We start from the raw sequence: 51,083 nt of genomic DNA, 5'->3' as shown, positions 1-51,083 counted from the left end.
TCCTAGTACGAGAGGACCGGAGTGAACGAACCGCTGGTGTTCGGGTTGTCATGCCAATGGCATTGCCCGGTAGCTACGTTCGGAACGGATAACCGCTGAAAGCATCTAAGCGGGAAGCCGGCCACAAGATGAGTCATCCCTTGGACTTTAAGTCCACTAAAGGGTCGTTGGAGACCACAACGTTGATAGGTGAGGTGTGGAAGCGCAGTGATGCGTTAAGCTAACTCATACTAATTGCCCGAGAGGCTTAACCATACAACGCCCAAGATGTTTTAAAGAATACAGTGTGTTAACTACTAGCTTGCCGAATTAAAGATGGAACGACAGTTTTTATCAAATACATCCCTGTATTTGACCCTAACGGGCCGCGCCCAAGCGCGTTAAAACGTTGTTCCTGACACGTTTTTGCCTGGTGGCAATAGCGCTGTGGAACCACCTGATCCCATTCCGAACTCAGAAGTGAAACGCAGCTGCGACGATGGTAGTGTAGCATTCGCTATGCGAGAGTAGTTCACCGCCAGGCTCCTCATTAAGTAATAAGCCCGACTCGAAAGAGTCGGGCTTTTTGCTTTATGTTGCCTTGATGGTATACCTGCCCGAGCAAGCGAAAAGCTATGCGACAAAATGTCCGGAACATTTTTGGACAGCCAACGGCTGGCCGCGAAGCGGCGAACCCCATGGACGGGGTGAGCAATGTAGTTCACCGCCAGTCGTTCACCGCCAGTCGTTCACCGCTGGTAAGCCAGCCCCACAGCCTCCCAATTAAGTAAAAGGCCGTCTCGTAAGAGGCGGCCTTTTTGCGTTCTGTCTATTTAATTTTACGGCTGAACGAAATCTGGGCTTCACTGCTTGTTATTCGGTTAGTATCAAACGACATCTATAACTATAAAATCGGGTACCAAGATGAATCTAAAGCATATAACCAGCAGTTTGTGTTTAACCGCATTACTGTTGTTAACAACAAGCAGCGCAGCGGCTGCCGCTAAAACCTTGCAGTATGACGATGTGTTTGAGCTGGAGTTTGTATCAGATCCACAGCCTGATGCCAAAGGCGAGCAAATTGTATTTGTACGTAACTGGATGGATCGGCAAACTGATCGGCGCCGCATGACATTATGGCTAAGCTCGGCTGATGGTAAAACGTTGCAAGCTTTAACAGACAAAGATATTAACGCAACATCTCCGCGCTGGGCGCCGGATAATAATCGCCTAGCTTATATTAGCAATGGTCAAATCCACGTTAAATGGTTTGATAGCGGTCGCTCGTCACAATTAGGCCAGTTACAACACAGCCCGGCCAATCTAAGTTGGTCGCCGGATGGTAAATGGTTGGCATTTACCATGTTTACCCCTAAGCCGGTTAAAGCACCGGTTTCCTTGCCCGGCAAACCGGAGAAAGCAGATTGGGCCAAAGCCCCTGTCTACATTGATAACAAACACTACCGCGCCGATGGCGCCGGCTATCTCAAATCAGGTTATCAGCATATATATATCATGTCTGCCGACGGTGGTTCTGCTATTCAGCTGACTGAAGGTGATTTTAATCATGCCAGCTCACTAAGCTGGGCGAAAGACAGCAAAGCGCTGTATTTTTCAGCTAACCGGCATGATAACTGGCAAGCGCAACCGCTTAACAGCGAGATTTTTCAGCTGACATTGCAAGACCGTAAACTAACCCAACTGACAGACCGCGATGGCCCCGATGCCAAGCCGGCATTATCGCCCGACGGTAAGCTGATCGCTTTTGTCGGTTTTGATGACCGCAAGTTGGCACATCAGGCTAATCGTTTATATGTAATGAACACTGATGGCGGCAATATTCGGAACCTGACCGAAGATTTGGATCGTGCTATCGATGATTTTCAATGGTTACCAAACAGCAAAGCGCTTTATATTTCTTATGATAACGAAGGTAAAGGCATATTGGCTGAGCAAGCCTTATCCGGCAAGCGCAGTATACTGACAGATGATCTGGGTGGCGGCTCTTACAGCCGGCCCTATAGCGGTGGCCAGTTTGCCGCGGCTGGCAATGGTCTGATTGCCTATATCCAAATGAACACGCAGCGTCCGGCTGAGCTCGCGATAGTGCATAAACGCAACAAACAAACCCTGACAGATTTTAACGCAGACTTATTGTTGGCCCGCGATATCGGTAAGGTAGAAGAGTTCTGGTACAACTCGTCAGTGGATCAGCGTAAATTACAGGGCTGGATTATGTATCCGCCACAGTTTGACGCCAGCAAAAAATATCCGCTTATTCTGGAAATACACGGCGGTCCGCACACCGCCTATGGTCCGCATTTCGCTATGGAGTTGCAGTTGCTGGCGGCGCAGGGCTATGTAGTGCTATATACCAACCCACGAGGCAGTACCAGCTATGGTGAAGATTTTGCCAACCTTATTCACCATAATTACCCCAGCCAGGACTATAACGATCTGATGGACGGTGTCGACGCTGTTATCGCTAAAGGTTTTATTAACGAAAAAGAGCAGTTTATTACCGGCGGCAGTGGTGGTGGCGTACTAACTACCTGGAGTATTGCCCATACCGACCGTTTTGCCGCTGCAGTGGCAGTAAACCCGGTAATTAACTGGTTCAGCTTTGTCTTAAATGCGGATATGTATAGCTACTTTAGCCAGTATTGGTTCCCGGGTTTACCCTGGGATATGCCGGAACACTATTTAAAGCACTCGCCAATTGCCCATGTTGGTAAGGTAAAAACACCAACTATGCTGTTTACCGGTGAGAGTGACCATCGCACGCCAATCTCGGAAACTGAGCAATATTACCAGGCGTTGCAATTGCGTGGTATCGATACCGCTATGGTACGGGTGCCCGGTGCGTCGCATGCCTTGCATGCCAGACCGAGTAATTTAATGGCCAAACCAGCGTATATTGTGCACTGGTTTGAGAAGTACCGGCAAAAAGCCGGCGATTAACCCTAAACCAGCCTGGTAGGCATACTGTCGGGCTTATGTTAGGCTAAGCAACTGATTAAGCCCTGAATGCTCGTTTTATATGCAGTTGAATGTAATAGCACAGCTTTTTGCTTTACCTTTGAAGTGGCTTTTGTATAATGGCGCGACCAGCTACAGGGGCATAGTTCCAATTGGTAGAACAGCGGTCTCCAAAACCGATGGTTGGGGGTTCGAATCCCTCTGCCCCTGCCACTTTTCCTTATGACAACACTTTCTTATTCTCAGCAGCAGCTGTTAAAAGTTTTGCAGATCTCGCCGGTGAAATTAGCCGACGTTTTTGCTGCTCAGCCATTGCCTGCAGCAGTAAGTTTAGCAAAAGAGAGCGAACCACCGTCAAGCTTATCATCAGACACTGTTACAGTACTCGACAACTCGTCACATCAGCTTGTATCAAAGAGCATAGCGCCGGATCTTAGTCAGCTATTAGCGCAGGATATTGCTGCGGCATTAGCCGATGGCCTGAACTGGCAAATTGATACTGACGCTGCGCAAAGCCAGATCCAGCAGCAACAGCTGCTAACACCAGCGTTGTCGGTATTGCAGCATGCTGAACAGAAAAAGGCTTTATGGGCGCTGCTAAGTAGTTATGCACAAGGTAGCTATGAACAAATTTGAGCTGCTAAGCCATGACGATATCGCCGCGGTTTTGCGTATTGAGCAAGCGGCCAATAGTTATCCGTGGACAGAAGCTGCTTTTATCAGCAGTTTTGCCGATAGTTACTTCAGCTATAAATTGCTGGATAACGCCGGTAATATCCTTGGGTTTTATATTGCCCAGCTAATTTTAGAGCAACTGGAGCTGTTTAATATCTGTGTTGCACCTACAGAGCAGGGTAAAGGTTACGGCCACACACTAATGCAGCACTTCTTAAAGGAAGGTGCTGCCAGAGGGGCGACCGACGTCTTTTTGGAAGTACGCAGCAGCAACCTCAGTGCTATTGCGTTATATAAGCGCTATGGCTTTACGCAAACAGGCTTACGCAAAGGCTATTACGTCAGTAGTGCGGGTAAAGAAGATGCCTTGCTGATGAGTTGTATTCTGTAACTGCGCAGTGCATTTGTACTCTGTGCCCGCGCCGTCCAAGCTGCTATAATCGCCCGCATTATCATTTACTTTTGGGTTTTGGCCCTACACCGTAGCGGGATGCCTGCGGTAACACACTATTGGATATTATGAGCACAGATAACTTTTTAGCCGAAGTAAACAGCCGGCGCACCTTTGCGATTATCAGTCACCCCGATGCCGGTAAAACCACTATTACCGAAAAGGTATTGCTGTTCGGACATCTGATCCAAAAAGCCGGTACCGTAAAAGGTAAAAAATCCGGCCAGTATGCTACCTCTGACTGGATGGAGATGGAAAAAGAGCGCGGTATTTCGGTTACTACCTCGGTAATGCAGTTTCCGTATAACGACTGCCTGGTAAACCTGCTGGATACGCCGGGCCACGAAGACTTCTCGGAAGATACTTACCGTACTTTAACGGCGGTAGATTCATGTTTGATGGTTATTGACGGCGCTAAAGGTGTTGAAGACCGCACTATTAAACTGATGGAAGTTACCCGCTTACGCGACACGCCTATTATTACCTTTATGAACAAAATGGACCGCGATATTCGCGACCCGGTCGATTTGTTAGATGAAGTAGAAAGCGTACTTAAAATTGCCTGCGCACCTATTACCTGGCCAATTGCGTCGGGCAAAGAGTTTAAAGGCGTGTATCACATTTTACGCGATGAGATTATTTTGTATAAATCCGGTATGGGTCACACTATTCAGGATGTCGATATCATTAAGGGCTTAAATAACCCTGAGCTGGATAAACGCATTGGTTATTACGCCGCTCAGCTGCGGGACGAAATGGAACTGGTGCAGGGTGCCAGCCATGAGTTTGACCGTGAGCTGTTTTTAAAAGGTGAATTAACGCCGGTGTTTTTTGGTACTGCGCTGGGTAACTTTGGTGTCGACCATATGCTGGACGGTTTAACCCAGTGGGCGCCAACACCGCAAGCACGCGCTACTGATACCCGCACTGTTGAACCGACAGACACCGGCTTTAGTGGCTTTGTATTTAAAATTCAGGCCAATATGGACCCTAAGCACCGCGACCGGGTAGCATTTTTGCGCATAGTGTCAGGCAAGTACGAAAAAGGCATGAAGGTGCGCCATGTGCGCATTGGTAAAGACGTGTTGATCCCGCAGGCGCTAACCTTTTTAGCCGGTGATCGTGAGCATTTGGAAGAAGCTTACCCCGGCGATATTATCGGTTTGCATAACCACGGCACCATTAAAATTGGTGATACTTTTACTACCGGTGAGAACATGCAATTTACCGGTATACCGAACTTTGCGCCCGAGTTGTTCCGCCGTATTCGCCTGCGTGATCCGTTAAAGCAGAAGCAGCTGCTAAAAGGCTTGGTACAGTTGTCTGAAGAGGGCGCGGTACAGGTGTTTCGTCCGCTGGACAATAACGATCTAATTGTTGGTGCTGTCGGCGTGTTGCAGTTTGATGTGGTGGTTAGCCGGTTAAAGTCGGAATATAACGTCGATGCCTTGTATGAAGCAGTAAACGTTTCTACTGCACGCTGGGTATACAGCGATGATGCCAAAGCACTGGATGAGTTTAAAAACAAAGCCAGCCAGAATTTAGCACTGGATGGTGGCGATGCTTTAACCTATATCGCGCCGACGATGGTAAACCTGAATTTGTCGATAGAGCGTTACCCGAAAATTAAATTCCATAAAACCCGTGAACACTAACAGGCTGGGCGCATGAACATTAAGCATTTATTAACCGAAAAAACTCAGGCCGCCTTTGTCGCTCTTGGCTTACCTGCCGATACTAATGCTGCGGTTACCGTAAGTACTAAGCCGGAGTTTGGTGATTATCAAATTAACGGCGCTATGGCAGCCGCCAAGCTGTTAAAAACTAATCCGCGGCAGTTAGCCGAGCAATTGGTACAGCAGCTGGATCTTGGTGATATGGCTGATAAAGCCGAGATTGCCGGCCCGGGTTTTATTAACGTTACGCTGAACAAAAGCTGGTTGGCGGCGCAATTACAGCAAGCCAGCAGTGATAACCGTTTAGGTGTCAGCATCAACACCACGCCGCAAACAGTAGTAGTCGATTACTCGGCGCCTAACCTGGCCAAAGAGATGCACGTTGGCCATTTGCGCTCGACTATTATTGGTGACGCCGTAGTGCGCACATTAGAGTTCTGGGGCGATAAAGTCATTCGCCAGAATCATATGGGCGACTGGGGTACTCAGTTTGGTATGCTGATTGCGCATCTGGAAGATAAACTGGCCGCCGGCATCGACTTAGAGCAGGTGGCGCTGGCTGATTTGGAGGATTTTTATCGCGAAGCGAAAAAACGCTTTGACGATGAAGAGGGCTTTGCCGATAAGTCACGTGACTATGTGGTGAAGCTGCAAAGCGGCGACGCGCACTGCCAAAAGCTGTGGCAGCTGTTTATCGATACCTCGATTAAACACAGCGACGAAGTGTATCAAAAGCTGAATGTCACTCTTACCCATGCTGATATTAAACCGGAAAGCGCCTACAACAGCATGCTGCAAGGCATAGTCGATGATTTAAAACAGCAGCAACTGGCTGTGGAAAGCATGGGCGCTTTGGTGGTGTTTTTAGCCGAGCTGGCTGATAAAGAAGGTAATCCTTCGCCGTTTATTATTCAAAAAACCGGCGGCGGCTTTTTATACTCCACCACCGATTTAGCTGCCTGCCAGCATCGCAGCCATACTTTGCAGGCTGATCGGGTGATTATTTTTACTGATGCCCGCCAGGCGCTGCATTTTAAACAGGTAGAACTGGTTGCCCGTAAAGCCGGTTATCTGCGCGCCGCCACCGCTTATGATCATTGCCCGTTCGGCACCATGATGGGCGAAGATGGCAAGCCATTTAAAACCCGTACCGGTGGCACCGTTAAACTGGCAGAACTGCTGGAAGAAGCGGTAGTACGCGCCAAAGCTGTGGTGCAGGAAAAAGCCACCGATTTAACCGAAGCCGAAGTAGCCGAGGTGGCGCGTAAAGTGGGTATTGGTGCGGTGAAGTTTGCCGATTTATCGAAAAACCGTACCAGCGACTATATTTTCAGCTGGGATGCAATGCTGAGCTTTGAAGGCGCTACAGCACCTTACCTGCAATATGCTTATACCCGGGTGCGCAGCATTTTACGCCGCGCTGAGATTACCGATAGCTTTAGCGCCACATTAAACCTGGTTGAAGAGCAGGAGAAGCAACTGGCGGTTAAACTGCTGCGGTTTGAAGAAACACTGCAACAGGTAATCAAAGATGCCCAGCCAAACCTGCTGTGTAATTATCTGTACGAGCTGGCCAGTTTGTATATGACATTTTACGAGGCCTGCCCGATGTTAAAAGATGGCATTGAACCGGCCGTGCGTGACAGCCGTTTAATGCTGAGTATTGTTACTTCGCGTATGCTGAAGCAGGGCCTGGACTTACTGGGTATCGGAGTTATGGAGCGCATGTAAATATGAAAATTGACGCTATTCGCCGCAGCTATGTGAAAGACAAACTGGATGTGGATAAGCTCAATGCTGATCCTATAGCACAGTTTGAATTCTGGTTAAAAGATGCCATAGCGGCAGAATTACCGGACCCTACAGCTATGTGTGTGGCCAGCGTCGACGAGCATGGCCAGCCGTCGCAGCGGCTGGTACTGCTAAAAGATGTCAGCACTGACGGTTTTACCTTTTACACTAACCTTGGCAGCCGTAAGGCGACTGAGCTGAGTGCCAACCCTAAGGTGTGCCTGCACTTTCCCTGGCACCCGTTGGAACGGCAGGTGATAGTTTACGGCACTGCAGAGCGGGTATCGAATACGCAGGTAATGAAGTACTTTTTATCACGGCCCAAAGAGAGCCAGCTGGCAGCATGGGCGTCGGAGCAAAGCCGGCCGGTTTCTACCCGCCAGGCGCTGATGCAAAAATTTGCTGAGATAAAACACAAATTTGAACACGGTGAAATACCACTGCCATCATTTTGGGGCGGCTTTTTAGTGCGGCCACATAAAATTGAATTCTGGCAGGGCGGCGAGCACCGGTTGCATGACCGCTTTATGTACAGCCAGTCAGCCGATGGCAGCTGGGGTATCGAAAGGTTATGCCCTTAGACTGCGATGTATTTAAGCTGTTTGATACTCATTGCCACCTCGATCTACCCGAGCTTGCCGCTGCGCAAGCTCTGCACTGGCAACAGGCGCAGCAAGCCGGGGTTGCCGCTTTAGTTATTCCCGCTGTGCAGCAATCCGCCTGGCAAAACCTGCTGGATTTACAAAAACAACAGCCTCACTGGCATATAGCGCTGGGTATACACCCGTGGTGGGCGGCTAAGCACTCGCCTGATGCTTTAGCTGCGCTGGATAAGCTTGTTACAGCACATAGCAGCGCTATTGTTGCTGTAGGGGAGATTGGGCTGGATTTTGCGCTGGATGAAGCTACTTTTGCTATACAGCAGCAGCTGTTTACAGCGCAATTGGCGCTGGCAAAACAGCATAATAAGCCGGTGATCCTGCACCATCGTAAAAGCCAGCCGCAATTACTGGCAGAGCTGAAACGTCAGCAGTTTAGCGCAGGCGGTATTTTGCATGCCTTTTCCGGTAGTCAGCAGCAGGCAATGGCTTTTATCGATTTGGGTTTTAAGCTGGGTATCGGCGGCACTATTACCTATGAACGGGCAGAGAAAACCCGTAACACGGTGCGAAAATTGCCGCTTGATAGCTTTGTGCTGGAAACGGATGCACCCGCCATGCCGCTGGCCGGTTTTCAGGGCGGGGTAAACACCCCGGCGCAACTGGCCCTGGTGTTTGACGTCTTTTGCCAATTACGGCCGGAGTCGCGCGAGCAGATAGCGGCGGCGCTGTGGCAGAACAGCCTTAAGGTGTTAAGGCTTAGCGCGGCGTAAACGCAGTGACTGGCGCGATAAGCGCGAGAAACCACGGCGCAGCATAAAGCCGACAATACCGGCTAACACCAGCATCGCCATTAATTGCTGCATCATTTGCTGCCACGACAGGCTGATTGGCGTTAATGCCGCGTCCTGGCGCAAGCTCAGTTTAATGTAACCCAGCAGCTGCTGATCTTTGTTAATTGACTGCACCATAGCCTGCAACGGCTCATTTTGCGCCGGGCCGTATAACAGTCGCGCTGGTGCGCTGCCTTCTGACCAGCTCATGCGTACGCCATTGGCGTCGTACACGACGACATCGTGCAAGTAAGGGCTGGCCGCAATATGCCGGGTTAACTGCTCCAGGCCATCAAGCTGATCATGTTCAATTAAATAGGCGGCGGTATGTGACAGTGCAGTTAAGGTTTCCCGCATTAGCTGGCTGCTTTGTTGTTGTAATAACTGTTTGCCTTGCTGTTGGGTTAGCACCCAGCTATGTAATAACAGCCAGATGCCGATAACCGCAACTGCAACCTGTAACAGTTTAATAGTGCTTGATGTGCTGTCCGGTAATGGGATATCGTTCTGCATATTTTCCATAAAGCGCCAGCTGAGCCAGTCATTAAAGCGGGTAGGATGCCATGGCTGTGGCGCTAAGTATAGGTAGCAGAGTGTCGTTTTTTTATCATATTCCAGCACAGCAACACACCGCGGTATCACCGTTAGCCCATCTTACTGCAGCAAACCGTTATGTGCTTAAGCTCAGTGGCACAGCCTTATCGCTGCATAGCAGCCAGCCATTAGCTTTGGCGACAGCCGATGCTTTTGCCGCAGATGCGGCAGCCGGCGCTGCGGTGATCCGCCTGTTTGGCGCGGCGCTTGATTGGCAGCTGGTACACGCGGTGTTGCAGCTGATAGCGCCGGATAATGCTGTGCTTTGCCGGGTGCATAAACCGCATCCGCAGTTGGATGGCGCGCTGGAGCTGCAGTTAACGCAGCCGTTAAGTGCACTACAGCAACAGCAACTGGCAGAATATGCAGCTAAGCCCGGTGCCGAGCTGGTGTATCTGCCGCTGCGGCCTGTGTTGGCAAAACCCGGCGTGCTGGTCATGGATATGGATTCCACCGCGATACAAATTGAATGTATTGACGAGATAGCCAAACTGGCGGGTGTCGGTGAAGAGGTAGCGGCAGTTACCGCACGGGCGATGAATGGCGAGCTCGACTTTGCCCAAAGCCTGGTAGCCCGGGTGGCAACGTTAAAAGATGCGCCTGAGACCATTCTGCGCCAGGTGCTGGATGCCGTGCCGTTGATGCCGGGCTTAACTGAGCTGGTCAGTCATTTAAAAGCGCATCAGTGGCAGGTTGCTATTGCCTCCGGTGGTTTTACTTATTTTACTGAAGCGTTAAAACAGCAGTTGGGTTTAACGGCTACTTTTGCCAATCAGCTGGATATTATTGATGGCAAACTCACCGGTAAGGTGTTGGGCGATATAGTCGATGCCAACACCAAAGCGCAGGTGGTTGGTCAATTGGCGGCACAATATGCTATTGCTGCTGCACAAAGCGTGGCTATCGGTGATGGTGCCAACGATATTCCGATGCTTAACGCCGCCGCGCTGGGAGTGGCCTTTCATGCCAAACCCAAAGTGCAGGCGCAGGCAAAAGCGGCCATTCGCAATGGCTCGCTGCTGCAGCTGTTGTATCTGCTGGACTAAGTATGAAGCATCAGCAAAGTTCGCTATATCTGGATATGCAGCAGTATCAGTTGCATTTGCGCCGCTTGTTTCCTATGCAACACGGCATAGCGCCGGTGCTGATGCTGCACGGTGCTATTGAAAACGGCCGGATTTTTTACAGTCAGTCCGGCAAAGGTTTGGGTTGTTACCTGGCAGATAACGGCTTTATGGTGTATTGCGCCGATTTTGCCGGCCGCGGCTTGTCAAAACCGCATGTGTCGCAAGGCTTTGCCCAAAGCCAACAGCAGATGATTACGCAGGATATTCCGGCCTTAATCGAACATGTGTATCAGCAGCACCAGCAGCCGGTTATTGTTATTGCGCATTCGTGGGGTGGAGTGGTGACGGCAGCCAGTCTGGCGCGTTTCCCGGCGCTTAATGCTAAAGTGGCCGCTAAAGTATGCTTTGGCAGCAAGCGGGTTATCAGTGTACAAAGCCTGGAGCGTAAGCTGAAAATTAACCTGATCTGGAATACTTTAGCGCCCTGGCTGAGTAAAAAGTACGGCTATTTCCCGGCGCGAAAATGGCGCTTCGGTGCCGATGATGAGCCGCAGCAATTTTTACAGGATACCGTGCGCTGGATAGCCGGGGCCGCGTTTACAGATTTAACTGATCAGTTTGACTACGGCCACAGCAGCAAAACCACAGAGTGGCCACCGGTATGGCACTTTGCGGCACAAAATGACCGTTTATTGGGCCATCCGCAGGATGTAAAAGCCTTTATTGCCGAGACCGCACCGCAAGCTCGGTTCACCTTACTGGCTAAGGCGAATGGCTATAAGCAGGACTACGATCATATTTCTATGCTAACGCATCCGGCTGCAGTGGCAGACCACTTTGCCGAATTACGTGACTGGCTGTTGCAACTGCGTACTGAGTAGTTGCAGTCTCTGCTGTTGCAGCTTTGCAGGTTCAGCCGCCGCGCCAAAGCGCCAGTAAATCTCAGCAGAGATATCAATAGCATCTATCACACCGGCAACACTCCACAGCTCTTCCTCTAATTGTCTGGCTTTATGGATGGCGTACGCGCTGATATAACTTAACTCTGGTGCAATATAGTCGGTATCCGGCCGGCCGGTGCGCGACAACAGTAAGCGGTAACAAAACAAAACGCCGCTTTGCTGTGCGTCTAATACAAACTGCTGTTTGCTCTGCTCCGAGCTGAATTCATAATCATATTTACAGCTGATGTGCACTGCGCCGGCTTCTTTGTTGACAAGCAGAAACAGCTCATATTGTTTCGGGCTGTCAAAACGTTTCATCTGTTTTAACTGCTGGGCAAAGTTCAGGCTGGCGGCGTTGTTTTGCAGTATCAGCGCCAGGTCCATTTGCGCCTCGTCGTCGCTGTGCAAACTAAGTAACTTATGCAGGCTGTGAATATTACTGCCTTTTGCTACGGTATCTATGTCATAACGGATACCTTTGCGGTGCAGGTACACTGCAAAGCTGTTGTGGGCATTAAGATACATATTGCGCAGTGCAGTAGATAAGCCCGGGTATTTCGGGCTTTCTTCTGCCGGAGTTAATTTGGCGCGGTTATTCTGAATTAATTGCGAGAAAAACAACCGCCCGGTGTGTGGCTCATCCGTTTCTGCGGCGCGCAGGTTCATAATGGTACGGCTTTTACTTACCGCCATCACTTCATAGCGCAAGCTGTTTAACTCGTATTTATTACTGATTTTTTGCATATCCGGCAGGCTTAACTGCAGAATATCGCCTTTATTAAAACGCACCGGAATAGCGGTTTCTACCTGTAAACCTTTGGATGAAAAATCACGGCTATGGCCGTTAAGCTCTGTGGTTGCGGCATCGCGAATGCTTACCGCCGTTTTATACAGATAGCGTGATTCCGAGCGCAAATTAACATATTGCACCGGTACCGCTTCGCAGTTGGTTTGTGTGGCCGGCTTTTTGTGGCCAAATTGTGCCAGCAATTTTAAATGCTGCTGTTCTACCGGATAACTCTGATACCAAAAGGTTGCTTCTGTACTGGTGATATCCGTGAGGTTGACGATATAGCGCAAGTCCTGAATAAAATGTTTTACCAAGGCCGATAATGGCGGCGCTTTTTTGCTGTTAGCGCTTTCCGGTAAAGTGGCCGGCATTTCTGCCAATGATGGCGAAGTGCGCAGCACACTAAAATGAAATACCCGCCAGCTGGGTTTAGCGGCACCAAAACCCAGAAAGGTTTCTCTGAGTTGCTCTGATGTGGCCAACTCTTCGCTGGTGGCCGAATAGAAAAATAACCGGCCTTTTACGGCATGAGTAAAGCAGTACAAAATAGTGGCTTGCTCCGGCCCTTTTTTTTGCAGCAGGTTTTTCAAGCGGCGGGCATGGCACAAACCGGCAAACACTGCCTGATGCTGTTCATCTAAAAAGTAATGCCAGACGGCCTTATTGTAATCGGTGGTCAGGGTGCAAAGCGGCACCGGTTGGCCGTCTTTTACTGCAATAAACACCGGTAAACTGCTGATGCGGGGTAAATAAAACTGCTCATAGCCTTTGGTACGCAGGCTTTGACACACACTGTTCAGGTTAACCTTGTAGCGGCGTTTATTGGCATTAATAAAGTTCTGCAAGAACTCCGCAAATTGCGGCTCATTGTCATCCTGCTGTCGTTGCAGGCGCCAGTATATCGCTGCGGTTTGCGCTTCAATGTCGACTATTTTGTAAATTACACCATCGGCCAGGCCCAACATAAACTCTTGCTCCAGCCCGGTAAAATGCAATTTTACTGTTTGCCCGGCTGCGGCTGTCATCGGCTGTTGCAGCTTAATCTTACAGCCCGACACCGATAAGTCGCTGGTGCTGGCGCGCACACGTTTGCCGTTTAGCTCAATCTCTACGTCAATGCTAAAATGCATGCGCTCATCGCGTCTTGCCGCATAACCGCCAAAGCGCACCACACTGGCATATTGCGGCACAACGTCGTCTTCTTGCTCTGTGGCGTCGTTTTCATTGTCCGGAGATTGTTGCAGCGCGCTGCGCACCCGCTGCTCGGTTTCTTTGCGGTGCATCACACGAAAGTTGTTTTCGGTGTTTAATACTTCTTCATACAAACCCAGCGTATAGCTGCCATATTGTTTTAACCCGGCTTCAAATACCTTAATCGCGTTGTAGTCCATATAATGGGTTTTGCCCATATAGTCATACGGAATAACTTCGCCATCGACATGGCCGCGTAAGTCGATAAAGTAATTGCATGGCTGTGCCATGCGTTTGAGTTCCATTTTTAACAGGAATTGTTTCGACTTAGGCAGATCAGAGGTTAATAAACTAAAGACCTGATCAAAGTCGGCGCTGTTAAGCAAACTTTTCATCCGGTCAATAACGCCGATATATTGTTGTAAATCTGCTGCTGTCATAATTCGGTCAGGTTAAATGCCAAAATACCGGCACCTTAGGGTTATAATCTGTAGTACGCTACGTTGTTACATTTTGAAAAGCAATATCCATGCCTTTCATTTAGCTTGAGAAAATTAATTATGGCAAAAGTAAAAACCGCTTACGTCTGTAGCGATTGTGGTGCTGATTTTGTGCGCTGGCAAGGCCAATGCACCGAGTGCGGCGCCTGGAATACCGTCAGCGAAGTACGCCTGGGCACGGCCAGCAGTAAAAATGCCCGCTTTGAAGGCTATGCCGGTGCTGCCGTGGCCAAAGTAATGCGGCTGGACGAAGTAGACTTACAAGATGTACCGCGCTTTAGCAGCGGTTTTGCCGAGTTTGACCGTGTGCTGGGCGGCGGTATAGTGCCCGGCTCAGCTATTTTAATCGGCGGCCACCCCGGCGCCGGTAAAAGTACCTTGTTACTGCAAATTATGTGCGGCCTGGCACAGCAGGGCGGCGCGCTCTATGTTACCGGCGAAGAATCCTTGCAGCAGGTAGCCATGCGGGCACAGCGTTTAGGTTTGCCCACCAATGCGCTGAAAATGTTGGCCGAAACCAATGTGGAAACCATTTGTCTGCTGGCGCAGCAGGAAAAGCCGCGCATTATGGTTATCGACTCTATCCAGGTGATGCATCTGGCCGATATTCAGTCAGCGCCCGGCAGTGTGTCCCAGGTGCGTGAAAGTGCAGCCTATCTAACCCGTTTTGCCAAGCAGCACCATATTGCCATTATTATGGTGGGCCATGTTACCAAAGACGGCTCGCTGGCCGGCCCTAAAGTGCTGGAGCATTGTATTGACTGCTCAGTGATGCTTGATGGTGACAGTGACAACCGTTACCGTACTATGCGTGGCAATAAAAACCGCTTTGGTCCGGTAAACGAGCTCGGCGTGTTTGCCATGACCGGTCAGGGCATGAAAGAGGTAAAAAACCCGTCGGCGATTTTCTTAACCCGCGGTAAGGAAGATCAGTCCGGTAGTATTGTGATGGTATTATGGGAAGGCACGCGGCCGCTGCTGGTAGAAATTCAGGGCCTGGTAGACTATTCGCCGTTAAACAACCCGCGCCGCGTGACGCTGGGCATGGAGCAAAACCGTATTTCGATGCTGCTGGCGGTTATGCACCGTCATGCCGGTATACAGATGGCCGATCAGGACGTATTTGTTAATGTGGTAGGTGGCGTAAAGGTAAATGAAACCAGCGCCGATTTAGCCACGCTGCTGGCGCTGGTGTCGAGTTTTCGTGATAAACCGCTGCCAAATGATTTAGTGGTGTTTGGCGAAGTAGGCCTGGCCGGTGAGATCCGTCCGGTACCCAGCGGTCAGGAGCGCTTACGTGAAGCGGCAAAACATGGCTTTAAGCGGGCGATAGTGCCACTGGCCAATGCGCCCAAGGACAGTATCAGCGGTATGGAAGTGATCGGCGTAAGCAAGCTCTCTGAGGCGTTGGAGGCAATTTAGCACTAAAGAAAAGCCCCGCTGTTGCGGGGCTGTCTGGTTCAGAATTTATTATTTTGCGGAAAATTCAGTTTCAGTACCTGATAGGTATCGTCTTTCAGTTTGGTTAAGCCCAATTTGTCATAGCTCTCAACCATCACTTCCAGTGCTTGCTCAACTAACGGCGAGTCACGATAAAATTCGACAATATATTTACCGCGGTTGGCAGCGGCCAGGTAAGCACCACGGCGCATATAGTAATCCGCCACAAACAGCTCGTGCCGTGCCAGGGTATCTTTAATGCTTAGCATGCGATTTTTCGCTTCGGCCGCATATTTGCTGTCAGGAAACGAGCTTACCAGCATTTTAAAGTCATCAAATGCCTGGCGGGTACTGGCCAGATCGCGGTCAGCACGGTCTATACCCAGCAGATTATGCAGCGCATTTTCATCGGCTTTTAAGTTACTCAGACCACGCATGTAATACACGTAATCCAGCTCTGTATGGTTCGGGTTCAGCCGGATAAAACGGTCAATACCTGCCAGCGCTTTTTGTACATCGCCGGCCTGGTAGTGAGCATAAATCAAATCTAACTGCACCTGACGTGCCAGCGGGCCAAAGGGGTAGCGGCTTTCAACCGCAGATAACAATTCAATGGCACGATTATATAAGCCGTTGTCTAACACTTCTTTGGCTTGTTGGTACAGCGATTGTGCTGTTTGCGTAGAGTCAACATCAGCTTCTTTTGGTTTGCCGGCACAAGCGCTCAGCGTCAGGGCTAACAGAGAAATCAGTAAAAAATTCGCTTTCATTTAAAAATCCGTTACTACTTGAGCTAAATGGCTGTCTAGTCGGGCGTAAAATCGCTAAAATACACGCTATTGGCGATTCTACCCCAGACCCGCCGGGGTTGCACACAGGATAACTGCTTCCGTTATGACAAAACAGCTAAAACTTTCAGAAATTGTACCAGACCATCTTTTTGGTAAGCGGTTAGATCAGGTGCTGGCCGAAATGTTCCCCGATTATTCGCGATCACGCATAAAAGAGTGGATCCTGGCAGATGCGGTGCAGGTTAACGGCACTATGCAAAACCGGCCGCGGGAAAAACTGCTCGGCGGCGAGCAAATTGATATTCTGGCAGAACTGCCGGAAGATCAGCGCTTTGAAGCCGAAGCCATAGAGTTAAATATCGTCTACGAGGATGAACATATCCTGGTGATCAACAAGCCGGCCGGGTTGGTTGTGCATCCTGGCGCCGGCAATGCCGATGGCACCTTGCTTAATGCTCTGTTGCACCATTGCCCTGGCATAGGTGAAGTACCACGGGCCGGTATTATTCACCGGTTGGATAAAGACACCACCGGCTTAATGGTGGTAGCGAAGACTATTCCGGCGCAAACCCATTTGGTAGAAGCAATGCAGGCGCGTGAGATTACCCGTGAATATGAAGCGGTGTGTCATGGCGCGATGACCGGCGGTGGTACTATCGACGAGCCTATCGGCCGCCACCCGACCAAACGCACCCATATGGCGGTCACTCAGTCTGGTAAACCGGCTACTACACACTTTCGTGTGATGGAAAAATACCGTGCTCACACCAGATTGCGCTTACGGCTGGAAACCGGCCGCACCCACCAGATACGTGTGCATATGACCTTTGTTAACCACCCGCTGGTGGGAGATCCGGTATACGCAGGCCGGCCACGGCCACCGCGTAAGGCAGATGAGCAATTGCTGACCATTCTGCGTAACTTTAAGCGGCAGGCTTTGCATGCCGCTATGTTACGTTTGGCGCACCCTATTACGCTGGAAATTCTGGAATGGCATGCGCCGATTCCGGATGACATGGTGCAGTTAAATGCCGCCTTACGTGCCGATACTGTCGAGCATGGTTTGGATTATGTATAAACTTCGATGACTGATAACAGCGCCCTGATCATCCCCGATTGGCCTGCACCCGCTAACGTACGCGCGGTATGTAGTAGCCGCCAGGGCGGCTGCTCAGAAGGCGCTTATGCGTCGTTTAATTTGGGCGCTCATGTTGCTGATGCGCCGCATAAGGTGGCAACAAACCGCCTGCGTTATCAGCAAATGGCACTAATGCCGGCGCCGCCGGTGTGGTTAAATCAAGTGCATGGCACCGACGTTGTCCGCTTAACGGCAACGACGCCAAATGGTTGTAACGCCGATGCTGCTGTTAGCGCAGAGCCTGGCCTGGTTGCCACGGTAATGACGGCAGATTGTTTACCCTTGTTGTTATGCGATGCCGCTGGTACTCAGGTGGCCGCAATACATGCCGGTTGGCGTGGTCTGTGTAATGGCGTGATTGAAAATACCCTGGCGCACTTTGCAAAACCAGATGACGTGCTGGTATACCTTGGTCCGGCAATCAGCCAAGCGGCTTTTGAGGTAGGGCCTGAAGTGCGTGCCGCCTTTATTGCCCTGGCGCCTGAGGCAGAACAAGCCTTTATTACTGCGAATAACGGTAAATGGCTGGCGGATCTGTATTTGTTAGCGCGGCAACGTTTAAGCCAATGCGGTGTGCAACAGATTTACGGTGGCAACTGCTGCACTTATCAACAACCACAACGGTTTTTTTCCTACCGCCGCGATGGCCAAACCGGCCGTATGGCCAGCTCTGTCTGGTTAGTCTGATCTAAGTCAATTTTTTGACGTTTGTTTGCTTGAATTTCCGTCAATAGTGCCCAATCTTATGACACAACAACATTGTGCTTGTAGGAGGCATAAATGCGTCTTGAAAAATTTACCAGTAAGTTCCAGGAAGCGATTGCTGATGCGCAGTCGTTAGCGCTGGGCCGTGATCAACAGTTTATCGAGCCGGTGCACCTGATGTTTGCCTTGCTGAATCAGGAAGGCGGCACGGTACGCGAGCTGTTAAACAAGCTGGCGATTAATTTTAATGAACTGCGCTCTAAGGTGAGCCAGGCGATAGACAAGCTGCCACGGGTTGAAGGCGAGGGCGCTAATTTACAGCTGTCATCCGCTACCGCGCAGTTGTTGCAACAGTGCGACAAGCTGGCGCAGAAGCGCAAAGACCAGTTTATTTCCAGCGAGCTTTTTGTGCTGGCTGCCACCGATGATAAATCGGATCTGGGTAAAATTCTGCGCTTAATCGGTGTCAGTAAAGAAGGCGTTGAAGCCGCGATTGAGCAAATGCGCGGCGGACAGAAAGTGGATGATGTTAACGCTGAAGACAGCCGACAGGCACTAAGCAAATACACTGTAGATTTAACCGCGCGCGCCGAGGCCGGCAAACTGGATCCGGTAATAGGCCGTGACGAAGAAATACGCCGTTGTATTCAGGTATTACAGCGGCGCACCAAGAATAACCCGGTATTAATCGGTGAGCCGGGCGTAGGTAAAACGGCCATCGTCGAAGGCCTGGCGCAGCGCATTATTAACAAAGAAGTGCCGGAAGGCTTAAAAGATAAGCGCGTATTGTCGCTGGATATGGGCTCGTTGCTGGCGGGGGCGAAATACCGCGGCGAGTTTGAAGAGCGGTTAAAAGCGGTACTGAATGAACTGGCCAAAGAAGAAGGCCAGGTGATTCTGTTTATTGATGAAATTCATACCATGGTTGGTGCCGGTAAGGCAGAAGGCGCGATGGACGCCGGCAACATGCTAAAGCCGGCGCTGGCGCGTGGTGAGTTGCACTGTCTGGGTGCCACCACACTGGATGAATACCGCAAATACATTGAAAAAGATGCGGCGCTGGAGCGGCGGTTTCAAAAAGTGTTGGTGGAAGAGCCGACAGTGGAAGATACCATCGCCATTTTGCGCGGTTTAAAAGAGCGTTACGAGCTGCACCATGCGGTAGAAATTACCGATCCGGCAATAGTGGCGGCGGCTACCTTGTCACACCGTTATGTGGCAGACAGGCAGTTGCCGGATAAAGCTATTGATTTAATAGATGAGGCCGCCTCCAGTATCCGTATGCAGATGGACTCCAAACCGGAGGAATTAGACCGGTTGGAGCGGCGCATTATCCAGTTAAAGCTCGAAGATAATGCACTGGCGAAAGAGACCGATGATGCCACCAAAAAGCGTCGTGAGATCATTCAGGAGCAAATCCGCGAGCTCGACAGCAAATACAATGAGCTGGACGAAGTGTGGGAATCGGAAAAGGCCGCACTGCAAGGCACGCAAAATATTAAAACCGAGCTGGAGCAAGCGCGGCTGGATCTGGAAGTAGCCCGCCGTGCCAGTGATTTACAGCGCATGTCTGAGCTGCAATATGGCCGCATTCCTGAGCTGGAGAAAAAACTCGATTTAGCCTCGCAAGCCGAGATGCACGATAACACGCTGCTGCGTAACAAGGTTACCGAGCAGGAAATTGCTGATGTGCTGTCTAAAGCCACCGGTATTCCGGTGAGCAAGATGCTGGAGGGAGAGCGCGACAAATTGCTGCGTATGGAGCAGGCGCTGCATGAAAAAGTCATCGGCCAGGACGAAGCGGTTACCGCTGTATCGCATGCTATTCGCCGCTCCCGTGCCGGGCTGGCTGATCCGAATAAACCGATTGGCTCATTTTTATTTTTAGGCCCGACCGGTGTTGGTAAAACCGAGTTAACCAAGTCGTTGGCCAACTTCTTGTTCGACAGCCCGGATGCGATGATACGCATTGATATGTCCGAGTTTATGGAAAAACACGCGGTATCGCGCTTAGTGGGGGCACCGCCGGGTTATGTCGGCTACGAAGAGGGCGGCTATTTAACCGAAGCCGTGCGGCGTAAACCCTATTCTGTAGTGTTGCTGGATGAAGTGGAAAAAGCCCATCCGGATGTGTTTAATATTCTGTTGCAGGTACTGGATGACGGCCGCTTAACCGATGGTCATGGCCGCACGGTGGATTTTAAAAACACCGTGATCATTATGACCTCTAACCTGGGCTCAGATCTGATCCAGGAGCATTACCGTGAATACAGTTATGCCCAGATGAAAGAGATGCTGATGGGGGTACTGAGCCAGCAGTTCCGGCCGGAGTTTTTAAACCGGTTAGATGAAACCGTGGTATTTCACCCGCTGGACAGCAGGCAAATTCGCAGTATTGCCAAAATTCAGCTGGCCAGGCTGGAGCAACGGCTGGCGGAGCGGCAATATGGCTTTAGCATCAGCGATGCCGCGCTGGACAAACTGGCGGAGGTGGGTTTCGACCCATTGTACGGCGCACGGCCGTTAAAGCGGGCCATTCAGCAACATTTGGAGAATCCGCTGGCGCAGGCCTTGTTGCAAGGCGATGTGGCGCCGGGCAGCACTGTGCTGTTGGACCACAACGGCACGCAGTTTGTGGTCAGCAGCCAGGCATAACAGCAAAGCTGCAAAGGTATTGCCGGTTAAGTGACCGCTTCGGCGGTCACTTTTGCCTGCAGACTATCCATGTTAAGGTATGTCCCTTATAATCCTTTGTAATTCCTCAACGCAGAAGTGCTTTATGACCGAGTCAAAAACGAATGACACCAGCCCGCGCAAGGGTATTTATCTGTTACCTAATTTACTGACCACTGCCGGCTTGTTTTCCGGTTTTTTTGCTATCGTCTCGTCAATGAACGGCCACTTTGAAGCGGCTGCGGTGGCTATTTTTATCGCGATGATATTTGATGGCCTGGATGGCCGTGTTGCGCGCTTAACCAATACCCAAAGTGAGTTTGGCGCCCAATACGACAGCATGTCAGATATGTTATCTTTTGGCATGGCACCGGCTTTGGTGGCGTACAACTGGGGTTTGGCAGAGTACGGTAAGTTTGGCTGGTTAGCCGCCTTTATTTTTGTCGCTTGTGCGGCGCTGCGTCTGGCACGCTTTAACGCTAATTTAGGCGTTACCGATGGCCGGTTTTTTCAGGGCTTAGCCAGTCCGGCTGCCGCGGCGATCGTAGCCGGTATGGTATGGACCGGCAGTATCTACCAAATTGACGGCGATAATATCGGCTATTTAGTCGGCTTGCTGACTATCGTAACCGGATTACTGATGGTAAGTAATTTCCGTTATAACTCATTTAAAGATGTGAACTGGCGCGATAAAGTATCCTTTCTTACCATCTTAGTGGTGGTGTTAGTGTTTGTGGTTATAGCGTCGCGCCCGGCTGAAATGCTGTTTGGTATCTTCTTTATTTATGCCTGCTCCGGTCCGGTGACCACGATCCGTAGTGTGCGTAAATTAAAGCTGGAGCATGTGGTTGGCGACTCTGATGACGCCGACTTCGCTGATCTGGATAACAATAACGCCAAGCCCGAAGCAGACAACAGCAAAGATAAAACGGAATAACCGTCGCGCCTCACGCCCAAAAAAACACTCCGCCGCAGCGGAGTGTTTTGTTATCAGCCAAAGCTTTTATTTAACCCGGCGATTTGGCCGGTTTTTTGCTGCAAACTTTTACTGTTCTCAGACACTATCTGAATATTCGCCAGGTTCGTTTCTGCAATCTGCTGAATATTATTTACGCTTTGCTGCACATCTTGCGCCACTACCCCTTGTTGGGTGGCGGCGGTAGCAATTTGTGACGACAAGTGTGAGATGTTATCTACCATGCGTGAAATCTCAGCCAGTTGCTGCTCGCTGTGCTGCGTTTCCTGCACACAAACATCTGCCTGTTGCCGGCTTTGCAGCATTACTTTGCCCCAGCTGAGCAGGGTTTGCTGAATTTCGCTCACCGACTGTTTAATTTGCTCTGTCGCGTTGTGAGTGCGGGATGACAGCGCCCGCACTTCATCGGCTACCACAGCAAAGCCGCGGCCATGTTCGCCGGCGCGGGCGGCCTCTATGGCGGCATTTAGTGCCAACAGGTTAGTTTGATCGGCAATGCCCTGAATTTCGGTCATGACTTTGCCGATGCGTTCTGCTTCCACGGCCAGGCCATCGGCTGTAGCGGCTGCACCTTGTACCTCAGTGGCCAGCTTTTGTACGGTGTGGGCGGTGTGTTTCATCGCGCCTTTGGCGGTTTCACAAATACTGTGGGTTTCGCTGACTTGCTGGTGCGTTTGCTGCGTGCGTTCAGCGATATCCTGCACTGTGGCATATAGTTGGGTGGTGGCCGCGACGATGCCGGTCAGTTGTTCATGTTGCTGATGAATGCCTTGTTCGGTCATGTTAACCGCTTCGCCCTGGGTTTCAGCAATCACGTTTAACGCATTGGTGCTGTCGGCGGTGCGGCCCAACACAGTGCGCAACCTGGCCTGACACATCTTCAACTGAAAATCTGCAATACCAAAGGGGCCAAAGCCGGAATAGATCCAGCGCGAGACACTGTCAAATTCGCTGCGAACCTGTTGCAGTTTGGCCGGAATAATAAATAACTCGTCATAACAACAGACTAACCAGACCAGCGGTAACAGCAATGCCCATAAAAAGTGACCACCAAACAGCATGGCGCCTGCGCCGGCCAGTAGTATTGTCAGTGCTACAGCGGCAGCACGTTTAGCGCCAAAGCGGCTGCGCCAATCGGTCGGCGTTTTGCCCTGCAACATGGCGGGGTAAGCGGCTTCTGCGCGTTGAATCATTGTGGCATCCGGTTTTACGCGGACCGACTGATAGCCAATAAGTTTATTTTGCTCATAAATGGGCGTAACAAAGGCATCAACCCAATAGTAACGGCCATCTTTACAGCGGTTTTTTACTACGCCGCGCCATGACTGGCCCAGTTTTAACTTTTGCCATAAGTCGGCAAAAGCGGCGGCGGGCATATCGGGATGGCGCACCAGATTATGGTTTTTACCCAGCAACTCTTGTTCGGTATAGCCGGCCACCTGGCAAAACGCCGGATTGGCGTAGGTAATCACACCGCGTAAATCAGTAGTAGAGACTAACTCCTGCTCTGCCGGGAAACGAACTTCTTCATTAACGACAGCCTGGTTGCGACGGTTCATAGTGTTTTATCCATTGAGTAAAGTATGCAGCTTTGTCTAAGTATTGAATTCTAATGCATAAATGCCGGGATTGCAGCACAGTGGCCCGGCGTTCGTCCTGTTAAGCGGTACAAACAACAAAACTGATTGTTGAAACTAAAAATGCAGGCTAAATTAAGGCTCGCTCTTGAGTTTCGTTGTGCCGCCCCAATTTCTGCGGAACACGGTTACCGATTAAGGAAATAACTTGGGCTCTTTTTTACAACAACGCCTGGCCATGCTCAACACTGCGCCTTATCAACGGGCGGTAGTGGGTATTAAACATGGTATTGAGCGTGAAACCTTGCGTGTGCATGCCGATGGTAAACTGGCGTTAACGCCTCATGCGCAGCAACTGGGCTCAGCGTTAACACATCCGTTGATCACCACAGATTTCTCTGAATCCCTGCTCGAATTTATTACTCCGGTAAGTGACAATATCGACACTACGCTGGCGCAACTGGCCGATATTCATCGTTTTACCATTAAAAACATCGCCGACGAGCAGTTTTGGGCCGGCAGTATGCCGTGCTTTATCAGCAATCAGCAGCAAATCCCGTTTGCACAGTATGGCAGCTCTAATGTCGGCCGGATGAAAACCCTGTACCGCAAAGGTCTGCATAATCGTTATGGCAGTATGATGCAGGCCATCAGCGGCGTGCATTTTAATTTTTCTATGTCAGAAAGCTTTTGGCAGCAATACCAAGAATTGCTGGGGCAAAGCGGCGACCTGCAGGACTTTATTTCGGCGCAGTACCTGGCGCTTATTCGTAACTATAAGCGTTATGTCTGGCTGATTGTGTATCTGTTCGGTGCCTCGCCGGCGATGTGTAAGTCGTTTTTAGAAGGGCGCAGCAGCCGTTATCAGTTTCAGCCATTAGGTAAGGGCTCGTTATATTTGCCTTATGCCACCTCTTTACGGATGAGTGACCTTGGCTATACCAACAGTGCGCAGTCAAGCCTGAACGTTACTTACAACAGCCTGGCGGAATATATCGCCGGTTTGCATGCGGCCATCAGTATGCCGTCGGAAGAATACCGCAACATTGGCGTTAAGGTGGCGGGTGAGTATCAGCAACTGAATGCCAATGTACTGCAGATAGAAAATGAATTTTACTCTACCATCCGGCCTAAACGCACTACGCAATCCGGTGAACGGCCAACCTGTGCTTTAGCAAAGCGTGGGGTAGAATATGTCGAAGTGCGGGCGTTGGATGTTAATCCGTTCAGTGCTGTGGGCATCACCGCAGAGCAGATGCACTTTTTAGATGTGTTCCTGTTGTATTGTTTGTTGCAGGACAGCCCGGCTCTGACGGCAGAAGAACAAAGCATTACCGAGCAGAACCTGAAAAAAGTGGTAACAGATGGCCGGCGTAGTAATTTAGATATTTTGCAGCAAGGCCAGCCCAGGTTAATGCTCGACTGGGCAGAAGAGCTGTTTGCCGACATGATGCCGGTGGCGCAGCACCTGGATACCGCTTACGGCACGGATCGATACAGCGGCGCGTTAAAGCAGTTTTACATGGGCTTGCTTGACCCGGCTCAAACCTTTTCCGGCAAGCTGCTTAATCAGTTGCTCTCACAGCAGCAGGATAACGGCAACTATACGCTGCAGTTATCGGCACAGTATCGTCAGCAGTTATTGCAAGAGCCATATCAGTACTATACCGGGGCGCAGTTTACGGCCGCGGCGGAGCAGTCGTTGCAACAACAGCAACAGTTGGAACAGCAGGATAGCATCAGTTTTGAGCAATATATTGCTGAATATTTTGCCGAAGTACCGGCCTGTGACAATAAAAAAACGGCTACCTCAGGGTAGCCGTAACAATGTCCGGGGAGAATAAAAAAACTTGGTTGCATCCGTGCAGCTTGTTAGAATCAGCCGGATGAAGAAAGTTCAAATCCCCGTTAAAGTACTGCTGATGGCAACAGCTGCCGCGTTGTTGCTCAGCAGTTGCAGTACACCGCCGCCGCAGAATAGCTCTAATCTGTGTGAAATTTTCTATGAACACCGCGATTGGTACGACGCAGCCGCTAAAGTCCGCGACAAGTGGGGTGTGCCTATTCATGTGCCAATGAGCATGATGTATCAGGAAAGCAGCTTTAAGCACAATGCCAGGCCACCGATGCGCTGGTTCTTAGGCTTTATCCCCTATGGCCGTGCCAGCAGCGCTTATGGTTATTCGCAAGCGAAAACGGTAACCTGGGATGAGTACGTAAAAGAAGCCAACCGGTTTTGGGCCAGCCGCGATAACTTTGACGACGCCATGGACTTTATGGGCTGGTATATCAGCAAAAGCCAGCGACTGAACAAAGTTTCAAAGTGGGATGCCTACAATCAGTATCTTAATTACCATGAGGGCTGGGGCGGTTACCGCCGTGGCAGCTACAAAAATAAAGCCTGGTTGGTTAAGGTAGCGCACAAAGTTGATCACCGGGCTAAGGTGTATGCCGGTCAGTTAAAAGGCTGCGAAGACGATTTAAAACGTGGTTGGCTGTGGCGGCTGTTTTTCGGCTAACAATAACACTGCAACAAAAAAACCGGCAATGCCGGTTTTTTTATGTCTCTGGTTTAAACCTTTTTCAGATGCGGCAGCAGGCGCACGGTTTTAATCATGTTGTCCTGCACGTCAACAACCTCCAGCGGGTAGCCGGATAAGCGGATGCTAAGTTTGCCCTGGGGGATCTCTTCCAGATATTCCAGAATTAAACCGTTCAGCGTTTTCGGGCCGTCTGTCGGCAGTTCCAGCTGCATTTCGCGGTTTAAATCCCGCAGGTTAATACTGCCGTCAATCAGGTAAGAGCCGTCCGGTTGCGGTAAAATATCTTCGTTACTGTCTTCAGCAACATCAGTAGTAAATTCACCTACCACTTCTTCCAGAATATCGGCCAGGGTTACCAGGCCCTGAATATCACCGTATTCATCTACCACTAAACCAATGCGCTCTTTAGTGCGCTGAAATTTCAGCAACTGGGTATTGAGCTGAGTGCCTTCCGGAATAAAGTAAATTTCACTGACGGCCCGCATTAACGTGGCCTTGGTCAGTTGCTCTTTGATCAGCAGGCGCATTAGCTCGCGCGGATGCACAAAGCCAATGGCTTCGTCTATGCTGTCGCGATACAGCAAAATACGGCTGTACTGCATATTCGCCAGCTGGCGCTCAATATCTTTCCACTCGTCGTTAATATCAATACCGACAATTTCATTGCGCGGCACCATAATATCTTCCACCGTGGCATTTTCTAAATCCAGCACCCCCACCAGCATACTTTGGTGCTGCTCGGGAATAAGCGCGCCGGCTTCATGCACCACAGTGCGCAGCTCTTCAGCGCTTAAGCTGTTACCCTGATGCTTCTCCGGGCTAATACCCAAAATGGATAAAATGCCGTTAGTAATAAAATTGACCAACCACACCAGCGGATAAAAAACTTTTAACAATATTTTAAGTAAGGCTGAACTGGGAAAGGCAATACGCTCCGGGTGCAGAGCCGCGATAGTCTTTGGTGTGACTTCGGCAAACACTAACACCACCATCGTTAACGCTACCGTCGCAATAGCGATACCGACATCGCCGTATAAACGCAGACCAATAATGGTAGCGATCGCAGAGGCTGCGATATTCACCAGGTTATTGCCAATTAAAATAAGGCCGATTAAGCGATCAGGCCGTTTTAACAGTTCGCTGACCCTGATGGCACCCTTATGGTTCTCGTTTGTTAAATGCTTTAAACGATAAGGGTTAACAGACATCATGCCTGTTTCTGATCCCGAGAAATAGGCAGATATGAATAAGAGCACGCCAAGAATAATAAACAGCGTACCCGTCGATATGTCGTCCAAGAGTTAAATACCCGTATTGCCAAACACCCGTACTTGATATTACGAAGTGCCGGTTGAGTCAAGAATTAAAGTGTATTTAGCAGCACTTCGCGTACAAAGCGGCTGCCAAAATAGCCAAGTGTTAACAAGGCCGCACCGGTGACAGTTAAAATGTTTGCGGTTTTACCGCGCCAGCCTTTGCGGGCATGGCCCCAACATAACACGGCAAAAACAGCAAAACCAAGTAGGCTGAACACGTTTTTATGCAGGTTGTCTTTCGCCAGCCAGTTATCCATAAAAACCGCAGCAACCAACAAGGCCAGCCCCAGCAGTATAGTGCCGGCCAACAGGATGCGAAATTGTAACACTTCGGCCTGTACTAAAGGCGGCATATGCCGTGTCATGGCGGCAAAGTCTTTCTGCTTTAATCTGTTGCTGATATAGCTAACCTGAAACGAGTACAGCATCGCCATCATTAAAATGGTGTAAGCGATAAACGCCAGCATAATATGCAGCAGCAGAACAATATTTTGCTCAAAGTGCTGCAGTTGCACACTGTGCGGTAAGGTCAACACGGCCAGCTGCACCAGGCTGGCAAAGCCATATACCACCGGTAGCAATAAAATAGTCGGCGTGCGCAGTGCAGTAAGGGTTATGGCCACGGTTATTAACCAACACACCAGAGAGCTGACATTCAGCAAGCTGAAATTTTGTCCCTGCTCAGTAAATAGCATGGTTACCAGTACCAGCATATGCAGTACCAGGCCGGCAATGGCGGCGCTGAAGGTGGTTTTAAAATGCGGCCCCTGTGGATGAAAAATGCGCAGCAGTACCGAGCCGGTCGCAACCAGATAAGCAATTAAGGCCAGCGCAGTTAACAGCACCGTAGACATCAGCAGCATTTCCTTTTGTTTTAATGGCTAACCATTGTATTGCAACTTTTGCCGGATGCCCATAGCTGCATTCAACAGTTTCTTAACGGCTGCTTCTGTCGCTTGAGTTTGGTATAATCGGCGACATTATCGCTGCTGAGTGAAAAAGCCATGTTTGAGAATCTATCCGATCGTTTAAGTGCCAGCCTGAAAAACATCACCGGCCGTGGTCGTTTAACCGAAGACAATATTAAAGATACCCTGCGCGAAGTACGTATGGCCCTGCTTGAAGCCGACGTCGCCTTGCCGGTGGTGCGCGACTTTGTTGCTAATGTAAAGCAGCGCTCGGTAGGGTTAGAGGTCAGCAAAAGTCTGACACCCGGCCAGGAGTTCCTCAAAATTGTCCGCAAAGCTTTGGAAGAGGCGATGGGCGATGCTAACGAGGAATTGACCCTTAATACCCAGCCACCGGCTGTGGTGTTAATGGCAGGTTTGCAAGGTGCGGGTAAAACTACCTCTGTCGGCAAACTGGCTAAGTTTTTAACCGAGCGTAAAAAGAAGAAAGTATTAGTGGTGTCGGCTGACGTCTATCGCCCTGCGGCGATTAAACAGCTGGAAACCCTGGCCAACGATATCGGTGTAGAGTTTTTCCCCAGTGATATTTCGCAAAAGCCGGTCGATATTGTCAATGCGGCTATTGCTCATGCCCGCACCCGTATTTTTGATGTGCTGTTAGTCGATACCGCCGGTCGTCTGCACGTTGACAGCGAGATGATGGATGAGATTAAAGCGCTGCACGCGGCAGTAAAACCGATAGAAACCCTGTTTGTGGTGGATGCCATGACGGGCCAGGATGCGGCCAATACTGCCAAAGCCTTTAATGATGCACTGCCACTTACCGGCGTTATTCTGACTAAAGCCGACGGTGATGCGCGCGGTGGTGCGGCGCTGTCTATCCGCCATATTACCGGCAAGCCGATTAAGTTTCTCGGTACCGGTGAAAAAACCGATGCGTTAGAGCCGTTTCACCCCGACCGCGTTGCCTCGCGTATTCTGGGAATGGGTGATGTGCTGAGCTTAATTGAAGAGCTTGAGCAAAAAGTCGACAAAGAAAAAACGGCGAAGATGGCGCAGAAGATGATGAAAGGCAAAGGCTTTTCATTAGAAGATTTTCGTGAGCAACTGGTGCAGATGCGCGGCATGGGCGGCATGATGTCGATGCTGGATAAATTGCCGGGCATGAAAAACCTGCCGGCCGGTGCGGCAAATCAGATGGGCGATAAACAGTTTGTTAAAATGGAAGCCATTATTAACTCGATGACACCCAAAGAGCGCGAGTTTCCGGATTTACTTAAAGGCTCACGCAAAAAACGCATTGCTGCCGGCTCCGGCACTCAGGTGCAGGATATTAACCAGTTGCTGAAACAGTTTACCCAAATGCAGAAGATGATGAAGCAAATGTCGGGTAAGGGCGGCTTAATGAAGATGATGCGCGGTATGGGCGGTAAACTACCGCCGGGTATGCTGCCACCGCGTTAACCGGCTTAATATCACAGTATTAACACTAAACCCCGCCTTATGTTGCGGGGTTTTTGTTGATTTTATAGCCAATGTCTTACACTAAATGCCGTTTTAGATGGCAATAGCAGCCCGGCGTTTAAGGTAAGTTAGCGCGGTGTAAAAACCATGGAGGGTTTTGTTATGACTAACGCCCTGGCTTATTTGCTGGAAATTAACCGTCAGATTGACCCGCTGCAGGATATCACCCGGCTGTGCCAACGTAGCTGTGAGCTGACTGCCGGCGGTTTAACCTTGCCGGACAACGTTATTTACCTGTACCAGACGGATCACAGTTTGCGTCAAATTGCTGCTGCCGGCAGTAAGTATCAACCTGGCACCGGGGTAATAGCACCACTGCGGTTGGCGCCGGGACAAGGTGTTGTGGGTACTGTTGCCATGCAGCAAAGCAGTTTGTGTATTACAGATACCCGTGACTGCGACAACTACATTGCAGACGATGCAACGCGGCTGGCCGAGTTAGCAGTGCCCATTTGTTATCAGGGCGAGTTGTTGGGCGTAATTGACGCAGAGCACCCGCAGGCCGGCTTTTTTACCGCTGAGCATCAGTGCTTTTTAGAGGGACTGGCCGCCATGCTGGCGCCGCGCATTGCCAATTTAGCCGCCAGGTTACGCCTGCAGCGGCGCAGTATTTATCCGGTTAGAAAAAACCAGATGTTAAAGCCTGCCGTGCAGCACAAGCTCAGCCATTGGTTGACTGAACACGATTTCCGGCAGCAGCTTAACCACTGGTTAAAGCATTACTACACAGAAGGGCAATGGCAAACTGCAGCATTGACAGAGCTGGCGCTGCTACAAGCTATTCCGGATGCAAGCGCTGTGCGTATAGATAGCATGAAGCAGTTAATCTGTTCGCAGATTGAGCAAATGCAGCAACACAGTGCGACGGCGCTGTGGGGGCGCATTTTACATGCGCGTTATATTGGCCGCCGCGTAGATCAGCTGACATTGGCTGATGAATGTCATATGGCTTTCAGTACCTTACGCCGCCATCAGGGTCTTGCTTTGGCTTATCTGCAAGCACAGCTGTGGCGGCAGGAGTTGGATGCACGGCAATGCTGCGGTGTGAATTAAATTGGCACTTTGTTAGCAGTTTGTTTTGTGTTGTTTGCATAAACTTGTTGTCGAGTTGTTCACCAGAGCAAATGCAACAAGGAGGCAAGCATGAAACTACTCACTTTAGCCGCGGCCGCAGCCGCTATTACCCTGGCACAGCCGGTTAACGCTGTACTTTACGATCTGCCGTTCAAAGGACATAACTTCAGCGACAATGAAAAAATTTACACCCGCGATCATGCGGTAACCACATCGCAGCAGTATGGTTATGATTTCAGCGGCCGCCGGTATGATTTTGACAACTCGCGCTGGACCTTGGTCAATACCAGCCTGGCTGACTATGATGCCGCGCCAACTAATAATAAACATACCATTTATAACAAATCGATTTATGCCATGCGTGCCGGCAAGGTAGTGGGCTGCTGGCGTAATGCGCCGGAAAATCCGCGGCCCAAGCTGGCGGGTGATTCAGGCACCACCAAGCCATGGCTGCATACTAAATTTAAAGATGGCTATATTCCCGGCGGTGGCAATATGCTGTGGGTAGAGCACGCCGATGGCAGCCGTATGTTGTATGCGCATATGACGCCCGGCAGCATTGGCCAGAATTTATGCCCGCACAATGCACAGTATTTCCCTACGCCAAAAGGCAGTACACCGGAAGTTGACTATGTCGGTGTGGCACCGGCGCAGCAGGCGGTGATCAGCAAAGGCCAATATTTGGGCCGTGTTGGTAACAGCGGCAGTTCAACCGGGCCACATTTACATGTGCATCTGCAAAACAGTAGCGGCGTTGGCCAACCGATCAGTTTTAGCCGTGGTATTGCTACGGTGCCGGACAATACCAAGCCTTATGGCGGCCCCTGGGTGAGATTTGCCGGTAGCAGCATTCCGGCCGGGCCGCAGCTGATTTGGGCGCCGCGCAGCGTAAGCAGTAACTATGCCCGCCATGCGGTAAAAGCAGAAGCTTATCAAAGTTTGTTTCAACATCTGGCAGACTCTGGTTTTAAAATCAGCTGGCTGGACGGTTATAACGTTACCGGCAAGGTGTTTTACAATATGGTGTGGCAACCGTCTGACATTGGCTGGCGCTCATACCATGGCCGCAGTTCTGCGTCGTATCAGACGGTGTTTAACCAGGCGATAGCCGATGGTTATGTGCCGGTCCATGTGGATAGCCATATCACCGGCAGTGGACCGCGCTACAGTGTTATTTTTGAGAAAAAAGCCTTGGCAACGCTGGCGCGGCATAATTTAAGCTACGCTCAGCATGTACAAGTAATGGAACAGGCCAAAGACTTGGGTATGCGGCCGGTGAGTGTATCTGTGGTATCCAGCGGTGGTGAGCGGCGTTATACCACGCTGTATCATAAACAGCCGGTGGGTAACTGGACTATGAGCTCACAACTGACTGCAGCAGCATACCAAAACAAAGTAATAAGTGAGAAGACGGCTGGTCGGCGGCCGATTTATCTAAGTTCTTATGTACACCTGGGCAATGTGAATTACAGTGCGGTATTTGCGCAGTTCCCGCTAAAAACCTGGGAGGCACGCCACGGGCAAACTTCAGCGCAGTATCAGAACAACTTTAATATGTTGGGCACACAAGGGTACAGTGTGGATGTTGTTGCAGGCACAGATGGTTTAAATGCACACCGCTTCGGGGCTATCTGGACTAAGTAATAGCCGGGGTCAATAATATCCGGCATCAGTAACCCGTTTTGTTATCAGCGCAGGCTCCGGCCTGCGCTTTGTTATGTCAGCCCATTCAGTTAAGGAGCAACAGATGATGCCGCAAAGTACGCAGCAGGTTATTATAGACAGCGATTTTTTTCTGGAAGCCGATTCTTTCTGTGTGGTATCTGCCCGCCGCGTTGGTACGCCGGAATTGCATCGGCTGCTATGCCATGACGACAAAGAAATTACCGTAATAACTACCGAAGCAGCCCTGGCCGATGTTGATATTATTGCGCGTAATAAAGAGCAGTGGCGGCTGTTTGTGATTAACTGCGCTAACCCGTTTTACTGTGTCGGCTTTTTAAGCGCTATTGCTGCGGCGATGACACAGGCCGGGCTGGATATACTGCTAACGTCAACCTTTAGCCGTGATCTGGTGTTTGTACCGCAAGCCGATGTCGACACCGCTACTAAGGTGTTAGTACAACTGGGCTTTAAACCGCGCCAAAGGTGCTAAAGCCGCTGGCGGCACAGTATTGCACTGAGCAGCCAAGCCGCGAAATACCTTGCAATTGCGCGTCAAATCAGTAAAATGCTGCAGCCCTTCGGTCCAACCGGGGGCTTTGTTATTTTTGATAAAACCTGAACGATAAAATTAGAGGGCCTTATGGTAACTATTCGTTTACAACGTGGTGGCGCGAAAAAGCGTCCATTTTACCAAGTTGTGGTAGCGGACAGCCGTTTTGCTCGTGATGGCCGTTTTATTGAGCGCGTGGGTTTCTTTAACCCAATCGCCGGCGGTACTGAAGAGAAACTGCGTCTGGACCTGGACCGCGTTAATCACTGGGTAGCACAAGGTGCTTCACTGAGTGATCGCGTGGCAACTTTGGTAAAAAACGCTAAGAAAGCTACTGCTTAATTAGCTTAAAGGTCGTGTGGAGTAGTCAGCTTGAGTGAGAAAGATTTAGTCGTTCTTGGCAAATTTGGTGCAGTTTACGGCATCAATGGCTGGCTGAAAGTTAACGCTTACACCGACTTCCCGGAAGGGATTTTTGATTACACACCCTGGCAAATAAAATTTCAGGGTAACTGGCAACCAGTGCAGGTTTCCAGCTGGAAGCGCCATAGTAATGGCCTGATAGCGAAACTGGACGGCGTCAATGATCGGGATCTGGCACAGCAGTATGTAAATGCTGAAATTGCCGTAGCAAGCCAGGCACTGCCTTCATTAGAAGACGGTGACTATTACTGGAAAGACCTGATGGGCTTAGCAGTAATAAACGAGGCGGGCTACCACTTAGGTGAAGTAACCGACATGATGGAAACCGGCTCTAACGACGTTTTAGTAGTTAAAGCCAACCGTACCGATGCATTTGGTCAGAAAGAAAGGTTGTTGCCGTTTTTAACCGATAGCGTGATTAAAAGCGTCGATTTAACCGAACGTCGCATTATCGTAGACTGGGATCCCGCGTTTTAATGCCGGATGACACTAAACTGTGGCTAGGGGTTGTATCCTTATTCCCGGAAATGTTTCAGGCAATAACGCAATATGGGGTAACCGGCCGTGCTGTAAAGCAAGGCATTATACAACTGCAATGCTGGAACCCGCGTGATTTCACAACGGATAAGCATCGCACTGTAGATGACCGGCCTTATGGTGGTGGCCCCGGAATGCTGATGATGGTGCAGCCCCTGCGTGACGCTATACGCGCCGCCAAGCAAGCTGCAGGTGAAGGTGTACACACGGTGTATTTGTCGCCGCAAGGCCGCAAACTAGACCAACAAGGTGTCACTGAACTGGCGACGTATTCTAAGCTGCTGTTAGTAGCTGGCCGGTATGAAGGCATTGATGAGCGCGTAATAGAAAGCGAAATTGACTCAGAATGGTCAATTGGTGATTACGTGTTAAGTGGCGGTGAATTGCCGGCGATGACATTGATAGATGCAGTGTCGCGCTTAGTACCTGGTGTACTTGGGCATGAACAGTCAGCAGAGCAGGATTCTTTTGCATCCGGTTTGCTGGATTGTCCACACTACACAAGGCCTGAAGTGTTATCAGACAAACAGGTACCAGCAGTTTTACTGAGTGGTAACCATGAAAATATACGACGCTGGCGTTTAAAGCAGTCTCTTGGGAGAACCTGGCTTAGACGACCGGATATGTTAAATCTCCTGGCTCTGACTGAGGAGCAACGACGGTTACTGGCTGAGTTCCAAGCTGAACATCAGCAAGAGTGCCGGACGGGGCAGCAAGAAGACAGTTAATTCCAGGTAAAGTGAGATTGTTATGAGCAAAGTTAGCCAAAACATCATCAAAATGCTTGAAGACGAGCAGTTAAAGAAAGACGTTCCAGCGTTCGCGCCGGGCGACACTGTCGTAGTTCAGGTAAAAGTAACTGAAGGCGATAAAACTCGTCTGCAGGCTTTTGAAGGCGTAGTTATCGCCAAACGTAACCGTGGTCTGCACTCTGCATTCACAGTACGTAAAATCTCTAATGGCGAAGGTGTTGAGCGTGTATTCCAGACGCACAGCCCAATGGTAGACAGCATCACCGTGAAACGTCGTGGTGCAGTTCGCCGTGCTAAGCTTTACTACTTACGCGATCGTTCAGGTAAATCAGCGCGTATCCGCGAAAAGCTTAACTAAGCTACCCTTAAAAGGCCGACACTTGTCGGCCTTTTTTCTTTTTGGCATAGTGCACCCTATGACCGATACGAAAGCACCACTGGCTATCCCCATTCTTAACTTGTTGCAAGGCCAGCTGGAAAGCCTGATCCTGGCGTTTACACCGGCGCACAGCCCGATAGAAGAGCAGTACTTGCTATCACGGCTGGGGTTAAAGCTACGCAGCGATACGCTGCAAAGCGCCGATCTTGCCCGCTTTCAACAACACTTTGTGCTGTACCACCTGTTATACCGCATTCAGCAGCACTGGCTGGCACAGCGTCACGGCTATTTAGCCATTGGCCTGGCCAAACTACAGTTACTACCGTTAACGCAAGCATTGCCACCAGACTCCGATGCCGGCCGGCAAGACTATTATCTGAACTGGCAGAACTTTTATGCCATGACAGAGCAATTACTTGATCAGCATCTGGATGCTTTCTGGCAACAGCTGCAACGACCGGTTGCACCGGTAAGTACTATGGCGCACAGCGAAGCACTAGCCTTGCTCGACCTACCTGCTGCGTTTACGCCGCAACAGCTGAAAAAAGCTTATCGCACTAAAGCATTACAGCTACATCCGGATCGCGGTGGCGAGCAGCAGCAATTTATTTTACTGCAACAGGCTTATCAACAACTGCAGTAACCCGGCTGATTGCACTTTTTTGTACACTTAACTGTACGTATTTTCTGTGGTGCAATTATTTGCTGCTATCTTGATTTTATTGGCTTTCAATGGGTTGACGTGCCGCTTTCGGATCTTTACTATTTGCAAATCGTATTTAAATGATTACGTGTTGTATAGTAAAGTTTACGTAAGGGCGCGCCTTAGCAACTTCAGCGTTTTTACCTATGCTTACCTGCAACACCGCACACCGGAGTTTTAGCATGAGTAAAATAGTAGATGACCTGCGCATAGTGGCAGAAAAGCCGTTAAGCCCACCGGCAGTGTTAAAAAAAGTATTGCCGTTGTCAGAGCAGGGCGCGCAGTTTGTGCAACAGGCGCGTAATACCATTGCCGATATAGTACACGGCCGCGATAAACGCCTGCTGGTAGTTACCGGCCCTTGTTCCATTCATGACCCTGTAGCAGCGCTTGAATACGCGCAAAAGTTAAAGCAACTGCAATTGCAGTATGCCGACAGCCTGTACATAGTGATGCGGGTATATTTTGAAAAGCCGCGCACTACAGTGGGCTGGAAAGGCTTTATTAATGATCCGCATTTGGACGACTCGTTCGATCTGGAAACCGGTTTAACCTGGGGCCGCGAGCTGCTGCTGAAGATGGTAGACATGCAGCTGCCTACTGCTACCGAAGCGTTGGACCCTATCAGCCCGCAGTATTTGTCAGATCTGATCAGCTGGTCAGCTATTGGTGCCCGCACGGTAGAGTCGCAAACCCATCGCGAGATGGCCAGCGGCTTGTCGATGCCGGTCGGCTTTAAAAACGGCACCGACGGCAATTTAAATATCGCTCTGAACGCGCTGCAATCTGCCGCAAGTGGCCACAGTTTTATTGGTATTAATCAGCGTGGTGAAGTCAGTTTGGTGCAAACTGCCGGCAACCCCGACGGCCATATTATTCTGCGCGGTGGCGCTAAACCGAACTATGACGAACAGAGCATTGGCGAGGCGCTGGCTAAACTGGATAAGCTGAAATTACCACGTGGCATAGTAGTAGATTGCAGCCATGGTAACTCAAATAAAGATCATAACCGTCAGGGCGAAGTGGCGCACAATGTACTGGCGCAGCGTCTGGCCGGCAACGACGCCATTATCGGCATTATGCTGGAAAGCCACTTGCACGCCGGCCGCCAGGAGCTGATTGACGGCAAAGCCGAAAAATACGGCGTATCGGTAACCGACGCCTGTATCGACTGGGATACCACAGCACAGCTGCTGGCCAGCCTGCATCAGCAAATGCAACCGGCAGTGGTGGCAGCTTAAGATGACAGACCCGCAAGCGACACAGGCACTGTTGCCGCTGCGCCGGCAAATAGACAGTATCGACAGCCAACTGGTGGCGCTGCTGGCACAGCGCGCTAAAGTTACCGCTCAGGTGGGTAAAATAAAGCAGCAGTTTGCCTTGCCGGTATATGTGCCCGAGCGTGAGCAAGCGCTGCTGGCCGCCAGGCGTGAACAAGCGCAGGCACTTGGCGTATCGGCCGATCTTACCGAAGATGTACTGCGGCGTATTATGCGCGAGTCTTACCAAACCCAGGAGAGTGGCTTTGTGTGTTGCCGCAGGGGCGGTGGTAAGGTTGTTGTGGTCGGCGGGGCAGGCGCGCTTGGCGCCCGCTTTGTCAGCCTGTTCCAGCGCTCCGGCTACGAGGTTGTGGTACTGGAGCAGCATGACTGGCCGCAGGCGGAGGCGATCTGTGCCAATGCGGTACTGGTGTTGTTGGCGGTACCCATTACGCTGACCGTACAGCTAATTAATAAATTACCGGTGTTGGCAGCCAACTGTGTACTGGCAGACATTACCAGTATTAAGCAACAGCCGCTTAATGCCATGCTGCAGCAACATAAGGGCCCGGTGGTCGGGCTGCATCCGATGTTTGGCCCGGATATTACCAACCTGGTAAAACAGGTAGTGGTGGTGTGTCATGGCCGTGATGAAAGCCAGTACCAGTGGTTGCTAAAACAGCTTAACGTCTGGGGCGCCGAATTGGCAGTAAAGCAGGCGGCTGAGCACGATAGCGCCATGCAGCTGATTCAGGCCATGCGGCACTTTTCCTCCCTGGTGTATGGTGTGCATTTAGCCGATGAAAACGCCGATCTTAATGAGCTGTTGCAGCTAAGCTCACCAATCTACCGGCTGGAGCTGGCGATGGTAGGGCGCTTATTTGCGCAAAACGCCGAGCTGTATGCCGATATTATGTTGTCATCCGGCGAAGTAGCTGCTTTGCTGGAGCGCTATCAGCAGCGCTTTACCGCATTGTTACAACTGCTTAAAGCGCAGGACAAAGCCGGTTTAATGGCACAGTTTGGTAAGGGCCAGCAGTTTTTCGGTGACCTGGCCGGGCAGTTTTTACAAGAGAGTAAACAACTGCTGCAAAAAGCTGCTGACAGCCGCAGTTAACCCAACTGCGGCGGGTTATTTCTGCAACTGATAGTAATCCAGTATCAGCTGCCAGGCTTGCTCCGCTGTATCAGCGTATTGAATCAGCTGCAGATCTGAGGCGCTGATCACGCCTTCTTCTACCAGCATGTCAAAGTTAATCAGCTTTTGCCAAAAGGCTTTGTCATACAAAATTACCGGTACCCGCGCAGCCTTTTTGGTTTGAATCAGGGTTAGGGTTTCAAACAGCTCATCTAAGGTACCAAAGCCACCCGGGAAGGCCACCAAAGCGCGGGCGCGTTGTAAGAAATGCATTTTACGAATAGCAAAGTAGTGAAACTGAAAACAAAACCGCGGCGTAATGTAAGGGTTGGGTTGCTGCTCTCTGGGCAGTACGATATTTAAACCTATGCTTTCACCGCCGGCGTCCATAGCACCGCGGTTGGCCGCTTCCATCACCCCGGGCCCACCACCGCTGATAATGGTCATGGCGCAGTCGGGGTTACAACAGCTGTAGCGGGTTGCCAGCGCTGAAAACTGCTGTGACGCTGTGTAGTATTTGCTGTTATCTAACTGCTTTTTTGCCCGCAGTAGTGCCTGTTGGTTTTGTGCTGTATCGGCTGCTGTCAGCTGCTTTTCTGCCAGGGCTACTGCGGTTTTTGCTTGATCCGGCGATAAAAACCGGGCGCTGCCAAACACCACTATGGTAGCGGTAATATTGTGCTGCTCCAGTACCAGCTGAGGTTTTAAGTATTCTAATTGCAGCCGCACGTGGCGCAGCTCGTCCTGCATTAAAAACTCGTTGTCGGCAAACGCCAGCCGGTATGAGCTGTGATCCTGTAATTTCGCTATGGCATCCAAAGATTGTTGTGCCGACGCCAAATGGCGTTCATGTAACTGATGTGGGTCGCCTGACATGCTGTGTCCCCATAGTGTGTTATTACCCGCTAAGTAGTCTTAGCTTAAGACAAAAGCGGCAAAACTAACATCTTGTTTGATCCAGGCTAATCTTTAACTGGCCGTGTTGCGCTATAACAACTGCACTTACACTGAAAAGGAACTGTTTAATGCCTCTTTCTGCTACCTTGGAATTTATCGGTGCTGCTCAGCAGGTTACCGGCTCGTGCTATCTTATTAAACTACAGAATAAACAGATTTTACTCGACTGCGGTATGGTGCAGGGCGCCGATCAAATTCGGGAATGGCATAAGTTTCGTTTTGCGTTTAAACCCAAAGACATCGATTTAGTGATTTTATCCCATGCCCATATCGACCATAGCGGCTTGTTGCCGCTGCTGGTGGCGCGTGGTTTTGCTGGCAAAATACTTTGTACACCCGGCACCGCCGAGCTGTTGCCGGTACTGCTGAAAGACTCAGTGCATTTGTATTTAAAAGACCTGGAATGGCAAAACAAAAAAGCGGCGCGTGCCGGTAAAAAACTGCAAGAGCCGGTGTTATCTGTCGCTGATGCCGAACGCGTAGTGCAGTTGTGTGACACAGTGGCCTATAAAAAACGCGTAACGCCGCTGCCCGGGCTGGAGCTGGAGTTTGCCGATGCGGGGCATATTCTGGGTTCAGCCATCATACAGTTGTGGTTGAAAGGCGACAAAGCCATGCGCAAGCTGGTGTTTTCCGGTGATTTAGGCAACCCTGCTACCGTGCTGATGCACGACCCGACTGACATTGGCCAGGCCGACATCGTGCTGATGGAAAGCACCTACGGTAACCGTAACCACCAGAATATCGACAATTCGCTGGACGAAATGGCACAAGCACTGGAGCAAGCCAATAAAGATGGCGGTAATGTGTTTATTCCGGCTTTTGCGCTTGGCCGCTCACAAGAAATTCTGTATTACCTGGCGCTGTTACATCATCAGGGCCGGTTAAAGCAGCGCATGGTGTTTCTCGACAGCCCCATGGCTATCAGCATTACCAATATCTACAACGATTACCTGCACTGCCTGGACCAAAAAGACTTAGCGGCTATTGGTTTTAAACAAGGCATGCAACTGCAGGATTTACTGCCGATGCTGCGCTTAACCGAAAGCGTGGAAGAGTCGATGGCGATAAACCGCGTTAGCGGCGGAGCTATTATTATTGCCGGCAGTGGTATGTGTAACGGTGGCCGTATTGTGCATCACTTTAAACACAGTTTATGGAAAAGCTCTAACCACCTTATTTTTGTTGGCTTTCAGGCCTATGGTACCTTGGGCAGACGTTTGGTAGACGGCGAGCGGCGGGTAAAACTGTTTGGCCAGGAAATAGTGGTAAAAGCCAAAGTGCACACCATCGGCGGTTTTTCCGCCCATGCCGGCCAAAACGAGCTGCTGGATTGGGCGCAGGCTATTGGCGGTAAGCCTCAGTTTTATCTGGTGCATGGCGAGCCAGAGGCACAAGCAGTGCTGCAGCAGGAGTTGGCACAGCTTGGCATAGCGGCGAAAATTCCGGCCAAAGGCGATGTTATTGAACTGTAGGTGCAGAGTAACATTTTGTTACTTCTGGCCTATGGTGTTAGCGCACGTCACTACTCTATAGTGCTAATCATCTTAGGCGCACTATGGAAATTATTATGTTCAAACCTACCTTGCTTGCGGGGCTTATGCTGCCGGTGCTGTTAATGAGTGCAGCGTCGCTGGCCGACACCAGTTCCCTCACTACACAGGTTAAAGCCTTATGGCAAGCCGGTGATATGCAAGCAGCACAAGCTTTGCTAAGCCCTATGGTGACTAAAAAAACCAAAGATGCCCGGTTGCTGGCTTTGCTGGGGCAAACCGAGGCGTTGATAAACAACGCCGATAAAGCCGAGGATTTGCTGGAAAAAGCGGTGAAGCTTGACAGCAATAACGCAGATTACCAGCACTGGTATGCCACGGTAAGCTGTAATCTGGCATCTTCTGCCAGTATGTTCAGTGCGCTGGGTTATGCCAAGCGTTGCAAAAACGCCTACGAAACCGCGCTTGAGCTGGCGCCACAAAACCCGCGCAGCTATATAGCGCTGGGCAGCTTTCTGGCTCAGGCACCAGGCATTGCCGGCGGCGATAAAGATAAAGCGTTGCAACTGGCTGCGCGCTTAAAGCAAATAGAGCCGCTACAAGGGGCACTGCTGGAGCTAAATGCCTCTGATTTACAGAACGATGCCACCTTTAATGCACTTTTAGCCAAAGATAAATTGCTAACGCAGCGGCCGGAAACCTACCTGCAGCGCGGTGTTGCGTTTTCACGTGCTGATGAGCATGCCAAAGCGATGGTACTGTTTGAACAGGCTCTGACCATGCCGGCAAGCGACGACGAGGCCGCCGAAGCTAAAGCTCAGGCGTTGTACCAAATTGGCCGCTCGGCAGTAAAAGGCAAACTGGCTGTGGATAAAGGCATTGCGGCTTTGCAGCAGTTTCTTGCGCAGCAGCCGGCAGCCGATAATATCGATTGGGCCAAATTGCGTTTGGGCCAGTTATATATAGCGCAGCAGCAACAGGCTAAAGCAGAAGAGATTTTAAAACCGCTGCTGGCATCGACACAAGATAAAGAGTTAAAGGATGAGCTGCAAAAGCTGCTCTGATACACTCAGGGCCTTAGCTTGCTGTGTCAGAATATCAGGGCTTTTTTATGCCACGACCAACCCTTAGCGCCATTCATCATGTGGCGATAATTTGTAGTGATTACGCCCGCTCAAAGCAGTTTTACACCCAATTGCTGGGCTTAACGGTTATTGCCGAAAATTACCGCCGCGAGCGTGATTCATGGAAGCTGGATTTAGCCCTGCCAAACGGTAACCAAATCGAGCTATTCAGCTTTCCCAACCCGCCAGCAAGGCCAAGCCAACCCGAAGCGCAAGGCCTACGCCATCTGGCGTTTGTGGTAGATAGCGTTGCAGAATTTGCCGATTACTTAACCGCGCAGGGTGTAGCAGTAGAACCAATCCGCATCGACGAATTTACCAACAAAGCCTTCACCTTCTTTCAAGACCCCGACGGCCTGCCGCTGGAGTTGTATCAGGGCTGAGGTTGGGGCGTATTAAATTATGGATATTCGTTTCAACGTGCTAATTTTCCAAAAATGAAGTAACTGATTTACACACAGCTAGCAGCCAAGACTGGATTGAATTTTGGAGCTAGCGGGTTTATAACTTTTGAATAAACTGTTGTGAGCTACTCAATGAGGGGGGTTTGATGGCAACTAGAAAAAGCATGAAACAATGGATAGTTGTATGCCTTCAAAAGCGAGGTGGTAGTGGCTGGCCTCGTGAAGTTTCAAAATACGTTTGGGATAACCACGAATCAGAGCTCAAAGCTTCCGGCGATATTTTATATACTTGGCAATATGATATTCGGTGGGCCGCTCAACAGTTGAGAAATGATGGAATTCTCAAGCCTGTAAATGGAAGACGTGATTTGCCATGGGAGTTAGCGTAGCTGCATTTGCTGACAAGCGTTTAGTTTTTGAGCATGAAAGTGTAATTGAGCTATAAAAAGAAGCAATCTTGATTTTATCTAACTTCTAAAATGAGCTGATAGCTAATTTGACCATGCAACCTTTTCTAGTAGCAAAAATTTCCCACTAGCTTAAGTATAAGTTTTACGTTTGATCATACCCGTAGCGGTCGTTTGGATAAAATAATGAAAAATCGTGGATATCGCAATGTTGAATTTAGCCCACAGATTGATGGGAAGCTTTGCCCATACGTTGTTTTGGAAGGACCTTTAGCTAAGCGTGTTACTGGCTTGTCCCTCATTTGGAATGATATCAAAGCAGTGCGAGAGATTATCTCTCGCATAGTGCCGAATCCTGAAGACTCAATAAGTAACCGTGGTCTTTTTTTTGGAGCGTTGGCGTTGTATGGGAAGTGCTTTACGCAGGCAAACGGGCGTGGTGTGAAGTTGGAAGCAAAACAGATTTTCCACAGCGCCGAAGCGCTGGCAAGCCATGAGCATTTAATGCGGTTAAGGCATGAATTAGTAGCTCATGGTGGAAATGCGCAAGAAGAACAGCTAAAAATTGTTCTTCTGCTTGATCCCAATATAAAGAAGCTCCGCGGGCTTGAGGGATATGGCGCGACGGCAAATGGTTTGGATGAGCAAGCTCGTGACGATTGCTTGGATACAATTGAGTTAGTCTGTAGTTACGTTGAAAAGAGTTTATCCAAGGCTAATGATAAGTTATGGGATGCTGTTCAGGAGGTGGGTTCGGAATGGGCATATAAACATGCTAATTGGCCAAATTCATTAGATAACAGCGACATGACTGAATAGCGCGAACGCAGCTTACTGACCAATATGTTGTAAGATGAGTTGATAACCTTTTGGTTTTTCGCATCATTGGATTTAAGTAAAGATTTGATATGGCATGATAAATCTAAACGTACTGTTTTTTTAATTTATTTTTATTTTGACCTCATGGGAATTGTACGTGGACAGTAAGAACAAAATAGATCCAAGCAAAATAAATAAACCAATTCAACTTCTTGGAGCTTGGTTAGTAGGCTTAATAGTTGTTAACGGAAGTTTTTTAGCGGCAGCTATTTCTTTAGATGAGCTATCTTGGGCTCGGGGACTACTGATAATTGCTGCCGTCGTTAATGTCCCTATATTTTTATTCGCGATTTTTCTATTGCAAACCAAATTTCGTCCTGAAATGCAAGAGGACTCCTATTATCATGATTATCTGCTAAGCAAATCAGGTAACCCAAAAAGTAAGCTTAAAATACCCTCAATAGTTTCCGAGGCTGATCAAGAACCCGAGGTAATTAATGATACAGGAGTTGACTGGAAACCCTATAAGATATTAATTAATCCTCATCTGGCTGATTATCTAAGGATAAAAAACAATTTAAACAAATTAGAAATACCAGTAACAGGAGAGTTCGGCCAATACTTATCTGCGGATTTAGCTGCACCCGCAATCATGTTTGGGCGAGGGTTTAAGCAAAAAAATATTCATTTGTTACTCAAAGCATTGTCTGGAACTACTGTTCAGTATGTAACTTACGGTGCTGATGAGGATGAAGTGGACCAATATAACGATACTATTCTGATTGGACCTATTACGAAGCAGTATAAGTCTAACGGTATCCCGTTAAGTGATTTTGTCGAAGCAGTTGAGTCTGGAATTCTTGACGAAAGCCAATTCTACTCAGATATAATTATTACCCACAATGACGGGTATGATGAATAGAGCCTATATTTGAGAAAATATGATAGAGGTGCGTAAAAACGGGCTGTAGATAGTTGTACAGGCTACTGATATCCCGTAGAAATCGCTGGTTTAATACTGATGTCAAATACCCGAGATAACAAAATCCAGCGCGGCGATAATTTCACTTCGATAGGCCGATAAATCACCTGCTGCAGCGCCGAGCTGGCGGCGCTCAATTCCGGCCAGATCCTGGGTCATGGCGATAAGTTGTTCGCCGTTTAGTGTCAAACTGGGGTTAAGCCGGCTCAGGCTGATAGCAGCAACCAGTTTGGCGGGAGAGAGCGGTATCACCACTGTAGTTTTCAGCTCGTTTAGTAAGTCGCTTTGAATATCCAGTAAGTACGGATACTGCTGTTGCGTAACTGGGTTACTGTTAGCATAAGCGGTAAACTGCGCCATTAAAATTTCCTGACACTGTCGCTAAAAGTACCGTTCGTTTCAACAAACCGGTTGTAAGCTGCAATAGCGTCTTTATTTTCGCTCAGCCATTTTGCACGCTGGGCGCTGCGCAATTGCTCAGCTAACGCCTGCTCCAGCGTGGCGGACAAGTTAATATTTAAACCGCGCGCTTTCTCCAGCAAATCGCTGTTAATACTGACATTAGTCGGCTTTTTCGGTGCGGCAGTGTTATATGCATGGTTCATCATGGCGTCTCCATGTGTTTAATGCGTATATGATATGCGCATATGCGATGACCGGCAAGTTGAATGGCAACGCAGTTTAATTTCAACAAGATAAAGCGCTTGATTTACATTTGGATAGCAACATAGACTGGATAAAATTTTGCAACTTGCGGGATTCTGGCAACGCAAGTCGCAGGTTCAGGTCTCCTAAACAAGAAGTACCAGGCAAATACAACAGTGATGCATGGTACAAAAACATATTACAAAGCGCTTTGCATTAGCTTCCGCTGCTACCCATGATCAGCAGACACCTTCTATAGTTAAATATCGCATCCGCCCTGGTTGCAGGTAAGCAATGGGGCAACGGCTAAGGTTGTCACGGACTGAGGTATAACATGTTTTATGTCGTTCTGATTAACTGTTTGGTTGTCGCGACAGCAGTGCTGGTGCATTACGAATTTTTAGTCCGCTTATCGTCAGTTATCCCGAAAATGCAGATAAAACATCGCTATAAAATTGTGTTCGGCGTATTTGGTGCTTTAGTGGCGCATATGGTTGAAATCTGGCTGTTTGCTTTGGTGTATTATCTGATGCACAAAGCCGAAGGCTGGGGCGAGCTTACCGGTAATTTTAACGGCAGCCTGATGGACTGCGTGTATTTCTCTTCTACGGTGTTCAGCACTGTGGGCTTTGGTGACATAGTGCCGATGGGCGATTTGCGCTTTTTAACCGGCATTGAATCGCTAACCGGGTTGGTGCTGATTACCTGGTCGGCGTCTTTTTTATTTTTTGAAATGCAGCGCTACTGGATTACGCATTAAGGGGCCCGAAGCCCCTTACTCTCCGTTATCAGCCGGTAGTTACCTGGGTTGGCTCGATATCTTCACTGGGGTAACAGCCGAGTACCTTAATAAATTTGGTAATTTTATTCAGCTCTTCCAGGGCGCGGGTCATGGCGTAGTCGTTCAGGTTGGCGAATACGTCAACATAAAACATCTCTTCCCACGGGTTGCCGTTAATTGGCCGCGATTCCAGCTTGCCCATGCTGATCCCGTGCTGCTTCAGCACTAATAACGCATCAACCAGAGCGCCCGGTTGCTGGCCGGTGTACATAATAAAAGTGGTTTTTGCCGGCAGGGCCTTGGCAACGGTTACCGGTTTGCGTGCTACCACGATAAAGCGGCTGACGTTATCTTTTTGGTTGGCCAGGTCGCGGGTCAGCACTTCAAGGCCATATAACTGGCCGCCTTCTTCGCCGCCAATGGCTACTACGGTTGGGTCTTGCTGCTGTTTAATGCGGTTAAAGGCATCCGATGAGCTGTCGCAGTATTCAATTTTTACCTGCGATAAACCCTGCAGGTATTGGCTGCACTGGGCAATAACCTGCGGATGGGCACACACCTGGCGGATTTTAGTTAAATCGGTGCCGGGCAGGCCGAGCAGACAATGGGCGATAGGGTGGGTCAGCTCGCCAACGATAGACAAGCGCGTATGCTGCAGTATGTCATAAACTTCGTTAATACTGCCGGATGAAGTATTCTCAATTGGCAGCAGGGCGTAATCGGCGTGGCCGGTTTCTACCGCCTGAACAATCTCGTTAAAGCTGTCGCAGCCTTGTTCGATAATGCGTGCGGCGCGGCGGGTAAAGTACTTTTGCGTGGCCCAGTAACTGTACGAACCCTGGCCACCGAGAAATGCCACCCGCACTGCCGGGCTGTCGGTACCGTTCAGCTGGCCCTGAATTTTTGCCTGTTGCTGCAGTACCGAGTCTTCAATAATCACATGGTACAGCCGCGTAACGTACTGGGCGTCTAACCCCAGCGGTTTGCCCTGGCCGATAAGGGATACCAACAGCTCCTGCTCGCGCTTTTGATCGCGGATCGGTTTATTCTGTGCCAGTTTGGCATCGGCTACCGCCAGCGCCAGTTGCCGGCGTTTGGCCAGCAAGCCCAGCAGCTGTTGGTCGGTATCGCTTATCGCGTGGCGTATTTCGTCCAGTTCCATGTTGATGATCTCTTTGTCTGGTTCATAAAAAGGCAAAAAAAAACCTCCCGGCGGGGGAGGTTTTCAGGTTTTACTGCGCGCGCAGCTCACCGCCTCCCGTTGGGGGTGGTAAAGTTAAAAAAGCTGAGCGCGATAAATACAGTTTTCATGGCTGCTAACATAATCCGTCCGGATGGCTAAAGTCAACCCTGCGGTGTCAGCAGCAGTTGATATTTTTTCTCGCCGGGTAAGAACGGCAAGGCCACTTCATTTAACCAGTAATGGTGATCGGCGCGGTAAAATGGCGATAACGGATGGCCGGACTGGCCGGCAGGTATGGTTAAAATACCTTTGTGCTCTTGCCCCGGCGCCACCACCATGCGCTGCGACTGGCCAAAACCCGGCTTTTGCACCCGTGGCATATGGCTGTCGCCGCTCAACTCTGTTTGCGGCATATTCAGCCAACCGCCAAGCAGTGGCACCGCAGCGGACAGCGGATGTTGAATGTTGGCGCGGTTCACCGCGCCCCAGTTGCTCTGATTAATGCTGCCGTACTGCTGCTCTAACTGCTGCTTGCTTTGCAGTATGGCGCTTAGCAGCAGCTCATCCCAACTGCTGAAGTTGGCCGGCAGAGTGTCGGTACGGCGTTGTTGCAGCATGGCCCAAAGCGGCGTTTCCAGGGAATATTTTAAATCGCTGCTGCGGGCGCCGTGTTGCTCCAGTAACGCTGATAGCGGCGCAAATTGCAGTTGCAGTAATTGCAGGCGAAAGGCGCGTACCAGGGTATAACCTACGGCGTCGGTGGCGGCGCGCTGAGAGCTGGTTAATACATGCTGGCGGTAAGATTGTAACTGATGCTGCTGCACTGTATCACTGTCTAAGCGTTGCAACAATAATTGCTGCCAGCGCTGTAGCATCAGTGCCCGGTTGTCTAACTGAATATGATGCAATGCCTGCTCATCAGCCTGCTGCAACTGCTCAAGGCCTTGCTTAATTTGCCAGCCGCGGGCGCCTAAATCGTAACCGCCGTTACCCAGCTGCTGGTACATGTCGCCACCTACCACCCGGGCGTTGGCAGTCCATAATCTGTTGCTGTCGGGGTTAAGCAATCGCGGCTGTGCTTGTGGTGCTTGGTAGCCAAACCAGCCTTGCTCGCCGCTACTCCAATCCTGAGCAGTGTCCCAATCGGCGACAGTGCGTTGTGGCACCGGGCCGATAAGGCTCCAACCGATATTGCCTTTGCTGTCGGCCAGCAACAGGTTTTGCGCCGGAATACCGGCCAGTGGTGCCAGTTCGGCGCCCTGCTGCACGGTAGCGGCAGTTTCCATATGCATAAGTTTAAAGTTTACCGCGACATCATCATACGCTACCCAGCGCAGAGCATAAGCCGGGCTGTCGCCAAAACGTACCAGCGGCCCCCAACGGGTTTGCGCCATTTCAACCGGTTGGTCGGCCATGCCGGCTACTTTAATGGTGTCGTATACGTATTCCAGTGCTTGCCAACCGTCCGGTGTCAGGTAGCGTTTGCCATCGTCAGACAATTGCAATGCCACCAAGTCATGCCAATCGGCGGTGCTGTTGGTAAAGCTCCAGGCCAGGTTGCCGTTAGAGCCAACCACCACCGCCGGGGCACCGGCGAGTGTCAGGCCGGTAACAGTGTGCAGCTTACCCTTGTTTCGCCAGTTAAGTTGCGCTTTGTACCAGGTGCCGGGCACGCGAATGCTCAAGTGCATATCATCGGCTAAAATGGCACTGCCATGACTGGTTAAACTGCCCGCCACCGCAAAGTTATTACTACCAATATCAGTAGCGTCTTTAACAGCACAGGCCTGACAAGCTGTGGTTTGCTCACGTAGCGCTTGCGGATAGGGCTGGTCCGGCATGGCAACGGCGTCAGTTGCAGTGCCGTCGAGTGCAGCCTGCCAGATATCACTGTGTTGTTGTAAAAAGCTATACCACTGTGCTGGCAGCGCTTGTTGCAGCACTGTCATGGCGTAATCGTCTTTACCCAGCTTGCCCTGTAAGTCCAGATACATGCTGTATATGATCAAAAACGAATCTGCCGGCTGCCATGGCTGTGGGGTTTGGCGCAGCAGCAGATATTCAAAAGGGGGCAGGGTAAGTGTTGCTATGCCTTCGTTTACGCCGCGGCTATAGTGCGCCAACAATTGTTGCTCTGCTGCAGACAGCCGGGCTAACGCCTGCTCAGCGCGAAAACGGAAACGATGACGGCGCAGGGCTTTATCGGCATCCAGGGCGCGTTCACCAAACAGGGCCGCTAATTCGCCGGCGGCATTGCGGCGCAGCAAATCCATTTGAAAAAAACGCTCCTGAGCATGAGCAAAGCCAAGTGCATAGGCGGCATCATTGCGGCTGGCAGCTTGAATACTCAGATAGCCGCCGGCGTCCCGCTCTAACCTGGCGGTGCTGCTTATCGACGTAGCGTGTTCGCCGTCGTACTGCGGTAAACTCAGATACAACAGGGTATAAAGGCTGATTGCCAGCAGTGCGGCTAATAGCGCTGTTACGCCGATTATCCATTTCCACCAATTCATCTTTTTGCTTCTCTGGTATAAAATCAAAAACTTAGCATAACGGAGACAAAGCGTAATGTCACAAAAAGTAAAGGTGTGGGATCTGGCTGTACGGTTTTTTCACTGGAGCCAGTTACTGTTGATAGCCGGGCTTTGGTATACCGGCGAAGAGGGGTTAACCGCACAGCATCAGTTGCTGGCATATACGTTACTGGCGTTAGTTGTGGCACGCCTTGTTTGGGGTGTAATGGGCAGCAGTACAGCCAGGTTTAGCCGCTTTGCCGCCACGCCCGTTGCTACCGTGCGTTATTTACGCCGGCCGCAGCCGGTTAATGGCCATAATCCGGCTTCGTTTTATATGATAGTGCTGCTGTTAGGCTTAACTCTGCTGCAGTTGCTGACCGGGTTGGCGACCTTTGATAACAGCTATATGAGTGACGGCCCGTTGGTAAGCCTGTTACCGGCCAGCTGGGTTGATCTGGCCTCTGATATTCACAAAATAAATATCAATATTTTGCTGGCCGCCATTGCGGTGCATATAGCGGCGGCGCTGTGGCACAGTGTGCGGGTGCATAATGTGTTGCTGGTGATGTTTAGCGGTAAAGATCATAAGGCGCAAAGTACACCGCTGCAGCTGAAAAACAGTGCGTGGTTTTTTCTGTTGTTTGCTGCGCTGTTGGCCCTGTTGTACTACTGGCAGGGCAATAAGCTAATGGCGCTGCTGTAAGCAGCGCCAACGGCTGTTAGTTTTTGTAGTCGTCGTGGCAGGCTTTACAGTTGCGGGCAAAAGTACCGAACGCTTTGCGTATTTCGGCTTGCTCACCGCTGTCGGCAGCGGCTTTTAAGGCCAGGGCATCGGTAGCCAGTTTATCGGCGCGATTGTTAAAATCCTGCAGGTTTTGCCAAATCTCTGCTTTTGCATCGCCGCCGCCTTGTTCGGTACCCGGTACGGTAAAGGCTTCCCACGGCAGTGTGGTTAAGGTGGCAAGGGCGCTGGCACGGCTGGTTACACGTGCGGCGTCATAGCTTACTTCACCTTTTAGCATATCGGCGATATCCGCCATATTATGCCGGATCAATTGAAATGCTGCCTGACGATAGGTCACGCTGTCTTTGGCGTCGCTAAAGGCACTACCGGCATAGGCGGCCCCTGAAATCAGGGATAATAAAACTGCAGCTAACAGGGGTTTTTTCATTGTGTCATTCTCTTTTGATGAATTTACATGCAATAATGAAGCTGTCGTATCTTAACAGAAAGCGATATCTTGCCAATAATGAATAACTACCAAGCAATCAGGCAGAGTGAGTGAAGGACGCTAATTTTACCAAACCATCAGGACGGGATTCACTGGGTCGTAAATTTGCGCTGGTGGTATTCCTGGCAATTGTCGCTGCCGGGTTTAGTATCGGCTATGTGGTGGTGTTACTGCAGGAAAAGATAGCGCTGGACCAGCAACGACAGGTCGTTGAGCAAAATGCCATTCGTTATGCGGCGCAACTGAACGACAACTTTCTGCAAAAAGAACAAAAAGCCATAGCGGCTAACCAGATCGTCAGCCGCAGTTTGGCGCGCGCTAAGCTAACGGCGCCAAAGCGTTTAACGGCCTCGGCAGATGGCAGTATCCGTGCCCAGGATCAATATTCCGCCGCCTTTGT

Annotated in this window: 48 protein-coding genes, 1 tRNA gene and 2 rRNA genes (1 of these 51 only partly in view); 39 read left to right on the top strand and 12 right to left on the bottom strand. The window is 50.1% G+C overall.

Translation table 11 applies throughout. From position 1 onward, the window contains the following. The 10 genes from Q8O77_RS04600 to Q8O77_RS04555 all read left to right on the top strand — a co-directional run. Nucleotides 1-255, top strand: a 23S ribosomal RNA gene (locus Q8O77_RS04600); the annotation flags it as partial. A 153-nt stretch (nucleotides 256-408) separates the two neighbouring features. Then, nucleotides 409-523, top strand: a 5S ribosomal RNA gene (gene rrf / locus Q8O77_RS04595). Between the two features lie 380 nt (nucleotides 524-903). Next, nucleotides 904-2,940: a S9 family peptidase gene (locus tag Q8O77_RS04590; protein WP_305551685.1), complete on the top strand. Its 2,037-nt coding sequence runs from the start codon at nucleotides 904-906 to the stop codon at nucleotides 2,938-2,940. A gap of 154 nt (nucleotides 2,941-3,094) precedes the next feature. After that, nucleotides 3,095-3,171, top strand: a tRNA-Trp gene (locus Q8O77_RS04585). A gap of 9 nt (nucleotides 3,172-3,180) precedes the next feature. Next, entirely contained in the window at nucleotides 3,181-3,594 is a 414-nt protein-coding gene (locus Q8O77_RS04580; protein WP_305551684.1) for a hypothetical protein, read from the top strand. Beyond that, nucleotides 3,581-4,024, top strand: coding sequence for a ribosomal protein S18-alanine N-acetyltransferase (gene rimI, locus Q8O77_RS04575; protein WP_305551683.1), 444 nt, complete (start codon nucleotides 3,581-3,583; stop codon nucleotides 4,022-4,024). The genes Q8O77_RS04580 and rimI overlap by 14 nt, the downstream gene beginning before the upstream one ends. A 128-nt stretch (nucleotides 4,025-4,152) precedes the next feature. Continuing rightward, on the top strand, nucleotides 4,153-5,739 hold the full coding sequence (gene prfC, locus Q8O77_RS04570; protein WP_305551682.1) for a peptide chain release factor 3: 1,587 nt from the start codon (nucleotides 4,153-4,155) through the stop codon (nucleotides 5,737-5,739). Nucleotides 5,740-5,751: 12 nt separating this feature from the next. Next, nucleotides 5,752-7,491, top strand: coding sequence for an arginine--tRNA ligase (argS, locus tag Q8O77_RS04565; RefSeq protein ID WP_305551681.1), 1,740 nt, complete (start codon nucleotides 5,752-5,754; stop codon nucleotides 7,489-7,491). Nucleotides 7,492-7,493: 2 nt separating this feature from the next. Further along, nucleotides 7,494-8,132 carry a pyridoxamine 5'-phosphate oxidase gene (gene pdxH, locus Q8O77_RS04560; protein WP_305551680.1) on the top strand — a complete coding sequence of 213 codons (639 nt, stop codon included), beginning with the start codon at nucleotides 7,494-7,496 and terminating at the stop codon, nucleotides 8,130-8,132. Beyond that, nucleotides 8,123-8,923, top strand: coding sequence for a TatD family hydrolase (locus Q8O77_RS04555; RefSeq protein ID WP_305551679.1), 801 nt, complete (start codon nucleotides 8,123-8,125; stop codon nucleotides 8,921-8,923). The genes pdxH and Q8O77_RS04555 overlap by 10 nt, the downstream gene beginning before the upstream one ends. Here Q8O77_RS04555 and Q8O77_RS04550 read toward each other — a convergent pair. Next, nucleotides 8,903-9,505 (bottom strand): AhpA/YtjB family protein, encoded by a 603-nt coding sequence (locus tag Q8O77_RS04550; RefSeq protein WP_305551678.1) that lies wholly within the window; start codon nucleotides 9,503-9,505, stop codon nucleotides 8,903-8,905. The two genes, Q8O77_RS04555 and Q8O77_RS04550, sit on opposite strands and share 21 nt — an antisense overlap. 41 nt (nucleotides 9,506-9,546) lie before the next feature. Between Q8O77_RS04550 and serB the strand changes: the two genes are divergently transcribed. Then, nucleotides 9,547-10,623, top strand: a complete 1,077-nt coding sequence (gene serB / locus Q8O77_RS04545) for a phosphoserine phosphatase SerB (protein WP_305551677.1) — start codon at nucleotides 9,547-9,549, stop codon at nucleotides 10,621-10,623. 2 nt (nucleotides 10,624-10,625) lie between these two features. Further along, entirely contained in the window at nucleotides 10,626-11,525 is a 900-nt protein-coding gene (locus Q8O77_RS04540; protein ID WP_305551676.1) for an alpha/beta fold hydrolase, read from the top strand. Here the strand turns inward: Q8O77_RS04540 and Q8O77_RS04535 are convergent. Further along, nucleotides 11,490-14,009 carry a PilZ domain-containing protein gene (locus tag Q8O77_RS04535; RefSeq protein ID WP_305551675.1) on the bottom strand — a complete coding sequence of 840 codons (2,520 nt, stop codon included), beginning with the start codon at nucleotides 14,007-14,009 and terminating at the stop codon, nucleotides 11,490-11,492. The two genes, Q8O77_RS04540 and Q8O77_RS04535, sit on opposite strands and share 36 nt — an antisense overlap. 120 nt (nucleotides 14,010-14,129) lie before the next feature. Between Q8O77_RS04535 and radA the strand changes: the two genes are divergently transcribed. Continuing rightward, the gene (gene radA, locus Q8O77_RS04530; RefSeq protein ID WP_305551674.1) at nucleotides 14,130-15,491 is read left to right on the top strand and encodes a DNA repair protein RadA; all 1,362 of its coding nucleotides are present in this window, start codon (nucleotides 14,130-14,132) and stop codon (nucleotides 15,489-15,491) included. Nucleotides 15,492-15,529: 38 nt separating this feature from the next. Here the strand turns inward: radA and Q8O77_RS04525 are convergent, their stop codons facing one another. After that, a complete protein-coding gene (locus Q8O77_RS04525; RefSeq protein ID WP_305551673.1) occupies nucleotides 15,530-16,279 on the bottom strand; it encodes an outer membrane protein assembly factor BamD in 750 nt (249 codons plus the stop codon). A 124-nt stretch (nucleotides 16,280-16,403) separates the two neighbouring features. On the opposite strand from Q8O77_RS04525, the gene rluD reads away from it, so the two are divergent. The 4 genes from rluD to pssA all read left to right on the top strand — a co-directional run bounded on the left by rluD (nucleotide 16,404) and on the right by pssA (nucleotide 21,753). Beyond that, entirely contained in the window at nucleotides 16,404-17,378 is a 975-nt protein-coding gene (rluD, locus tag Q8O77_RS04520) for a 23S rRNA pseudouridine(1911/1915/1917) synthase RluD (protein ID WP_305551672.1), read from the top strand. 6 nt (nucleotides 17,379-17,384) lie between these two features. After that, on the top strand, nucleotides 17,385-18,125 hold the full coding sequence (gene pgeF, locus Q8O77_RS04515) for a peptidoglycan editing factor PgeF (RefSeq protein ID WP_305551671.1): 741 nt from the start codon (nucleotides 17,385-17,387) through the stop codon (nucleotides 18,123-18,125). Nucleotides 18,126-18,218: 93 nt separating this feature from the next. Next, complete coding sequence (gene clpB / locus Q8O77_RS04510) at nucleotides 18,219-20,798, top strand: ATP-dependent chaperone ClpB (protein ID WP_305551670.1); 2,580 nt, start codon at nucleotides 18,219-18,221, stop codon at nucleotides 20,796-20,798. A gap of 124 nt (nucleotides 20,799-20,922) precedes the next feature. After that, nucleotides 20,923-21,753, top strand: coding sequence for a CDP-diacylglycerol--serine O-phosphatidyltransferase (gene pssA / locus Q8O77_RS04505; RefSeq protein ID WP_305551669.1), 831 nt, complete (start codon nucleotides 20,923-20,925; stop codon nucleotides 21,751-21,753). A gap of 53 nt (nucleotides 21,754-21,806) precedes the next feature. Here the strand turns inward: pssA and Q8O77_RS04500 are convergent, their stop codons facing one another. Then, entirely contained in the window at nucleotides 21,807-23,351 is a 1,545-nt protein-coding gene (locus tag Q8O77_RS04500; protein ID WP_305551668.1) for a PAS domain-containing methyl-accepting chemotaxis protein, read from the bottom strand. Between the two features lie 226 nt (nucleotides 23,352-23,577). Here Q8O77_RS04500 and gshA point away from each other — a divergent pair, with 226 nt between their 5' ends. Both gshA and Q8O77_RS04490 read left to right on the top strand, forming a co-directional pair. Next, nucleotides 23,578-25,188 (top strand): glutamate--cysteine ligase, encoded by a 1,611-nt coding sequence (gene gshA / locus Q8O77_RS04495; RefSeq protein ID WP_305551667.1) that lies wholly within the window; start codon nucleotides 23,578-23,580, stop codon nucleotides 25,186-25,188. A 67-nt stretch (nucleotides 25,189-25,255) separates the two neighbouring features. Continuing rightward, nucleotides 25,256-25,888: a hypothetical protein gene (locus tag Q8O77_RS04490; protein WP_305551666.1), complete on the top strand. Its 633-nt coding sequence runs from the start codon at nucleotides 25,256-25,258 to the stop codon at nucleotides 25,886-25,888. Nucleotides 25,889-25,941: 53 nt separating this feature from the next. Here Q8O77_RS04490 and Q8O77_RS04485 read toward each other — a convergent pair whose 3' ends face one another. Both Q8O77_RS04485 and Q8O77_RS04480 read right to left on the bottom strand, forming a co-directional pair. Then, the gene (locus tag Q8O77_RS04485) at nucleotides 25,942-27,210 is read right to left on the bottom strand and encodes an HlyC/CorC family transporter (protein ID WP_305551665.1); all 1,269 of its coding nucleotides are present in this window, start codon (nucleotides 27,208-27,210) and stop codon (nucleotides 25,942-25,944) included. A 65-nt stretch (nucleotides 27,211-27,275) separates the two neighbouring features. Then, entirely contained in the window at nucleotides 27,276-28,082 is an 807-nt protein-coding gene (locus Q8O77_RS04480; RefSeq protein ID WP_305551664.1) for an inner membrane protein YpjD, read from the bottom strand. Nucleotides 28,083-28,232: 150 nt separating this feature from the next. Between Q8O77_RS04480 and ffh the strand changes: the two genes are divergently transcribed. The 11 genes from ffh to tyrA all read left to right on the top strand — a co-directional run bounded on the left by ffh (nucleotide 28,233) and on the right by tyrA (nucleotide 38,119). After that, nucleotides 28,233-29,600, top strand: a complete 1,368-nt coding sequence (ffh, locus tag Q8O77_RS04475; protein ID WP_305551663.1) for a signal recognition particle protein — start codon at nucleotides 28,233-28,235, stop codon at nucleotides 29,598-29,600. A 162-nt stretch (nucleotides 29,601-29,762) separates the two neighbouring features. Beyond that, the gene (locus tag Q8O77_RS04470) at nucleotides 29,763-30,713 is read left to right on the top strand and encodes a GAF domain-containing protein (protein WP_305551662.1); all 951 of its coding nucleotides are present in this window, start codon (nucleotides 29,763-29,765) and stop codon (nucleotides 30,711-30,713) included. 90 nt (nucleotides 30,714-30,803) lie between these two features. Next, on the top strand, nucleotides 30,804-32,378 hold the full coding sequence (locus Q8O77_RS04465; RefSeq protein WP_305551661.1) for a hypothetical protein: 1,575 nt from the start codon (nucleotides 30,804-30,806) through the stop codon (nucleotides 32,376-32,378). A 103-nt stretch (nucleotides 32,379-32,481) separates the two neighbouring features. Beyond that, nucleotides 32,482-32,889, top strand: a complete 408-nt coding sequence (locus Q8O77_RS04460; protein WP_305551660.1) for an ACT domain-containing protein — start codon at nucleotides 32,482-32,484, stop codon at nucleotides 32,887-32,889. A 150-nt stretch (nucleotides 32,890-33,039) separates the two neighbouring features. Then, on the top strand, nucleotides 33,040-33,291 hold the full coding sequence (gene rpsP, locus Q8O77_RS04455) for a 30S ribosomal protein S16 (protein WP_068234274.1): 252 nt from the start codon (nucleotides 33,040-33,042) through the stop codon (nucleotides 33,289-33,291). Between the two features lie 30 nt (nucleotides 33,292-33,321). Next, on the top strand, nucleotides 33,322-33,849 hold the full coding sequence (gene rimM / locus Q8O77_RS04450; RefSeq protein WP_305551659.1) for a ribosome maturation factor RimM: 528 nt from the start codon (nucleotides 33,322-33,324) through the stop codon (nucleotides 33,847-33,849). After that, nucleotides 33,849-34,637, top strand: coding sequence for a tRNA (guanosine(37)-N1)-methyltransferase TrmD (gene trmD, locus Q8O77_RS04445; RefSeq protein WP_371133437.1), 789 nt, complete (start codon nucleotides 33,849-33,851; stop codon nucleotides 34,635-34,637). Before rimM ends, trmD begins: the two co-directional genes overlap by 1 nt. A gap of 22 nt (nucleotides 34,638-34,659) precedes the next feature. Continuing rightward, the gene (gene rplS / locus Q8O77_RS04440; RefSeq protein WP_068234280.1) at nucleotides 34,660-35,019 is read left to right on the top strand and encodes a 50S ribosomal protein L19; all 360 of its coding nucleotides are present in this window, start codon (nucleotides 34,660-34,662) and stop codon (nucleotides 35,017-35,019) included. A 58-nt stretch (nucleotides 35,020-35,077) separates the two neighbouring features. Then, nucleotides 35,078-35,683: a DNA-J related domain-containing protein gene (locus tag Q8O77_RS04435; RefSeq protein WP_305551658.1), complete on the top strand. Its 606-nt coding sequence runs from the start codon at nucleotides 35,078-35,080 to the stop codon at nucleotides 35,681-35,683. Nucleotides 35,684-35,925: 242 nt separating this feature from the next. Continuing rightward, nucleotides 35,926-36,984, top strand: coding sequence for a 3-deoxy-7-phosphoheptulonate synthase (locus Q8O77_RS04430; RefSeq protein ID WP_305551657.1), 1,059 nt, complete (start codon nucleotides 35,926-35,928; stop codon nucleotides 36,982-36,984). Nucleotide 36,985: 1 nt separating this feature from the next. Beyond that, nucleotides 36,986-38,119, top strand: a complete 1,134-nt coding sequence (gene tyrA, locus Q8O77_RS04425) for a bifunctional chorismate mutase/prephenate dehydrogenase (RefSeq protein WP_305551656.1) — start codon at nucleotides 36,986-36,988, stop codon at nucleotides 38,117-38,119. A gap of 15 nt (nucleotides 38,120-38,134) precedes the next feature. On the opposite strand, the gene Q8O77_RS04420 is transcribed toward tyrA, so the two are convergent. Further along, nucleotides 38,135-39,016, bottom strand: coding sequence for a TIGR00730 family Rossman fold protein (locus tag Q8O77_RS04420; RefSeq protein WP_305551655.1), 882 nt, complete (start codon nucleotides 39,014-39,016; stop codon nucleotides 38,135-38,137). Between the two features lie 149 nt (nucleotides 39,017-39,165). Here Q8O77_RS04420 and Q8O77_RS04415 point away from each other — a divergent pair, with 149 nt between their 5' ends. The 6 genes from Q8O77_RS04415 (at nucleotide 39,166) to Q8O77_RS04390 (ending at nucleotide 44,266) form a co-directional block, all read left to right on the top strand. Further along, complete coding sequence (locus Q8O77_RS04415) at nucleotides 39,166-40,572, top strand: MBL fold metallo-hydrolase RNA specificity domain-containing protein (RefSeq protein ID WP_305551654.1); 1,407 nt, start codon at nucleotides 39,166-39,168, stop codon at nucleotides 40,570-40,572. Nucleotides 40,573-40,667: 95 nt separating this feature from the next. Beyond that, the gene (locus Q8O77_RS04410; RefSeq protein WP_305551653.1) at nucleotides 40,668-41,654 is read left to right on the top strand and encodes a lipopolysaccharide assembly protein LapB; all 987 of its coding nucleotides are present in this window, start codon (nucleotides 40,668-40,670) and stop codon (nucleotides 41,652-41,654) included. Nucleotides 41,655-41,701: 47 nt separating this feature from the next. Next, entirely contained in the window at nucleotides 41,702-42,097 is a 396-nt protein-coding gene (locus Q8O77_RS04405) for a VOC family protein (RefSeq protein ID WP_305551652.1), read from the top strand. A 167-nt stretch (nucleotides 42,098-42,264) separates the two neighbouring features. Continuing rightward, nucleotides 42,265-42,507 carry a hypothetical protein gene (locus tag Q8O77_RS04400; protein WP_305551651.1) on the top strand — a complete coding sequence of 81 codons (243 nt, stop codon included), beginning with the start codon at nucleotides 42,265-42,267 and terminating at the stop codon, nucleotides 42,505-42,507. Nucleotides 42,508-42,711: 204 nt separating this feature from the next. Beyond that, nucleotides 42,712-43,344 carry a hypothetical protein gene (locus tag Q8O77_RS04395; protein WP_305551650.1) on the top strand — a complete coding sequence of 211 codons (633 nt, stop codon included), beginning with the start codon at nucleotides 42,712-42,714 and terminating at the stop codon, nucleotides 43,342-43,344. Between the two features lie 157 nt (nucleotides 43,345-43,501). Beyond that, nucleotides 43,502-44,266: a hypothetical protein gene (locus Q8O77_RS04390; RefSeq protein WP_305551649.1), complete on the top strand. Its 765-nt coding sequence runs from the start codon at nucleotides 43,502-43,504 to the stop codon at nucleotides 44,264-44,266. Between the two features lie 102 nt (nucleotides 44,267-44,368). On the opposite strand, the gene Q8O77_RS04385 is transcribed toward Q8O77_RS04390, so the two are convergent. After that, on the bottom strand, nucleotides 44,369-44,686 hold the full coding sequence (locus Q8O77_RS04385) for a CcdB family protein (protein ID WP_305551648.1): 318 nt from the start codon (nucleotides 44,684-44,686) through the stop codon (nucleotides 44,369-44,371). Beyond that, nucleotides 44,686-44,934 (bottom strand): type II toxin-antitoxin system CcdA family antitoxin, encoded by a 249-nt coding sequence (locus Q8O77_RS04380; protein WP_371133436.1) that lies wholly within the window; start codon nucleotides 44,932-44,934, stop codon nucleotides 44,686-44,688. The genes Q8O77_RS04385 and Q8O77_RS04380 overlap by 1 nt, the downstream gene beginning before the upstream one ends. Before the next feature lie 371 nt (nucleotides 44,935-45,305). Here Q8O77_RS04380 and Q8O77_RS04375 point away from each other — a divergent pair, with 371 nt between their 5' ends. After that, nucleotides 45,306-45,731, top strand: a complete 426-nt coding sequence (locus tag Q8O77_RS04375; RefSeq protein ID WP_305551647.1) for a potassium channel family protein — start codon at nucleotides 45,306-45,308, stop codon at nucleotides 45,729-45,731. A 28-nt stretch (nucleotides 45,732-45,759) separates the two neighbouring features. On the opposite strand, the gene Q8O77_RS04370 is transcribed toward Q8O77_RS04375, so the two are convergent. Further along, complete coding sequence (locus Q8O77_RS04370) at nucleotides 45,760-46,950, bottom strand: chorismate mutase (RefSeq protein WP_305551646.1); 1,191 nt, start codon at nucleotides 46,948-46,950, stop codon at nucleotides 45,760-45,762. A gap of 146 nt (nucleotides 46,951-47,096) precedes the next feature. Then, nucleotides 47,097-49,448 carry a penicillin acylase family protein gene (locus tag Q8O77_RS04365; RefSeq protein WP_305551645.1) on the bottom strand — a complete coding sequence of 784 codons (2,352 nt, stop codon included), beginning with the start codon at nucleotides 49,446-49,448 and terminating at the stop codon, nucleotides 47,097-47,099. Nucleotides 49,449-49,503: 55 nt separating this feature from the next. Between Q8O77_RS04365 and Q8O77_RS04360 the strand changes: the two genes are divergently transcribed. Next, the gene (locus tag Q8O77_RS04360) at nucleotides 49,504-50,154 is read left to right on the top strand and encodes a cytochrome b/b6 domain-containing protein (protein ID WP_305551644.1); all 651 of its coding nucleotides are present in this window, start codon (nucleotides 49,504-49,506) and stop codon (nucleotides 50,152-50,154) included. Between the two features lie 16 nt (nucleotides 50,155-50,170). Here the strand turns inward: Q8O77_RS04360 and Q8O77_RS04355 are convergent, their stop codons facing one another. Further along, nucleotides 50,171-50,623, bottom strand: coding sequence for a cytochrome c (locus tag Q8O77_RS04355; RefSeq protein ID WP_305551643.1), 453 nt, complete (start codon nucleotides 50,621-50,623; stop codon nucleotides 50,171-50,173). A 110-nt stretch (nucleotides 50,624-50,733) separates the two neighbouring features. Here Q8O77_RS04355 and Q8O77_RS04350 point away from each other — a divergent pair, with 110 nt between their 5' ends. Continuing rightward, nucleotides 50,734-51,083, top strand: partial view of an EAL domain-containing protein gene (locus Q8O77_RS04350; protein ID WP_305551642.1) — the 5' portion only. It continues 2,614 nt past the right edge of the window; the window shows 350 of its 2,964 coding nt (coding positions 1-350); it begins with the start codon at nucleotides 50,734-50,736; the stop codon falls past the right edge of the window.

The organism is Rheinheimera sp. (genome assembly GCF_030690345.1).
Classification (GTDB): Bacteria; Pseudomonadota; Gammaproteobacteria; order Enterobacterales; family Alteromonadaceae; genus Alishewanella.
The sequence above is the reverse complement of the archived record's forward strand: the minus strand, read 5'-3'. Positions and strand labels throughout refer to the sequence as shown.

Excerpts from the sequence above, each read along its gene's own strand:
- Q8O77_RS04590 (WP_305551685.1), top strand. The coding sequence starts at position 904 with ATGAATCTAAAGCATATAACCAGCAGTTTGTGTTTAACCGCATTACTG.
- Q8O77_RS04580 (WP_305551684.1), top strand. The coding sequence starts at position 3,181 with ATGACAACACTTTCTTATTCTCAGCAGCAGCTGTTAAAAGTTTTGCAG.
- rimI (WP_305551683.1), top strand. The coding sequence starts at position 3,581 with ATGAACAAATTTGAGCTGCTAAGCCATGACGATATCGCCGCGGTTTTG.
- prfC (WP_305551682.1), top strand. The coding sequence starts at position 4,153 with ATGAGCACAGATAACTTTTTAGCCGAAGTAAACAGCCGGCGCACCTTT.
- argS (WP_305551681.1), top strand. The coding sequence starts at position 5,752 with ATGAACATTAAGCATTTATTAACCGAAAAAACTCAGGCCGCCTTTGTC.
- pdxH (WP_305551680.1), top strand. The coding sequence starts at position 7,494 with ATGAAAATTGACGCTATTCGCCGCAGCTATGTGAAAGACAAACTGGAT.
- Q8O77_RS04555 (WP_305551679.1), top strand. The coding sequence starts at position 8,123 with ATGCCCTTAGACTGCGATGTATTTAAGCTGTTTGATACTCATTGCCAC.
- Q8O77_RS04550 (WP_305551678.1), bottom strand. The coding sequence starts at position 9,505 with ATGGAAAATATGCAGAACGATATCCCATTACCGGACAGCACATCAAGC.
- serB (WP_305551677.1), top strand. The coding sequence starts at position 9,547 with ATGGCTGTGGCGCTAAGTATAGGTAGCAGAGTGTCGTTTTTTTATCAT.
- Q8O77_RS04540 (WP_305551676.1), top strand. The coding sequence starts at position 10,626 with ATGAAGCATCAGCAAAGTTCGCTATATCTGGATATGCAGCAGTATCAG.
- Q8O77_RS04535 (WP_305551675.1), bottom strand. The coding sequence starts at position 14,009 with ATGACAGCAGCAGATTTACAACAATATATCGGCGTTATTGACCGGATG.
- radA (WP_305551674.1), top strand. The coding sequence starts at position 14,130 with ATGGCAAAAGTAAAAACCGCTTACGTCTGTAGCGATTGTGGTGCTGAT.
- Q8O77_RS04525 (WP_305551673.1), bottom strand. The coding sequence starts at position 16,279 with ATGAAAGCGAATTTTTTACTGATTTCTCTGTTAGCCCTGACGCTGAGC.
- rluD (WP_305551672.1), top strand. The coding sequence starts at position 16,404 with ATGACAAAACAGCTAAAACTTTCAGAAATTGTACCAGACCATCTTTTT.
- pgeF (WP_305551671.1), top strand. The coding sequence starts at position 17,385 with ATGACTGATAACAGCGCCCTGATCATCCCCGATTGGCCTGCACCCGCT.
- clpB (WP_305551670.1), top strand. The coding sequence starts at position 18,219 with ATGCGTCTTGAAAAATTTACCAGTAAGTTCCAGGAAGCGATTGCTGAT.
- pssA (WP_305551669.1), top strand. The coding sequence starts at position 20,923 with ATGACCGAGTCAAAAACGAATGACACCAGCCCGCGCAAGGGTATTTAT.
- Q8O77_RS04500 (WP_305551668.1), bottom strand. The coding sequence starts at position 23,351 with ATGAACCGTCGCAACCAGGCTGTCGTTAATGAAGAAGTTCGTTTCCCG.
- Q8O77_RS04490 (WP_305551666.1), top strand. The coding sequence starts at position 25,256 with ATGAAGAAAGTTCAAATCCCCGTTAAAGTACTGCTGATGGCAACAGCT.
- Q8O77_RS04480 (WP_305551664.1), bottom strand. The coding sequence starts at position 28,082 with ATGTCTACGGTGCTGTTAACTGCGCTGGCCTTAATTGCTTATCTGGTT.
- ffh (WP_305551663.1), top strand. The coding sequence starts at position 28,233 with ATGTTTGAGAATCTATCCGATCGTTTAAGTGCCAGCCTGAAAAACATC.
- Q8O77_RS04470 (WP_305551662.1), top strand. The coding sequence starts at position 29,763 with ATGACTAACGCCCTGGCTTATTTGCTGGAAATTAACCGTCAGATTGAC.
- Q8O77_RS04465 (WP_305551661.1), top strand. The coding sequence starts at position 30,804 with ATGAAACTACTCACTTTAGCCGCGGCCGCAGCCGCTATTACCCTGGCA.
- Q8O77_RS04460 (WP_305551660.1), top strand. The coding sequence starts at position 32,482 with ATGATGCCGCAAAGTACGCAGCAGGTTATTATAGACAGCGATTTTTTT.
- rpsP (WP_068234274.1), top strand. The coding sequence starts at position 33,040 with ATGGTAACTATTCGTTTACAACGTGGTGGCGCGAAAAAGCGTCCATTT.
- trmD (WP_371133437.1), top strand. The coding sequence starts at position 33,849 with ATGCCGGATGACACTAAACTGTGGCTAGGGGTTGTATCCTTATTCCCG.
- rplS (WP_068234280.1), top strand. The coding sequence starts at position 34,660 with ATGAGCAAAGTTAGCCAAAACATCATCAAAATGCTTGAAGACGAGCAG.
- Q8O77_RS04435 (WP_305551658.1), top strand. The coding sequence starts at position 35,078 with ATGACCGATACGAAAGCACCACTGGCTATCCCCATTCTTAACTTGTTG.
- Q8O77_RS04430 (WP_305551657.1), top strand. The coding sequence starts at position 35,926 with ATGAGTAAAATAGTAGATGACCTGCGCATAGTGGCAGAAAAGCCGTTA.
- tyrA (WP_305551656.1), top strand. The coding sequence starts at position 36,986 with ATGACAGACCCGCAAGCGACACAGGCACTGTTGCCGCTGCGCCGGCAA.
- Q8O77_RS04420 (WP_305551655.1), bottom strand. The coding sequence starts at position 39,016 with ATGTCAGGCGACCCACATCAGTTACATGAACGCCATTTGGCGTCGGCA.
- Q8O77_RS04415 (WP_305551654.1), top strand. The coding sequence starts at position 39,166 with ATGCCTCTTTCTGCTACCTTGGAATTTATCGGTGCTGCTCAGCAGGTT.
- Q8O77_RS04410 (WP_305551653.1), top strand. The coding sequence starts at position 40,668 with ATGTTCAAACCTACCTTGCTTGCGGGGCTTATGCTGCCGGTGCTGTTA.
- Q8O77_RS04405 (WP_305551652.1), top strand. The coding sequence starts at position 41,702 with ATGCCACGACCAACCCTTAGCGCCATTCATCATGTGGCGATAATTTGT.
- Q8O77_RS04400 (WP_305551651.1), top strand. The coding sequence starts at position 42,265 with ATGGCAACTAGAAAAAGCATGAAACAATGGATAGTTGTATGCCTTCAA.
- Q8O77_RS04395 (WP_305551650.1), top strand. The coding sequence starts at position 42,712 with ATGAAAAATCGTGGATATCGCAATGTTGAATTTAGCCCACAGATTGAT.
- Q8O77_RS04385 (WP_305551648.1), bottom strand. The coding sequence starts at position 44,686 with ATGGCGCAGTTTACCGCTTATGCTAACAGTAACCCAGTTACGCAACAG.
- Q8O77_RS04380 (WP_371133436.1), bottom strand. The coding sequence starts at position 44,934 with ATGATGAACCATGCATATAACACTGCCGCACCGAAAAAGCCGACTAAT.
- Q8O77_RS04375 (WP_305551647.1), top strand. The coding sequence starts at position 45,306 with ATGTTTTATGTCGTTCTGATTAACTGTTTGGTTGTCGCGACAGCAGTG.
- Q8O77_RS04365 (WP_305551645.1), bottom strand. The coding sequence starts at position 49,448 with ATGAATTGGTGGAAATGGATAATCGGCGTAACAGCGCTATTAGCCGCA.
- Q8O77_RS04360 (WP_305551644.1), top strand. The coding sequence starts at position 49,504 with ATGTCACAAAAAGTAAAGGTGTGGGATCTGGCTGTACGGTTTTTTCAC.
- Q8O77_RS04355 (WP_305551643.1), bottom strand. The coding sequence starts at position 50,623 with ATGAAAAAACCCCTGTTAGCTGCAGTTTTATTATCCCTGATTTCAGGG.